The 43698-nt window shown below is 68.7% G+C and carries 48 protein-coding genes and 1 pseudogene; 13 read left to right on the top strand and 36 right to left on the bottom strand.

Translation table 11 applies throughout. The annotated features are described in order from the left end of the window. Together AC1U7O_RS08080 and AC1U7O_RS08075 are read right to left on the bottom strand one after the other, a co-directional pair. Positions 1-60 (bottom strand): twin-arginine translocation signal domain-containing protein (locus AC1U7O_RS08080; protein ID WP_479894211.1); only part of this gene is annotated, 60 nt, incomplete at its 3' end. A 450-nt stretch (positions 61-510) separates the two neighbouring features. Next, complete coding sequence (locus AC1U7O_RS08075) at positions 511-2040, bottom strand: sigma-54-dependent Fis family transcriptional regulator (RefSeq protein WP_479894207.1); 1530 nt, start codon at positions 2038-2040, stop codon at positions 511-513. A gap of 169 nt (positions 2041-2209) precedes the next feature. On the opposite strand from AC1U7O_RS08075, the gene AC1U7O_RS08070 reads away from it, so the two are divergent. Beyond that, positions 2210-3316 (top strand): PKD domain-containing protein, encoded by a 1107-nt coding sequence (locus tag AC1U7O_RS08070; RefSeq protein WP_479894206.1) that lies wholly within the window; start codon positions 2210-2212, stop codon positions 3314-3316. A gap of 644 nt (positions 3317-3960) precedes the next feature. On the opposite strand, the gene AC1U7O_RS08065 is transcribed toward AC1U7O_RS08070, so the two are convergent. From AC1U7O_RS08065 to AC1U7O_RS08030, 8 genes and pseudogenes are all read right to left on the bottom strand, one after another. Further along, a complete protein-coding gene (locus AC1U7O_RS08065) occupies positions 3961-4530 on the bottom strand; it encodes a heme-binding beta-barrel domain-containing protein (RefSeq protein WP_479894205.1) in 570 nt (189 codons plus the stop codon). A gap of 67 nt (positions 4531-4597) precedes the next feature. Next, the gene (locus AC1U7O_RS08060; protein ID WP_479894204.1) at positions 4598-4933 is read right to left on the bottom strand and encodes an STAS domain-containing protein; all 336 of its coding nucleotides are present in this window, start codon (positions 4931-4933) and stop codon (positions 4598-4600) included. Positions 4934-4949: 16 nt separating this feature from the next. Then, a complete protein-coding gene (locus tag AC1U7O_RS08055) occupies positions 4950-5360 on the bottom strand; it encodes an ATP-binding protein (RefSeq protein WP_479894203.1) in 411 nt (136 codons plus the stop codon). Positions 5361-5376: 16 nt separating this feature from the next. Then, a complete protein-coding gene (locus AC1U7O_RS08050; RefSeq protein ID WP_479894202.1) occupies positions 5377-7116 on the bottom strand; it encodes a SpoIIE family protein phosphatase in 1740 nt (579 codons plus the stop codon). A 37-nt stretch (positions 7117-7153) separates the two neighbouring features. Then, positions 7154-9520, bottom strand: a complete 2367-nt coding sequence (locus AC1U7O_RS08045) for an ABC transporter substrate binding protein (RefSeq protein WP_479894201.1) — start codon at positions 9518-9520, stop codon at positions 7154-7156. A 93-nt stretch (positions 9521-9613) separates the two neighbouring features. Further along, positions 9614-10114, bottom strand: a complete 501-nt coding sequence (locus AC1U7O_RS08040) for a cupin domain-containing protein (RefSeq protein WP_479894200.1) — start codon at positions 10112-10114, stop codon at positions 9614-9616. A 14-nt stretch (positions 10115-10128) separates the two neighbouring features. Further along, positions 10129-10562, bottom strand: a pseudogene (locus AC1U7O_RS08035) (nucleoside deaminase). A gap of 87 nt (positions 10563-10649) precedes the next feature. Beyond that, complete coding sequence (locus AC1U7O_RS08030) at positions 10650-12215, bottom strand: aKG-HExxH-type peptide beta-hydroxylase (protein ID WP_479894199.1); 1566 nt, start codon at positions 12213-12215, stop codon at positions 10650-10652. 30 nt (positions 12216-12245) lie between these two features. On the opposite strand from AC1U7O_RS08030, the gene AC1U7O_RS08025 reads away from it, so the two are divergent. After that, positions 12246-12542, top strand: coding sequence for a hypothetical protein (locus AC1U7O_RS08025; RefSeq protein ID WP_479894198.1), 297 nt, complete (start codon positions 12246-12248; stop codon positions 12540-12542). A 24-nt stretch (positions 12543-12566) separates the two neighbouring features. On the opposite strand, the gene AC1U7O_RS08020 is transcribed toward AC1U7O_RS08025, so the two are convergent. Then, positions 12567-13079 (bottom strand): bifunctional nuclease family protein, encoded by a 513-nt coding sequence (locus AC1U7O_RS08020; protein ID WP_479894197.1) that lies wholly within the window; start codon positions 13077-13079, stop codon positions 12567-12569. Positions 13080-13147: 68 nt separating this feature from the next. Continuing rightward, positions 13148-13786, bottom strand: coding sequence for an MBL fold metallo-hydrolase (locus AC1U7O_RS08015; protein WP_479894196.1), 639 nt, complete (start codon positions 13784-13786; stop codon positions 13148-13150). A gap of 201 nt (positions 13787-13987) precedes the next feature. Here AC1U7O_RS08015 and AC1U7O_RS08010 point away from each other — a divergent pair, with 201 nt between their 5' ends. The 3 genes from AC1U7O_RS08010 (at position 13988) to AC1U7O_RS08000 (ending at position 17764) form a co-directional block, all read left to right on the top strand. After that, on the top strand, positions 13988-14347 hold the full coding sequence (locus AC1U7O_RS08010) for a hypothetical protein (protein ID WP_479894195.1): 360 nt from the start codon (positions 13988-13990) through the stop codon (positions 14345-14347). Positions 14348-14372: 25 nt separating this feature from the next. Continuing rightward, the gene (locus AC1U7O_RS08005) at positions 14373-14573 is read left to right on the top strand and encodes a hypothetical protein (protein WP_479894194.1); all 201 of its coding nucleotides are present in this window, start codon (positions 14373-14375) and stop codon (positions 14571-14573) included. Positions 14574-14887: 314 nt separating this feature from the next. Then, positions 14888-17764, top strand: coding sequence for a YncE family protein (locus AC1U7O_RS08000; protein WP_479894193.1), 2877 nt, complete (start codon positions 14888-14890; stop codon positions 17762-17764). A gap of 48 nt (positions 17765-17812) precedes the next feature. Here AC1U7O_RS08000 and AC1U7O_RS07995 read toward each other — a convergent pair whose 3' ends face one another. After that, entirely contained in the window at positions 17813-19063 is a 1251-nt protein-coding gene (locus tag AC1U7O_RS07995) for a small ribosomal subunit Rsm22 family protein (protein ID WP_479894192.1), read from the bottom strand. 13 nt (positions 19064-19076) lie between these two features. On the opposite strand from AC1U7O_RS07995, the gene AC1U7O_RS07990 reads away from it, so the two are divergent. Further along, positions 19077-19325: a hypothetical protein gene (locus AC1U7O_RS07990; RefSeq protein WP_479894191.1), complete on the top strand. Its 249-nt coding sequence runs from the start codon at positions 19077-19079 to the stop codon at positions 19323-19325. A gap of 120 nt (positions 19326-19445) precedes the next feature. Here the strand turns inward: AC1U7O_RS07990 and AC1U7O_RS07985 are convergent, their stop codons facing one another. From AC1U7O_RS07985 to AC1U7O_RS07965, 5 genes are all read right to left on the bottom strand, one after another. Next, positions 19446-20789, bottom strand: coding sequence for a transketolase C-terminal domain-containing protein (locus AC1U7O_RS07985; protein ID WP_479894190.1), 1344 nt, complete (start codon positions 20787-20789; stop codon positions 19446-19448). Between the two features lie 36 nt (positions 20790-20825). Continuing rightward, the gene (locus AC1U7O_RS07980; protein ID WP_479894210.1) at positions 20826-21503 is read right to left on the bottom strand and encodes a carbon monoxide dehydrogenase beta subunit family protein; all 678 of its coding nucleotides are present in this window, start codon (positions 21501-21503) and stop codon (positions 20826-20828) included. Between the two features lie 114 nt (positions 21504-21617). Next, entirely contained in the window at positions 21618-21947 is a 330-nt protein-coding gene (locus tag AC1U7O_RS07975) for a pyruvate ferredoxin oxidoreductase (RefSeq protein ID WP_479894189.1), read from the bottom strand. 23 nt (positions 21948-21970) lie between these two features. Beyond that, a complete protein-coding gene (locus AC1U7O_RS07970; protein WP_479894188.1) occupies positions 21971-22684 on the bottom strand; it encodes a 2-oxoacid:acceptor oxidoreductase family protein in 714 nt (237 codons plus the stop codon). A 56-nt stretch (positions 22685-22740) separates the two neighbouring features. Further along, positions 22741-23640 (bottom strand): thiamine pyrophosphate-dependent enzyme, encoded by a 900-nt coding sequence (locus AC1U7O_RS07965; RefSeq protein ID WP_479894187.1) that lies wholly within the window; start codon positions 23638-23640, stop codon positions 22741-22743. Positions 23641-24174: 534 nt separating this feature from the next. Here AC1U7O_RS07965 and AC1U7O_RS07960 point away from each other — a divergent pair. The 5 genes from AC1U7O_RS07960 to AC1U7O_RS07940 are packed head-to-tail and all read left to right on the top strand — an operon-like array spanning position 24175 to position 28846. Then, positions 24175-25755 carry a TldD/PmbA family protein gene (locus AC1U7O_RS07960; RefSeq protein WP_479894186.1) on the top strand — a complete coding sequence of 527 codons (1581 nt, stop codon included), beginning with the start codon at positions 24175-24177 and terminating at the stop codon, positions 25753-25755. After that, positions 25752-27329: a TldD/PmbA family protein gene (locus tag AC1U7O_RS07955; protein WP_479894185.1), complete on the top strand. Its 1578-nt coding sequence runs from the start codon at positions 25752-25754 to the stop codon at positions 27327-27329. The genes AC1U7O_RS07960 and AC1U7O_RS07955 overlap by 4 nt, the downstream gene beginning before the upstream one ends. A 10-nt stretch (positions 27330-27339) precedes the next feature. Further along, on the top strand, positions 27340-27588 hold the full coding sequence (locus tag AC1U7O_RS07950; protein ID WP_479894184.1) for a methylenetetrahydrofolate reductase C-terminal domain-containing protein: 249 nt from the start codon (positions 27340-27342) through the stop codon (positions 27586-27588). A gap of 6 nt (positions 27589-27594) precedes the next feature. Beyond that, positions 27595-28002 (top strand): preQ(1) synthase, encoded by a 408-nt coding sequence (gene queF / locus AC1U7O_RS07945; RefSeq protein ID WP_479894183.1) that lies wholly within the window; start codon positions 27595-27597, stop codon positions 28000-28002. A 19-nt stretch (positions 28003-28021) separates the two neighbouring features. Continuing rightward, positions 28022-28846, top strand: a complete 825-nt coding sequence (locus AC1U7O_RS07940) for a symmetrical bis(5'-nucleosyl)-tetraphosphatase (RefSeq protein WP_479894182.1) — start codon at positions 28022-28024, stop codon at positions 28844-28846. A 2-nt stretch (positions 28847-28848) separates the two neighbouring features. Here AC1U7O_RS07940 and panB read toward each other — a convergent pair whose 3' ends face one another. From panB to AC1U7O_RS07920, 4 genes are all read right to left on the bottom strand, one after another. Next, on the bottom strand, positions 28849-29637 hold the full coding sequence (panB, locus tag AC1U7O_RS07935) for a 3-methyl-2-oxobutanoate hydroxymethyltransferase (RefSeq protein WP_479894209.1): 789 nt from the start codon (positions 29635-29637) through the stop codon (positions 28849-28851). Positions 29638-29642: 5 nt separating this feature from the next. Beyond that, positions 29643-30533: a methylenetetrahydrofolate reductase gene (locus AC1U7O_RS07930; RefSeq protein ID WP_479894181.1), complete on the bottom strand. Its 891-nt coding sequence runs from the start codon at positions 30531-30533 to the stop codon at positions 29643-29645. Positions 30534-30558: 25 nt separating this feature from the next. After that, positions 30559-31419 (bottom strand): bifunctional methylenetetrahydrofolate dehydrogenase/methenyltetrahydrofolate cyclohydrolase FolD, encoded by an 861-nt coding sequence (gene folD / locus AC1U7O_RS07925; protein ID WP_479894180.1) that lies wholly within the window; start codon positions 31417-31419, stop codon positions 30559-30561. A 116-nt stretch (positions 31420-31535) separates the two neighbouring features. Beyond that, positions 31536-31832, bottom strand: coding sequence for a hypothetical protein (locus AC1U7O_RS07920; RefSeq protein ID WP_479894179.1), 297 nt, complete (start codon positions 31830-31832; stop codon positions 31536-31538). A gap of 129 nt (positions 31833-31961) precedes the next feature. Between AC1U7O_RS07920 and AC1U7O_RS07915 the strand changes: the two genes are divergently transcribed. Beyond that, positions 31962-33047, top strand: a complete 1086-nt coding sequence (locus AC1U7O_RS07915; RefSeq protein WP_479894178.1) for an NHL repeat-containing protein — start codon at positions 31962-31964, stop codon at positions 33045-33047. Further along, a complete protein-coding gene (locus AC1U7O_RS07910) occupies positions 33044-33781 on the top strand; it encodes a hypothetical protein (RefSeq protein ID WP_479894177.1) in 738 nt (245 codons plus the stop codon). The genes AC1U7O_RS07915 and AC1U7O_RS07910 overlap by 4 nt, the downstream gene beginning before the upstream one ends. Before the next feature lie 25 nt (positions 33782-33806). Here AC1U7O_RS07910 and AC1U7O_RS07905 read toward each other — a convergent pair whose 3' ends face one another. The 14 genes from AC1U7O_RS07905 to rpsF all read right to left on the bottom strand — a co-directional run bounded on the left by AC1U7O_RS07905 (position 33807) and on the right by rpsF (position 43399). Beyond that, positions 33807-34409: a peptidylprolyl isomerase gene (locus AC1U7O_RS07905; RefSeq protein ID WP_479894176.1), complete on the bottom strand. Its 603-nt coding sequence runs from the start codon at positions 34407-34409 to the stop codon at positions 33807-33809. Positions 34410-34423: 14 nt separating this feature from the next. After that, complete coding sequence (rnc, locus tag AC1U7O_RS07900) at positions 34424-35152, bottom strand: ribonuclease III (RefSeq protein ID WP_479894175.1); 729 nt, start codon at positions 35150-35152, stop codon at positions 34424-34426. Positions 35153-35189: 37 nt separating this feature from the next. Then, a complete protein-coding gene (gene fabF, locus AC1U7O_RS07895; RefSeq protein ID WP_479894174.1) occupies positions 35190-36443 on the bottom strand; it encodes a beta-ketoacyl-ACP synthase II in 1254 nt (417 codons plus the stop codon). An 8-nt stretch (positions 36444-36451) separates the two neighbouring features. Beyond that, positions 36452-36682, bottom strand: a complete 231-nt coding sequence (gene acpP / locus AC1U7O_RS07890; protein ID WP_479894208.1) for an acyl carrier protein — start codon at positions 36680-36682, stop codon at positions 36452-36454. An 89-nt stretch (positions 36683-36771) separates the two neighbouring features. Next, positions 36772-37515, bottom strand: coding sequence for a 3-oxoacyl-[acyl-carrier-protein] reductase (gene fabG, locus AC1U7O_RS07885; protein WP_479894173.1), 744 nt, complete (start codon positions 37513-37515; stop codon positions 36772-36774). Positions 37516-37566: 51 nt separating this feature from the next. After that, the gene (gene fabD, locus AC1U7O_RS07880; RefSeq protein ID WP_479894172.1) at positions 37567-38517 is read right to left on the bottom strand and encodes an ACP S-malonyltransferase; all 951 of its coding nucleotides are present in this window, start codon (positions 38515-38517) and stop codon (positions 37567-37569) included. Between the two features lie 61 nt (positions 38518-38578). Further along, complete coding sequence (locus AC1U7O_RS07875) at positions 38579-39382, bottom strand: enoyl-ACP reductase FabI (RefSeq protein ID WP_479894171.1); 804 nt, start codon at positions 39380-39382, stop codon at positions 38579-38581. 113 nt (positions 39383-39495) lie between these two features. After that, entirely contained in the window at positions 39496-40470 is a 975-nt protein-coding gene (locus AC1U7O_RS07870) for a beta-ketoacyl-ACP synthase III (protein ID WP_479894170.1), read from the bottom strand. Continuing rightward, the gene (plsX, locus tag AC1U7O_RS07865) at positions 40467-41498 is read right to left on the bottom strand and encodes a phosphate acyltransferase PlsX (protein WP_479894169.1); all 1032 of its coding nucleotides are present in this window, start codon (positions 41496-41498) and stop codon (positions 40467-40469) included. Before plsX ends, AC1U7O_RS07870 begins: the two co-directional genes overlap by 4 nt. Positions 41499-41550: 52 nt before the next feature. Next, the gene (gene rpmF, locus AC1U7O_RS07860) at positions 41551-41733 is read right to left on the bottom strand and encodes a 50S ribosomal protein L32 (RefSeq protein WP_479894168.1); all 183 of its coding nucleotides are present in this window, start codon (positions 41731-41733) and stop codon (positions 41551-41553) included. Positions 41734-41746: 13 nt separating this feature from the next. Then, positions 41747-42340, bottom strand: coding sequence for a YceD family protein (locus AC1U7O_RS07855; RefSeq protein ID WP_479894167.1), 594 nt, complete (start codon positions 42338-42340; stop codon positions 41747-41749). Between the two features lie 95 nt (positions 42341-42435). Next, the gene (rpsR, locus tag AC1U7O_RS07850) at positions 42436-42663 is read right to left on the bottom strand and encodes a 30S ribosomal protein S18 (RefSeq protein ID WP_479894166.1); all 228 of its coding nucleotides are present in this window, start codon (positions 42661-42663) and stop codon (positions 42436-42438) included. Positions 42664-42678: 15 nt separating this feature from the next. Further along, entirely contained in the window at positions 42679-43071 is a 393-nt protein-coding gene (locus tag AC1U7O_RS07845) for a single-stranded DNA-binding protein (protein ID WP_479894165.1), read from the bottom strand. Next, complete coding sequence (gene rpsF / locus AC1U7O_RS07840; protein WP_479894164.1) at positions 43055-43399, bottom strand: 30S ribosomal protein S6; 345 nt, start codon at positions 43397-43399, stop codon at positions 43055-43057. The genes AC1U7O_RS07845 and rpsF overlap by 17 nt, the downstream gene beginning before the upstream one ends. Positions 43400-43698: the final 299 nt, after the last annotated feature.

Below are 43698 nucleotides of genomic sequence, written 5' to 3'. Positions count from 1 at the left end.
CGCGACGGCCGCCACGGTCCCCACCGTGGCCTTCATGAACTGTCTACGAGAAAGAAGCATGACCAAGCCTCCCAATTGATGAAGAACAGACATCCGACACCGATACAGTGACTGTCATACCTTGACGAGCCTGCCTCACCCCCTTTCCGCGACGAACCGCACTGTCAGAAAAACCTGCCACTTGTCGCACCTCGCCGATAAAAACGGCCACGGCTGATAGGCAACTGATGTGCCATGGCCGTCGCGGTCTCAAACGCGCTCAAACTTCAAGCTGGCATTGGAAGATTTTGGTCGGACGGCAGCCACAGAAAGGAGAAAGGACAGGGACCCGCGAAACATCGAGGGGCGACGATCGCGGCCCGCGTAATGTCGCGGCACCTGGGATCAGCGGAATTCAACCCTGTCACGAGGCGGTAACGATTTCGATCGGTTGACGAGGGCGAGCCGTCACCGAGCGGCTCGGGAGAGCGAAGGAGGAACGGAGGAGGAGAAGAACAACCGGACGACGGACTACCCCGTCGACGCCTCAGGCGGCCGCTTCAGGCCGAGCTTCTTCAGGCGGCTGCGCAGGGTGCTGGGGTTGAGGCCGAGTCGGCGGGCGGCGCCGTCTGTCCCCTCGATCCGCCAGCCGGCCTCTTCGAGGACGCGAAGGATATGTCCGCGCTCGACGTCCATCAAGGTCGGATTGGAAGTCCCTTCGACCAGGACGGTTCCCTCGGGCAGACAGTCCTTCACCTCCAGCAAGGGGGAGCGCGACAGGATCATCGCCCGCTCGATGACGTTCTGCAGCTCGCGCACGTTCCCTGGCCAGGAGTACCGGACCAGCCGCTCCATGGCATGGGGAGCGATGTCGTCCCAACGGCGCTTGAGCTTGGCGCTGTACTGTTCGAGGAAATGCCGGGCCAGGAGCGGGATGTCCTCCGGCCGCTCCCGCAACGGCGGGATGAAGATGGGAAAGACATGGAGGCGGTAGTAGAGGTCCGAGCGGAACCGGCCCTCGGCGATGGCGGCGACCAGGTTCGAGTTGGTCGCCGCGACGATCCGCACGTCCACCGGAACCGGCTGGGTGCCGCCGATGCGGTCCACGAACCCGTCCTGGAGCACGCGGAGCAGCTTGGCCTGGGCCTCCAGGGGCATCTCCCCGATCTCATCCAGGAACAGCGTGCCTTCGTGCGCCAGCTCGAACCGGCCCTGGCGGCGCTGCTCCGCGCCGGTGAAGGCGCCGCGCTCGTGGCCGAACAGCTCGCTTTCCACCAACCCCATCGGCAGGGCGGCGCAATTCACCCGGACGAACGGCTTGTGCCGGCGAGGGCTCAGCTCGTGGATGGCGCGGGCGAGGAGTTCCTTGCCCGTCCCGGTCTCGCCGGTGATCAGGACCGTGCTGGTCGTCGGCGCCACCGCCTCCGCCAGGGAGAGAATGTCTTGGAACGCCCGGCTGCGCCCGACCATCGCGCCGAAATTGTTGGTCAGCTTGATCTCCTCGACCAGGTACTCGTTCTCCCGGGCGAGCTGTTCGCGCAGCCGGTCGATCTCCTCGTAGGCGCGGACGTGGGTGATGGCGTGGGCGATCTGCGTGGCGACGTGCCGGAGAAACTCGAGGTCCTCGGGGTCGGGGTTTCCGGTCTGGACGCTCCCGATGTTCAGGGTGCCGAGGCAGGTGTCCCGGAAGAGCAGGGGCAGGTTGATCATCCGCCCCAGTCCCTCCTGGACGTAGAACTCATCCTCGAGGAAGAGCCGTTCCCGGTGCAGGTCGGGCCGGATATGGATGCGGCGGTTCTCGAAGACCCAGCCGACCGCGCTGCCCGCCCGTGGAATGATCGCGTCGCGCTGGAGCACGCGCGTGCGCATGGTGGTTTCCACGGCCAGGAAACGGAAGGTGTCGGTCTCCGCGTTGTATTGGGTAACGCCGGCCCGCTCCCACGGCATGACCAGCCGGATCTGCTCCGTGATCGCGCGCCACAGGCTGTCCATGTCGCGCTGGGAGTTCAGAACATTGGTGACCTCCAACAGCGCGCGGTAGTTTAGATCGATGCGTCGCATACACCAAGGACGGACCAGCGGGCGCATTCTAAAGGAGAACCGACGCCGATGCCAGAGGGGCCTCCCCTCCACCGGGTCCCGGGAGCGCCCTCCCGGGGGTCTCGCCTCCGTTTGCAGGGAGCGCCTGAAGGCGCTAGAATCCGTGCGGACCTCAGCCCGGGAGCTCTCCATGACGCGATCCGCAGGCCATCTCCGCCGATTCGTCCTGATCCCCGTCGTTTGCTGCGCTGCGCTGCTCGCCGCCGAGCGCGCGGCCGCCTTCAAGATCGTCGAGCCGGCCGAGGGCGCCACCCTCCAGTCGGGCAAGCAGGTCACGGCCAAGGTGGATGTGGGACAGGACACCGGCGTCGTCAAGGTCCGTTACTACTGGTACGCCGACCAGAGCGACGTCCTCGTCGAGCAGGACGAGGCCCAGGCCGGCGGCGGCGGGGACAAGATCGCCGACGACAAGTACTGGCAGCGGGACACGACCACCGGAGGCAACATCGTCGCCCTGCCCTTCCTGGTGTCCACGGCGCAGAGCGAGCCGGCCTTCGGCGGCTCACTGCCGGTGCCCAAGGAGGCGATCGGCAAGATGCGCCTGCTGGCCATCGGTGAAATTTCCCGGGGACGCCTGGCCGCCCGCACGGTCTTCGACGAGGTGGAGGTCCAGGTCGTTCCCCAGGCGGAGCTGACCGCCATTGAATTTGAGACGGAAAAGCCGTTGCGTCTCGGCCGGACCGGCCAGCTCGCCACCTACGGCCAGGTGGACACCATGGGCAAGGTGTTCGAGCTGCCCGTCGTCGGCGTGTTCTCGGACGGCGTCTCCCGGTCCATCGCCTCCCCGTCCACCGGGACGACCTACCGGTCCTCCAACGAGAAGGTCATCAAGGTCCACCAGGCTTATGGCCTCCTGCAACTGATCGGGGACGGGCAGACCACGATCACGGTGACCAACCGCGGCAAGTCGGAATCCCTGGACGTGATCGTCGAGGTCGGGGGGGAACCCAACGAGCCGCCGATCGCGGACGCCGGTGAGAGCCGGACCGTGAAAGCGGGGAAGAAGGTGGAGCTCAACGGGCTGAAGAGCCGGGACCCGGAAGGCGAGGCGCTTTTCTACGCCTGGAGCCAGGTCCGCGGCGCCAAGGTGGCCTTACTGGACGTGTACATGCCGCGGGCGTCCTTCCTCGCGCCCGCCGTGTCGGAGAAGCGCCTCTTCCGGTTCAAGCTCCGGGTCACCGACAAGAAGGGAGCGGACAGCTTGCCGGCGTATGTGGACGTGATCGTGGAGCCGTAGGCAGGATCTGGTCGGACGTTGATCGAATCTGGGCTCGCATTGCGGGGCATCGGTGCTCAGCAACCTGAGTTAACCCGAATCCGAAAATACTTGATGGTACCTACAGCAACTCTAGCGGGTCCTGTCGCGGCGATCATCCCCGTCGTCCTCGCTCCACCCATCCCCCCGTGGGGGCCGTTCGGGAGTTGTCGCGGCAAGGGCCTGTGATGAACGTGCTCGTTGACGGCCGTGTGGCTCTTCGCCCCTTCCGCTGCGGGCGCCGGGGGGCCCGCTCGCTGCGCCGCCCGCTGGAGCCCAGATCGAGGACCGCACCGTTATTTTCGGATCAGGGTTAACCCGCATGATTCATGACGGTTCGTCGCGAAACCGTGGAGTCGCGTCGCGAGACGGGCGCGTGGAGCCGCGAAGACCCGAGGCGTACTTGAAACCGTACGTCGAGGCTCTGAGCGGCGAGCCCGCCCGCCAGCATGCACGGCAGTCGCCTGCTGGCTTGTCGCAGCCGCGAATCCGCGGTTGCAGCAGAAGCGCTCATGACTCATGCGGGTTAAGAGCTGTCTCCGAAGGGGACCAACGTCACATGCCAGAGAGTTCTCCTTTGGGAATGTCTCCGATGCGGCAGAGCTTACAGGGGACGGGCCAGCGGGCTATGGCGTCCGGACGCGCGTGAGGGTGTTCGTGTCCCGGTGGTGGAACAGCTCCTCCTGCCCCTTGATGCGCAGCACGCTGTCCTCCTCGTACGAGAAGGTGTCCGCGTCATGGATGACGACCTTCAGCTCGTAGCGGACGGTCTTGAACTCCCGGGCCAGGAACCGGTTGGAGCAGATGCCGTAGGTGTCCGACCCGACCTCCGCCTTGAGCTCGAACGACCTGGCCGACGGGTCAACGGTGCCGCCAGCGATGACGGCCACCCCACGGGGCACGATGAAGCAGCGCAGGACCTGCCGCTCGGCGGGGTCCCAGAGCCAATAGCCCGTCTCTTCGTGGAACGGCGTGTCCTCCCCGATCCGCCAGGCCATGGTGGCGTACCGCAGCCCGTACAGCATCTGTTCGTGGTTCATGACCCGCCCAATCGGCTCGAAGGTGATCCGCTCGCGAAAGCGGTTCCGCTCCGTCCCCCGTTCGTCCGAGGGCGCGGTGTCGTCGCCCTTCCGTCCCTCCCAGACCCCGGCCAGGGCGGCCAGGGGCCCCAGCTCTCCCGGCGACGGCTCTGTCATTTCCTCCTCCTCGCTGTCAGCGGGCGGGACCGAAGAGCCTTGCGCCCCGCCGCGGCTCGTCGCCGGCTCACTGGAAGCTGCGCACCGCCTCCTCCTCCCCATCATACATGGGGAAGATGGCGGCGAAGCCCGCGATCTCGAACACCTCCTTGATGTGGGCCTTGAGGCAGGCGAGCACGATCCGGCCGTTCAACGGCTTGAGCCGCTTGGCGGCGACGAGCAGCACGCGCAGCCCAGCGCTGCTGATGTAATCCAAGTGTTCCCCGTTCACGATCAGGTGCTTCTCACCGACCTGGATCAGCGCGAGCAGCTTCTCCTCGAGCCGGGGGGCCGTGCTGGCGTCCAGCTTGCCGTGCAACCCCAGTCGCGTGACGGTGCCGCGCTTGTCCTGCGTCACTTCCATGGCTCACCCCTCCGCGTCAGGCCGACACGGTCTTTTTCATGACCAGCCGGTTCCGGTCCCCTTCCCGCCGGTACTCCAGCTGGTCCATCATCCTCCGGACCAGATGAATCCCCAGCCCGCCCACCGGCCGTTCCTCCAGCGTACCTTCCATGATGGGCTCCGGCGCGTCGAGCGGGTTGAACGGCCGCCCGTCGTCCTCCAGCTCCGCCGTCAGCACATCGCCGTCCAGGGACAGGCGCAGCGTGATCCAATGCTCATCCTGGTCCGCATAGGCGTAGGTAATGATGTTGGTCAGGACCTCGTCCAGCGCCAGGTTGATCGGGTAGCCCAGCTCGGGCGGCAGCCGGTGATCCTCGACGAAGGCCTCGACGATCCGGCTCAGCCGCTCCAGCTCCGTGAGCCGATTGGTCAACGTCACCGACAGCATGACCCGCTCCGCCCCTTCACCGCGGGGGACTCCCCCGGTACCGGAGGGCCAGCAGCGTGATGTCGTCGGCCTGTGGCGCCTCGCCGGAGTAGGCCCGGACCTCGGCGACGGTCGCCCGGACCAGGTCGAGCGAGGCGGCTCCGTCGAGCCTTCGCAACAGGGCCTCCAGGCGCGAGGCGCCGAACAGGTTCCCCTCGGCGTCCATAGCCTCGGTGACGCCGTCAGTATACAGGAACAGCCCGTCCCCGGGCCGCAGGACCGTGCGGCTCACGCGGTACCGCAGATTCTCCATCACGCCGAGGGCCATGCCCTTCGGGTTTTCCAGGGGCTCGATCCCACCATCCCGGACCATCCGGTAGGGCGGGTTGTGCCCGGCGTTCCCGTACTCGAACTCGCCGGTCCTCGTGTTCAGGATACCGTAGAACACGGTGACGAACATGGCGGAGTCGTTCTCCGGACAGAGCAGGTCGTTCACGTGCTTAAGACAGTCGCCCGGCGAGACGCCCTGCAGGGCCGTAGCCTTGAGCATGGTCCGGCTCACCGCCATGAAGATGGCCGCCGGCACGCCCTTTCCCGAGACGTCGGCGACGACGAGCCCGAGCCGTTCCGCGTCGAGGAGGAAGAAGTCGTAGAAGTCGCCCCCCATCTCACGGGCGGGGATCGTGTCGGCGTACAGATCGAAGTCCTCCCGGTCCGGGAAGGGCGGGAAGGTGCGGGGCAGGATCGACCGCTGGATCTCGCTGGCGATGCGCAGCTCGCTCCCGATCCGTTCCTTTTCCTCCATCGTCCGACGGAGCTGCTCGGTCCGCTCGACGACGCGCCGTTCCAGCGACTGGTTCGCCTCCAGCAGCGCGTGTTGCTGCGCGGCGATCACGGCCTTCATCCGCTCGAAGGCGCCGCTCAGGTAGGCCACCTCGTCGCCCGAGATGGCCGCGGGATCGCCGCCCGGCCCCCCGCCGCCGAAGGCCCTCATCCGGCCGGCCAGCGCAGCGAGCGGCTGCGCGATCGCGCGCCGGCTGCCCGCCCAGACGATCATCAGGACCAGCAGACACATCATGCCGCCGCCGGCCAGGGTGAACAGGAGGTTCGTCTCGTTCTCCGCGAGGTACTGCTCCATCGGCAGGGTGATCTCGAGCCCGCCCATCAGGTCGTTCAGGCGGAAGTCGTGCTTGGGGCTCTGCTCGTGGGCGTTGTGGCAGCTCACGCAGGCGGGCGCGGAGGCGAGGTCGGCCATGAGCACCCGCATCACCGCCCGCCCCTCGACGGTGTCGGTGCGGATGAACAGCTCCTGCGGATGGGCCTGGAGGTAGGCGAAGCCCTCGCGCTCGAACTCGTCCCGGATGCCCTTGGCCTTGTTGATCGGCCAGGGGCTGATCAAGCTGGCCGTGTAGCCGTTCCGAAGCCGGGCCAACTCCTCCGAGACCTCGCGCACGAAGGTCGCCGGCAGCGGAAAGCGGCCGTGGACCTCCTTGTAGTCCGGCCCAAACGTCGCGCCCAACGCCTTCGCCCGCGGGACGACGACCGACGCGTAGTACTGCCGGTCGGCCATGATCTGGTGTGCGATGCTGCGGGCGCGGGCCGTCAGCTTTTCTTCCAGGCTGGCGGTGATCCGCACGTGCTCGGCCACGGCCGCGGCCAGCGAGATGGCGGCGATCAGCGGGACGGTCACGGCGATGAGCTTGGCCCCGACGCTCCAATCCTCCCTGGCCCAGAGCCGCTGGAGGAGCGACCGCCGATGGGGGGCCCCTGGCGTCATGTCCCGCTCATGTGCGAACGCGTGCCCCGCGCGTGACTCACAACGACCGAGCCCTCATCGCCAGCGTCCGGGCCGCCTCGATCGCGACCCGAGCGCCGAACGCCACCTCGCCCGCCCGGTCCGCGGCCGAGACGCCGTCCTTGGCGATCGCGATCACCGGCCGGCCCGGCAGGGCCGCCCGGGCCGCCCGGGCCAACGACTCGTCGTCGGCGATCACGAGGTCCGGCTCCGCCTCCCGGAGCGCCGCCAGCGGCGAGGGCCCCGCGGCGGCGGACGGGCCGACGAGGTGCTGGCGGAGGACGAAGTCGCTGTCCTGCGCCAGCCCGGCGTCCGCGAGCCCCTTGAGAAGCCCCTCCCGTCTGGCGTCGGACGCCTCGCCCGGACGCTGCACCAGCGCGACGCGCGCGGACCGGCCGTACCAGGCCGACAGGTGCACGAACACGCTGGCCCGCGCGATCAGGTCGACGGGAAACGTCACGCCGAGCTGCTGCGCCGACTCGAAGTTCAGGCAGAACCGATGGTCGGTGACCTCCTCGATGGGCAGGTTGGCTGGGTGCTCGCCCATCAAGACCCGGGCGGCCAGCGTGGCGGCGGCGTAGCCGCTCTTGTAGAACCCCAACCCGGCGCAGGCCAGCCCCCCCTGCCCGATGTACTCGGCGTCGTTGATGATCAACGGGATCCTGGTCTCGTCGGCCACCTTGACGATCGCGTCGTAGGACTGGAAGGCCGTGTTGTCCCGCGTGATCCAGAAGGCGTCGATGTTGCGGGTGGCCAGCAGTTGAGCCGCCTGGAACACCTCCGTAGGACGCGCGATCGCCGCCTCCTGGAGCGTGATGCCCCGTTGCTTGAACAGGTCGCGCGCGACGCCCACGACCTTCCGGGAATTGGCCTCGGCGCCGTTGTAGAGCGTCCCCACCGTCTTGGCCTGCGGGACGAGGGCCCGGATCAGCTCGACGGTTTCCTCCACAGGCGGGAAGGAGGAGACCCCGGTGATGTTGGGCAGGTGGTCCGTGCGGCTCGTGCCAACGCCGGCGGCGACCGGGTCGTAGACGACGGCGAAGACGACGGGCGTCTTCTTCACCAGCTTCGTCACCTCGGTCAAGCAGGGCGTGGTCAGCGAGATGATCAGGTCGAGGTCTTCGTGGACGTAGCTCCTGAGGATCTCCGGAATGTTGGCGATGTCGCCCTGCGCATGGGTCCGCCGCACGTCCAGGTTCTCCCCCTCGACGAAGCCCAGCTCCCGCAGGCCGTCGAAGAGCCCTCGGATGCCCGTGTCCACTGCGGGGTCGGCGCCGAAGTACAGGAGGCCGACGCGAAAGATTCGGCCCGGCGGCGGCCGGAGCACGATCGCCCCGCCGCGGCGCAGGCCCTTCTCGTCGATCACCTCGTGGGCCGCGCGCAGCGCCTCCTCCGGCACCTGCCAGGGGTCTCTGAGGTCGGCCAGGGCGAGGAGGTTGATCGCCGTCCGCTCCGGCGCGACATTCCGGACCGGCAGGGTGACGGGGTCCGTGCCCTGGAGGACCTGCGCGGCCAGGAGGCCGATCTCCTTGCCCACCTCGCGCGCGTTCGGGCCGACGCCGAACAGGGCGCCGCGCTCCGCGCTCGACGGACTGCTCGTCAAGACGGGGATGCGTCCCCGTTTCGCCGCCTCCACGACCGCGTCGAGGGCGAGCAGGACCGTGACGTCGCCGTCGACCCACAGGGCTTGGACCTGCTTGGCGACCAGCTCGCTGGCCGCCCGCGAGACCGCGGAAGGACCGTCCGCTTGCGCTTCGACCAGCTTCAGGCCCAGCGTCCCGGCGGCCGCCCGGGTCAGGGCGGCCGCCGCTTCCGACCCGGCCTCCGCCGGATTCCGGACCACGCCCACCGACGAGAGGCCCGGATAGAGCAGTTTCGCAAGCCGAAACGCCTCCTCGATGGGCGGCGCGGTCACGTAGCCCGTGAGGTGGCGCGGGTGCTCGCGCGGGTCCTCAGGCGAGATCCCGACCCCGGCGCCGGCGGCGTCCGGCACCAGCCCGAAGACCTGCTTGACCGTCCCGGCCCGGTTCGCCGCCGCCATGGCCTGGAGCGGCAGAGGCCCGGCCGTGACGACGAGGTCGTATCGGTCCTTCATCACCTCCTGGGCGATCCTCGCGGCGGCGACGGGGTCGTTGTCCGCGTTGAAGCGCGAGAGCGTGAGGGTCTTGCCCTCCACGAACCCCGCCTCCGCGAGTCCCTCGACGATCCCTTGGACGCCCTGGTCGAAGAGCGGCAGGCCGGCTTGCTGGATCAGGGCGACGCGAGGGGAGGCGAGCGGGGTCGCGGGAGAGGGAGGCCGGGGAGTGCGGTCCGCGATCAGGAGGGTCGCGCCGATCAGCGCAAGGAGGACCGCCCCCAGGGCGAGGCGCTGGACGGAAACCCTCACGGTCAGTGCCTGTCCTCACATGGACGGAAACACTCAGGCGCCCCTTATACCAGGCGGCCCGGTCGAAGTAAAGGCGCGCCGGTCGGCGATCGGTCAGCGCGTGAGGGCCAGGATCCAGTCGGCGAAGTCGGGGAATTCCGCCGTCAGGGCCTCCCGGAGGCCCGGCTCGTAGTCTTCCGCTTCGTAGCCCGGCGCCATCGTCGTCCCGAGCAGGGCAAACCGTCCGCCCGACCTGAGCCGCGAACCCTGCCAGACCCCTCGCGGGACGACGACTTGGGGGTGCAGGCCGCCGGCCAGGTCAGACCCCAGCGCCGTGACCAGGCCCGTCCCATCCGGCCGAAGCTGGAGCAGCTCGACCGGGTCGCCGAGGTAGAAGTGGTAGATCTCGTCGGTCGGCAGACGGTGCAGGGCCGAGAAGGTGTCGGGGGTCAACAGATAATAGATGGCCGTGCCGGCCGGCTTCGCGCTCCGGTAGCGGGCCGGCAGGGCCTCGCGTGGGATGGACTCCGCCGCGCGATAGGTTTCGACGTAGTACCCGCCCTCGCGCGGCAGGGGGGTCAGCTTGAGTCGTGCCTTGATCTCCTCCGCGGTCATCCACGCCCCCTGGGTCAGTCCTCGCCGATGTCCTCTGCCCACAGGCGGGGATTCCGCTCGATGAAGTCGGCCATCAACCGCCGACACGCCTCCAGGCCCAGGTCCACCACCTGGACGCCGTGGGCCTCCATGAACGACCGGGTGCCGGGGAAGGTCACGGCCTCGCCGGCCACGACCCTCTCGACCCAAACCGGACGACCGCGCCCGCGCAGAGGGAGCAGGGCATCAGCGTCGAGTAGAGCACGGCCCCGCGGTAATGGCCGATCCTGCCCGCCCGGCGCAGGCAGTCGATCTCCGCATGGACGACCGGATCGTTGTCCTGCACCCGTCGGTTGCGTCCCCGTCCGATGATCCGGCCGTCCCGAACCAGCACGGAGCCGATGGGAATGCCTCCGTCCCGTCCCCCCGCCCTGGCTTCTTCGATCGCCGCCTGCATGAACGCGTCCATCACGCCACTTCCCTCGTCCGGCCCGACGGTTATAGCAACGCCCCTCCGGCAAGTAAAGCCCCGAGCGCATCGGCGGAGGCGCCGGGGCTACGCGGGCGGCGGCGGATAGGCCGCGCGCGCCCGGTCGAGCTCGCGCCCATGGCGCCGGAGCGCGGGTCCGAAGGCCGAACGGAGCACCGCGGGCCGGTGCGGCGCGATGCGGCGGACGGCGAGCCGGATCTCGCGATCCAACGCCTCCACCAACCGCGCGCCCCAGGGCGTGAGCCAACCCAGCCGGTCAGCCGCGTGCCGCAGGTCCCGGATCGAATAGCGCACCGATTCCACCTCCTCCAGGCACCGGGCGCGGGCGCGGAGGAGGTCCCGCCCGGTCAGCCCGACGGCGCGCAGCGCGGCCTCGGACCGGCCCTCGCCCCAGCGCGACAGCCGCTCGAACAGGAGGGCGCCCATCGTGAAGGTGAACGCTGCGTGGAGGATGCCGTGCAACGGCCGGAGGCTGCGCCGCCAGGGGGAATAGAAGACCTCCAGGTGCCGATCATCCCGCCGCATCGGATACTTCCGCAGGAGCAGATTCAGGTGGTGGTGGCTGTTCTCGTGGATCAGGTCGTCGATCAAGTCGAGCTGGTCCCGGTCGAAGCAATTGATGAAGGACAGGCCGGGCCGGTGCCGATAGCTGAAACTCACGACGCCGCGCGCGCGGAGCGGCGCGATGCGGGACGTGAAACGCCGGAGGTTGGCCGCCCCTTCCGGCCAGGCTTCCGCGATCACCGACAACGCCAGCCCGATCCGCTCCGGGAGCCCCGGCGGCGGCTGGGTCACCCGCCGGGGCGTCCGGTCCCGCCCGTAGACCAGCACCCCGCCGAGGGTCATCCCCCATTGCCGGAGCGACGAAGGCGGCACGAGCCGCCAATGCCAGCGCGGCGAAGGCGCCATCGTCAGGATAGGCCAGGACCGCCGCCCGATCCGAAGATGCATGCCTCCCCCGCCGACGGTCAGAATCGGGCGGGCGCCGGGGTCGGCCAACGCCCGCCGGACCGGCAGGGGCGCATGGAGGCAGGCGCCCTCCGGGCCGATCGGCAGGCAGCCACCCGGCTCCGCGCGCTCGAAGTTGGGCCCCAGCGAACAGGGCACGCTCCACCGGGCGGGACGGCCGGCGCCGCCCCGCCGCGCCAGCCACCGGCAGAGCTGCCTGGGCGCCAGCCACAGGGATTCGTCCACGACTTCACGGGCCAGCCGACGACAGAGCCCGTCCAGACGGCGGGTGAACCCGGCGGCCAGCGGCTCGCCGGTCGGGAAGAGTTCCTCCCGATAGCCGTGCTCGTAGAACTGCTCCTCGCATTCCGCGTAGAGGGCCTCGATGAAGGCGCGGGGGTCGCGCTCCCGCGCCCATTGCCGCTGCACGTCGAGCCAGTAGAGGAGATCGTTCAGCCCCTCGACCCACCCGACGACCTTCCAGCCGCCCCAGTCCTCCGGCTTGAGCACATCGGCCAGGGCGCGGAACCAGAGCGCGGGCAGCGACAGCGCCTCGGCCGTCCCGCGCGAGCCGTCCTCCAGCTCGTCGCACAGTTCCAACAGCAGCCGGCGGACATCGCGCCGGAATTCTCCGAGCAGCCCATCGAGCAAGGTCGGATCGAAGAGGGGGATTTGTGCTAGCATGCGGGCCTGGCCGCGGAGAGATTCACGAAGATGCGCTCCCTGCGTTGGTCGGTCTTGACCTCGTTGATCCTGGCGCCCGCATCGAGCCTGGCGGACAAGCCCTGCGACGCCTACCCGCGCGAGCGGCAGCCGCGGTGCGAGGCGCTGTGGAAGGAGATCAACGACGAGGCCGCGCCAGAGATGGCCCGGTTCGGCCTGGCACAGCTCAAGCGGCGGCAGGAGGGCAAGATCTCGGCGGAGCAGCACCTCAAGGAAAACACCGAATTCATCAAGCGGTCGGCCGAGCGGCGGCTCCAGCTCCTCAAGGAGCGGATGGACCGGCCCTGACCGCCTTCGCCCCGCCCCCGCTCCTCACAACGTCAGGGCGTCCGAGGCCGGCGGCAGCGTCTTGCCCGCCGACTCCAACAGCTCCCGGCTGACCAGGATCGGCGCCTTGAAGTGAATCGCCAGCGCGATCGCGTCGGAGGAGCGGCTGTCGAACACCTTCGAGGCCTCCTTCATCGACACCGTCAAGTCCGCGTAGTAGATGCCATCCTTGAGCGTGATGACGACCTGCGTGACCTTGCCCCCGAAGGCGTCGAGGATCGCGTGCATCAGGTCGTGGGAGAGGGGTCGGCGCAGGCGCTGGCCCGTCAGCGCCTCCTGGATAGAGCCGGCGACGGTCGCGTCCACGAAGATCGGGATCGTTTTGTTCTCCGCCTTGAGCAGCACCACGGGCCCGTGGTCCGAGAGACGAACGTCCACCTCCGTGATCTGTACCTTGGGCTGGGGCGGCGCGGGGTCCGCGGCGCGGTTGGGTGCCGGGACGGCCACGGTCAGTGCGGCGGCCATCCCCACGATCAGCGTCAGACCGGCGTACCTCATGGCTTCCTCCTTCGCGGCGGCCGGATGCGACGCGCCCGGCCCGGGCCGGAGGTCGCACCGGGCGGCCGCTAGCCCGTGACGAAGGGATTCATCTCGCGCTCCCATCCGATCAGCGTCTCAGGGCCGTGTCCAGTGATCACGCGAGTGGCCTCCTCGAGGGCGAAGAGCCGCTCGCGGATGGACCGCTGGAGGGCGTCGTACTCCCCGCCCCAGAGGTCCGTCCGGCCGATGCCGCCGCGAAACAGCGTGTCCCCCGACAGCAGCAGCCGCTCACCGGCGAAGTAAAAGCACATCGAGCCGGGCGTGTGGCCGGGTGTGTGCAGGGCGACGCCCGCGAGTCCCCCGACGATGAGTGCCTCCTCGTCCCGGAGCCAGCGGTCCGGAGGGGGGACCGGCGCGGAGGCCACGCCGAACGCCCGACACTGCACGTCCATCGCCTGCCACAGGCCGCGGTCCTCCCGATGCACGCAGAGGGCGGCGCCCGTGACGCGGCGCATCTCCCCGGAGGCCAGGAAGTGGTCGAAGTGGGCGTGTGTGTGCAGGATGGCGACCACGGTCAGGCCCAGCTCCTCGATGGTCTTGAGCAGGCGCTCGGGGGCGCCGCCCGGGTCCACGACCACCGCCTGTTTTGTCACCGGATCGCCGAGGATGGTGCAATTGCAGCCGAGCGGGGGCACCGCAAAGGTCTTCTGAATCAAGCCGGCCATCCCCGCTCCTCCCTGTCCCGTCCGCCACGCCGGGGGCACGGCCCTCCCGCCCCCGTTCCCGGGTCCATGCTATCGCCCCGGCCCCCCGTTCGCAAGGGCCGGCCGCGCCGCACTGCCCGCCGCCTCGGTTGCAGAACCGCAGAAGCGGTCGGTATACTGACGGCGCTTGTGATGGACGGCCTCATGGAGGGAGCACGCCCCATGCCGAGGGTCAGCGTCGAGCAGGTGGAAGCTCGCCTCGCGACGGTCCGGTGCGCCATCTGCAAGAAGAGTCGGTTCGGGATCGACCGGCGGAGCCTTAAGGCCGACGGGGACTGGAAGGGGGTCTGTCTGGATTGCCGCTACACCTTCCCCGTCCACACGGACATGGACTTCTACCTGCGCACACAGCCGGACATGCCCTACCATCTGAAGACCATCTCCTGCCCCGCCTGCGAGAACCGTGGCGTGGGCCTCGATTTCCGAATCGTCATGTCGGTGCGGGAAGCGATCTACTTCGTGACGTGCACGGCCTGCGGCCACCAGTTTCCCGAGCGCTCGTCCCTCGAAGCCTTCGAGTAGGCGCCCGCGCCGGAAGGAGCCCCCCATGCAACCGCCGAAGCCCCCCCAGGACGCCGACAAGGCCAAACCGCCGCACGACGAGCCGGAGCCGGCCAAGCCGCGGAAGGAAATTCCTCTCGTGTCGGTCCCGAACGACCGGGACCTGATCGCGGAGGAGATGGAAGAGCTCTTCAACGAAGACCGCGTGACCCACCGGCACGGCAGCTCCGAGCCGGAAGCGGACTAGCCTTCGCTCGATCGAGCCTATACGCTCTCCCCCCTGCACGATCCACCGTGCAGGTGAAGGGCCGCGCCCTGCCCCCTCGGTGAAGGCAGCTCCACCACCAGAGCTGGCGCACGACCCTGGCCGACAAGCCAGGACATGCCGACAGGAATACTTCCCGCCCCAGTCGACGCCCGCTTGGTGTCTGGCCCTCTCCGACCACCCCCCTACGTGGATAGACCGACCTCCCCGCTCGGCGTATCGTGCCCGCCGCGATCAAGGGGGCGGCGCGACCGCGCCGCCCCCTACGGCTGGTCCACAGCTAAGGAGGCTGCGCCATGCGCCGAGCGATGTCCCGTCGGGTCCGGAAGCAATCGCTGGTCATCCTGGCCGTCACCCTCGTCGCAGCCGGCTCGTTCCTCGGCGCGCCGTTGTTGAGCAAGCGGCTGGCCGCCTCCCCCAACCCGCCGTCCTTCGTCGAGTTCGAGAGCGGCCCGGTGCGTCCGCTCGCCCTGTCGCCGGACGGCACGCGGCTCTTCGCAGCCAACACGCCCAACGGCACCCTGGACATCTTCACGATCACGCCGGCCGGGCTGGTGCCGGAGGCCCGCGTCCCCGTCGGGCTGGAGCCGGTGGCCGTTGCGGCGCGGAGCGACAATGAGGTCTGGGTGGTCAACCACCTGTCGGACAGCGTGAGCATCGTCACCCTCGCCGGCACCCCGCACGTGAGCCGCACTCTGCTCGTGGGCGACGAGCCGCGGGACATCGTCTTCGCGGGGACTGCGGGGCGGGCCTTCGTCACCACGGCCCACCGCGGCCAGCATCGGACCAACCCCTCGCTGACCGACGTCCCGGGGGCGGGCGATCCCAAGCTCACGACCCCCGGCGTCCCGCGGGCGGACGTCTGGGTGTTCGACCCCGCCGACCTGGGCAACAGCCTTGGCGGGCGGCCGGTCAAGATCATGAGCGTCTTCACCGACACCCCGCGGGCGCTGGCGGTGAGCCCGGACAGGAACCGGGTCTACGTCGCGGGCTTCAAGACCGGCAACCAGACGACGACCGTCATGCCATTCCTCGTCTGCCCCGGCTTCAAGCCTTCCCAGCCCTGTGTGAACTTCAACGGCTCGATCTCGCCGGGCGGCAACCCCGGCCCCGCCACCAACGTGGAGGGCAAGCAGGCCCCGGAGGTCGGCTTGATCGTCAAGTTCAACGAGGACTCGGGCCACTGGGAAGATGAGCTGCACCGGATCTGGGACCATGCCGTCCGCTTCCGGCTCCCGGACCTGGACGTCTTCGCCCTGGACGCGAACGGTCTGACCCAGACGGCGTCGTTCGCCCACGTCGGCACCACGCTGTTCAACATGGTCGCCAACCCGGCGACCGGCGTCCTCTACGTCTCCAACACGGAGGCGTTCAACCAGGTCCGCTTCGAGGGTCCCGGCATCTTCGGCGGCCACACCGTGCAGGGACACCTGGCCGAGACGCGCGTGACCGTCATTGCCGGCTCGACCGTCGCGCCCCGCCACCTCAACAAGCACATCGACTACGGCCAGTTGGCCGGCAGGCCCGGCTTCGACCCCACGACCAAGGAGCACAGCCTCTCCACGCCGCTGGACATGGCCGTGACGAGCGACGGCCGGACGCTCTACGTGGCGGCCTTCGGGTCGAGCAAGGTCGGCGTCTTCGACACGGCGGCCCTGGAGGCCGACAGCTTCGACCCGAAGACGATCAGCGAGAACTACCTGCCCGTCAGCGGCGGCGGGCCGGGCGGGCTGGCGCTGGACGAGGCGCGGAACCGGCTCTACGTCCTGACCCGCTTCGACAACGCCGTCAAGGTGATCGACCTCGGCACGAAGCAGGAAATCGCGGTGCAGGCGCTGCCCAACCCCGAGCCGCTCTCCGTCGTGCAGGGACGCCCGATGCTCTACGACGCCACCCGCTTCTCCGGCAACGGCGAGGCCTCCTGCGCGAGCTGCCACATCTTCGGCGACCTGGACGACCTGGCCTGGGACCTCGGCAACCCCGACGACGTCGTCACGAAGAACCCGCTGCCGATCATCTTCGGCGACCCCCAAGCCCTCCTCATCGGAAAGACGCTCTTCAATTTCCGAGGGGACGTGAACGGTACGGGCAACGTGGACGACTTCCACCCGATGAAGGGCCCCATGACGACGCAGACCCTGCGCGGCCTACGGCACTCGGGCGCGATGCACTGGCGAGGCGACCGGGCCACCGGCTTCTTCGGGACCGATCCCTTCGACCCCGTCCTCTCGTTCAACAATTTCATCGTCGCCTTCGAGGGGCTGGTGGGGAGCGACGTGCCGCCCACGGCCGCGGACATGCGGCGGTTCACGGACTTCCAGCTCCAGGTCCTGCCGCCGCCGAACCCCGCGCGCGCGCTCGACAACTCGCTGACGCCGAGCCAGCGCCGCGGCCGGGACTTTTACTTCGGCTCCCGCCCCTCCGACGGACTGAACATCCCCCTGCCCGGCGGCCTGGGCACGACCTTCCAGGGCTTCAACTGCAACGGCTGCCATGCCCTGGACCCGGCCCAGGGCCTGTTCGGCACCAACCGCAACGGCAGCTTCGAGGGTGTGCTCCCGCAGATCTTCAAGGTCCCGCATCTGCGCAACCTGTACACGAAGGTCGGCATGTTCGGCGCTCCACGGGTGGACACCTTCGACGCACCGGACAGCGGCTTCATGGGCGACCAGATCCGGGGATTCGGCTTCACCAACGACGGCGGGATCGACACGATGTTCCGCTTTTTCACGGCCTCCGTGTTCCGGCCGACGCCCAACAGCGGGTTCCCCCTCCTCAATCCGGACGCGACCCGGCGCGACATGGTGCAGTTCATGCTCGCCTTCGACAGCGACCTGGCCCCCATCGTCGGCCAGCAGGTCACTCTCACCGGCGGCAACGGCTCCGCGGTCGGGCCCCGGATCGACCTGTTCAAGCAGCGGGCGAATTCGTCGTTCCCCTCGAAGGCTCTCGGGGGGACCGTCACGGAGTGCGACCTGGTGGCGAAGGTCGCGCAGGGCGGGCGCATCAAGGGCTTTCTCTATGACCCGAGCCTCAACCTGTTCATCCCGGACGACGGCTCCACGAACGTGAGCGACTCGACCCTGCGTAGCCTGGCGGCGACGCCCGGCCAGGAGGTCACGTACACCTGCGCACCGCCCGGCTCGGGGCCGCGCATGGTCTTCAATCCGTAGAGCAGAGCCGTCGGCTGGCGCGATGCTCCCCGTCGCGGGGCGGGCGGGTCACGGGTGCCGGATCACCTCGACGGCCGCGGACCCCGGGACCCGCCCGACGGTCGTCTCCCGCCCCTTCCGCTCCCGCCGCACGATCTCGCTGATCCGGACGATCGTCCCGCGGCGGCAGTCGTCGAACGGCGCGTTGGACGCGGAGCGTGCGCGGTCGAGTCGGCCCACCTCCGGCCTTCCGGCTTCGTTGCACAACCAGACCCGTTTCTCGCCCTTCATGACCCGCAGCTCGCTGACCACGCGATAGACATCGGAACGACACGGAACGATGCGGCGGCCGTCCTTCCGCAGGAGCAGGTAGGAGAACTTCAGCGCGTCCTTGATGAGACCGACCTGCCGGTCGATCGCCGCGACGAGCGGGGGCGGCTCCCACGGCCGCTCCTCATGGCACCAGTCCGTCTCTTTGATCAGGGCCGGGCAGGGCCGCTCGTGCAGGCACGGGCTGTAGACGGTGCAGCGCCTCTCAGCCAAAAGAAGATCCCGCACCCGGTGCAGACCACGGGAAGCCTCCCGCAAGGCCGGCTCGATGACCATGAGCGTGCCGTCGGACGCCAGGAGCGGCAACAACAGGCGGATCAGGCCGGCGCGCCGCGCCACCGGGTCTCCGGCGCGAGTGAAAAGCTCGTTGAGGCAGTTGGCCAGGACGATCACGTCATAGGGGCCCGGCTGTTCCGTCCCGAGTCGCTCAAGCGCCGAGGCCTGATCGAGGTCCAGCCGGAGCGTGGCCAGGCGGTGTTCTTCGCTCGGCGCTCTACCGACATAGCCTTCCCACAGCTTTCGGCAGTCCGCGAGCGCGGTCTCGGCGCGATCGACCGCAACGGCCCTGACGGAACGCCCGGCCGCCCCCCCTCGGCTGATCCAATCGAGGCAGCCCAATGTCGCCGTGCCCTGGCCGGCGCCCACGTCCAGGACCGTCAAGGGACATGGCGCAGCGGGCGGGCCCGACGATTCCTCGGGTAGTTCGGCAAGCAGGGCTTGGACCTTGGCGAGGTTCACCGGCAGGAAATAGGCGAGGTAGGCGCGGCGCAGGGGGGCCTCCTCCCAATAGCCGCCCTGAAGGTCACGCCGCTCCCGCGTGAAGAGCGCCGACAGCCGGGCGACGGCGCGGCACAGCTCCGGGTCGGCGACGGACGAGTCCAGGTCCGGCCCCTGACCGTTCGCCACGGCCAGCCGGAGCGCCGCCGACAGGCGCCGCGGGAGCTGGCCGGTTGACCCTCCCGAAGGCGGTGGGGTATCCTGCGGCAGCATCGAAGGAGCACCCATGACCAGCGAAATCATGCAAGCCTATCTCGAGGTGGAACGCGCGATGCAGCGCTACAACCAGGCCCTGGAGGCTCAGGTCGAGCGCCTGCGCTCCTCCGAAGGCTCGGACGCCACTAAGCTGGAGCGCATGACCCACGGCGCCAGGGCCATGCGCGACAGCAGCATGATCTATCTCTCCTACGCCAAGTTCATCGCCTACGGCATGCCGGACAGCGAGGAGTTCGTCCAGGACGACCTGCAGTCGTAACGCCGTGCTCAGCGCTCCGTCCGCAGTCCACACGAGCACCGCCGACTGAGAACTTCCAAAAACAAAGAGCCCGATCCCCTGCGGGATCGGGCTCTTGCGGTGCACGCCATTACGCCGGCGTCAGATGTTCTGCATGAAGTGGGCGACCGCGGCCGGGTCCACGTCCGTGCCCATGATCGCGGACATCGGGACGTTGCTGGATTTCTTGCCCGTCAGACCGGAGATCACCTCGTCCACGATCAGCTCCACCGGCATGGACTGCCCGCCGTAGACGTGCGGCCCCGCGATGATCTTCGCCTTGGAGTGGCCGTAGATGGCCGCCGCCACGTCCTTGGCCAACCAGCCGACGTAGTTGAACTCCGGGACGACGACCAGCTTGGACTTACCGAGGATCTGCCGGAGTTCCACCGTCGGGAAGGGACGGAGCGACCGGATCTTGACCAGCCCGACCTTGATGCCCTTCTCCGCGCAGATGCGGATGGCTTCGCGGGACTGGGCGACCGCACTCCCCGAGGCAACCAGTACCGCATCCGCGCCCTCGACGTGCTCCGCCGTGCAGAGCCCACCCATGAACTTGTTGATGTACTTGCGCGACCGCTCGACGGCGGCCCACACCTCCTGCTGCCAGACGGCGTGGATGTTGTAGGCCATGAAGTTGGATTTCTGCACCGGAGCGTCGCGCGACAAGCGGGCCGGCGGATTCTCCGCGTCCAGCACGGGCACCGCACCACGCCAGGCCTCACGAGGCGGGAGCTTGATGCCCTTCTCCTGCATATGGACGTAGCCGCGGGCGTGGGTCACGAAGAAGCCGTCGCAGCAGACGCCGACCGGCAGGGTCACGTCGTTCATCTCGCTGATGATGAACCCTTTCATGATGAAGTCGAACATGTCCTGCTGGTTCTCGGCGTGAAAGACGATCATCCCGCAGTTCAGCAGGTAGGAGATTTCGATGTTGTCGGGCTGGATCGCGAGCGGCGCGTTGACCACGCGACAGGTGAACATACACACGGCCGGCAGCCGGTGGCCCGGCCACGACGCGATCGGCTCGAGGCCGCGCAGCGTGCCCGGGCCGGCGGTCGCCGTGAAGCACCGCACCCCTGCGCGTGAAGCGCCGGCGATCGCCGACATCACGCCGTACTCCTCCTCGCCCCGGTAGTACTCCTTCACGTAGCCTTCCCCGTAGAGCACGCCGATGAGCTGCATCGTCTCACTCTGGGGGGTGATCGGATAGGCGACGGCAAAGTCCACGTTCGCGCGGCGCACGGCCTCTTTGGCGGCCTCGCTGCCCGTGATGAACTCCTTCGTGCGCGGCGCATCGAAGAACATATACTCGGGCGTCACGACCCGTTGCCTCTTGGCCTCCGCGTGGGGGTCTTTCTTGCCATCGACCTTGGGGGCAGCCACGCTCGTGATCGGATCGCCTTGGGGGTTGGTCTTGACCTGGGGTTCCAGTGCTTCACTCATCGTCGCACCTCTCGTTCTCGGCGAGCCCGGAGCCGCCTAGGCTTCGCGCTCCATGTGCTCGGCCCGATGCCCGAACGCCGCGGCGCTGGCGACGCCGCCCGGCGTCGGCATGAAGACCAGCGGGTTGGTGTGGGTCTTGCCCCCGTGTACCTTCGACTGCGTGCCGGTGAACCGGACATTTTCGCCGTCCTCTGGCAGCTTGATCCCCATCTGCTCGCGGACGCGCTTGACGACCTGGGCCATCCGCCGCAGCTTGGCCGCGTCGCAATCCCGGACGGTCATCATCGCATCCTCGTGCCCCTGCTCCGCGCAGAGGGCGCTCGTGCAGCAATTCGTGCCGGCCCGGATCATCTTGAGCGTCAGGTTGGCGTAGTGGCAGTGGACCCCGACGAAGATGCAGGCCTCAATCCTGTTGCCCCAGATCGTGAGGTTCGGGTGGTTGGGGTTGATCACCTCCTCGTGATCGATCTTGGGATACTTGGGCCGGTAGTCGGGCATGGGGATGATCAGTACGTCGGGAATCTGCGCGGCGATTTCCAGGACGGCCTGGGCCTTTTCAACCGCGTGATGGTTCCACGCCCACAACACCAGGGGGCCGGGGAAGATCGTCGCGTTCGGGCTGGTGAGCATCACCCGCGCGATCTCCTCCATGACTTTCTCTTCGTTCGGCTCCAGCAGCCCGTACATGAGCCCCTGGCCGGGATCGGGCAACATCACGCCGAGCTGAGCCGCCGACGGCGGATGGAAGCCGGCCGGGCCCGGCACGATGATCCGATCGCTGTGCTGCGTCGTCGTGTCCACTCCGATCTCCTACTCCGTGGCTACGGGTTAGTCCAGGACTTCGACGGGGCTTACCAGCTTGGCGATGGCCCCCTTGTCGCTGTACTCAACGTGGTTGGTCGTGGCGGCATGGGGCAATTGGTCGATCATGACCATCTTGATCGCGTTGTGCTTGGCCATGTTGTCGCAGACCCAGACACACTGGGCGCACCCCTTACACCGGTCCACCGCGACGTAGGCGGCTCCGTACTTGTAGCCCTTGTCCTTGCCCAAGTCGGGGTTGTAGAGGATCGTGTTCGCTTCGGGGCAGAACTGCGTGCAGAGCTTACAGCTCGTCTGCGCACAGATGTCGACGTTGATATCGGCCACCAGATACATGAACGCTCCTTACGGTGTGAGGGTCAGGCGCTGACCTCGGCAGGGGTCTCCGCGCGCACCACCGTCGGGGCCGCCCACCCGTGGTCCACCGCGTAGTTCCACGCCGAACGGATGACCGCGACGTTCTTCTCGATCAGCTCCTGCTTTTTCTTGAACTTCCGCTCGACCACGCTGTCGAGGGCCGCCGTGCCGCCCGACACCACGAAGCCCTTGCCCAGGAAGCGATCTTTCACCGCCTGGGTCAGCGCATCCATGTTAGTCAGGCCAGTGATGGCGCCGATCGCGCCCATCAACGCCATGTTGGTCGCGAGGTCCATGCCGGACACGTCCAGCGAGATCTTGGTGGCCGGCAGGAAGTAGAGCTTCGCGCGCCGCTCCTCGAGCTCCCGCTGGTGGTCCTTCTCCAACTTCATCGGCCCGTCGTGGTTGATCAGCGCGATCCCGTCCTCCTTCAGCCCGAAGTAGAACGGCATCGTGTAGGACTTGCCGTGGGTGATGACCTGGGGGTGGAAGATGATGATGATGTGAGGGAATGTGATCTCGCCGATCTCGTAGATCGGCTCGTCGGACACCCGCACGTAGCTCTCCACCGGGGCCATCCGCTTCTCGGAACCGTAGAAGGGGACGATCGTGCTCTCCCCGCCCGCGTTGATCACGGCGGTGCTGAGGATATGGGAGGCGGTCACCACGCCCTGTCCGCCCACGCCAGCCATCCGGATGTTGAAGCGCTTCGCCATCGCCGCTCCTCCTTCACGCAGTGATCATCTCGCCGCGCCGGTGTCGTCCGGTCCCGCTACCCCTTGGAGATGGCGGGCGCCGCGGCGGCGGGCTTCGGGAGATATTCCTTGTACCCGTACCGATCCGCGAGGTACTGCTTGGCGTCGTCGGTGATGTACTCGGAGAACGCGTAGCGGTCGTTCTCGACGTTCTTGGCGTCTTCCATGACCTTGTCGGTCGGGATCGCATACTCGATGTTGCAGGAGGTGTAGGCCTGGATGTAGGTGGGGCCGACCTCCCGGGCGATCAGCACAGCCTTCTTGATCACGCTCTCGACGCGGCGCGGGTTGTTGGGCACCACGGTCGCGACGTAGGCGCAGCCCGCGACCTTGGCCATGGACACCATGTCCATCTTCTCGAACTTCTTGCCCAGCGGGGCCATCTTGAGGACAGCGCCTCGGTTGGTCATGCCGCTTTCCTGGCCGCCGGTGTTGCCGTAGACCTCGTTGTCCAGCATGATCGTCGTGAACTTCTCCTTCCGGAACCAGGAGTGGAGCGTGCAAGAGAAGCCGATGTCGGCCATGCCGCCGTCCCCGACCATGACCACGACGTCCTTGGGCTTGTCGCCGAAGCGCAGCCGCAGACCGCGGGACAGGCCCGAGGCGACGCCGTTCTGATCGCCGTAGTTGCCGTAGACGAAGGGGATTGCCGCCTGCGAGATGGACAGCCGGCCGCATCCCGCCGTCCCGACCGTGATGGTGTCCTCCGGGTTCGGAAAGGAGATCATGGCGAGGCGGATGAACAGTGTCATCGCGCACCCCGCGCACATGGGGTGCTCCTCTAGGATCTCCTTGAAGGTCCCCATCTGCGACACGGTGACCTTCTTCCCGAAGGGGCCGTGCTCGACCATGTCCCGATATTCCTTCGGCATGAACCTGTCGAATCCGGGGGTGAATTTGACGTAGTCGAGACTCATAGGACCGCCTCCCTTGTCATGATACGCAGGCCCGGGATCATGTCCGACGAATCGGACCGGCGCTGCTGGCTCATGGGATGATCAGCGTGAATGGGGACCCGTAGCCGTTCCGCGTTCGGTGGCCCGACGCCACGCGGGTAAAGGTCAAAAATCCTTGCAGAACTGGGCATTTGAGGTGCCGAGTCTAGCAAAGGCCGACGAGCCATGTCAAATGCAAACTGGCTCGTCCGTGATCGACCGGACCTCGTGGGGTGGATCGTATAACTTCACGGATATCAATGCAACTTAACAGAAGGCCCACGGCCTCCGAAAGAAGGCCTACCCCCAGCGGGAGCAGGTAGGCCATTGGCCCTAACAGGACGCCGCTTCGGGGATGCCATCCATGGGCGCCGAGTCCCGGCACGGCGCTTGACCCTCCAGGGGGGAATCCCTATAATGGCCGGAATTTCAGCAAATTCCCCAGGTTCACCCGACTGAACGGAGAGCGTCCGATCCTGAACCGCCCGGCTTCCCGGTCCTGGAGGCTCGCTGGACATGGCGAGGACCCTCGGCACCAAGCCACTGACGGTTGAAAGTCTCGACCGGCTGAAGCGGATCGTATCCGATCTCGCACGCGACCTCCATAAGCGCCTCCGACACTGTCAGTACCTCGACCTGCGCCTCGAGCTCTCGGAAATCAAATCGGCCCGCGCGGAAAACGGCGCCGGCAGGATCGCCCAGGACGAATGCCTGTTCGGGTTCGGTGTCCGCGTCCTGGCAGGCGCCACCCTGCCCGCGCCGGGCTACTATGGGCATCGCCTCGGCAACGCGGACATGCCGCGCCTGGCCGACCTGCTGCGGGCGGGCATCCGGCGCGCCTACGACCGCGCCATGGAAAACGCGAGGCAGAAGGAGGACGCCCGAAAGCGGTACCGTGGCCTCGGCGGGAGCCTCGCGGTGTTGCCGCTCGCGGCGATCGAGGTCCGGCAGGATACAGTCAAGGCCGAGTACGCCATCGACCCCCGCTCGGTCCCCCTCGCGGAGGTGGTCCGCGTCACCACCGACGCGAGCCGCGCCGTCCGAGCGCTCGGCTCCGCCGTCCGGTTCAACGCCGTGTCGTCCACCACCGGTCTCACCCGATCCCTCTTCGTGAGCTCGGAGGGAGCGGTCCTCGACCAATCGTTCGCCGCCACCCTGGGCTTCTGTTCCGTCGTCGTGGAGAACGACCGAGCTGAGGCGAGCCTGGCGGACGCCATCGGCCACCAGCGGGGCTGGGAGGTCGTCACCGAGGGTACGCGCAGTGAGACGATCCGGCACCTGGACCTCCTGACCTTCGCCACGAGCTTGGGGCGGGATTGTCTCAAGCTGGCGGATGCGCCCCCCCTCCGGGCCGGCGATAAAGAGGTCGTGGTCGTTACCGACCCGCACTTCAACGCGCTCACTGCCCACGAGATCATCGGGCATCCCACCGAGCTCGACCGGGCCCTGAAGATGGAAACGGCTTACGCGGGCCGCAGTTGGTTCCTTCGCTCGCTGCGGGACACCCAGGTCGGCAAGCGCGTCGCCTCCCCCCTCGTGACCGCCTACTCGGACCCCGGCCTGCCCGGCCTCGGCCACTACGCCTACGACGACGAGGGCACGCCGGCGCGGCGCGTCGTCCACATCGACCGGGGCGTGTTCACGGGCTTCATGAACAGCCGGCAGACCGCCGCGATCCTCGGGGCCGAGCCCAACGGCTCCTACAAGGCCACCGAGGCGGCCATGGTCCCCCTCATCCGCATGTCGAACACCGTCTTCGCCGCCGGCGCGGACGACCCCGAGCGGATCATCGGCGAGGTGGACCACGGCTACTACCTCGTCGGCCACCGCACGCCCTCCATCGCGGAATCGCGGGAGAACTTCAGCATCTCCGCCCAGAAGGTCTACGAGATCCGCAAGGGCCAGATCGGCCAGCTCTACCGGGGCGGCGGCCTGACCGCCGACACCAAGGACTACCTCATGAAGGTGGACGCGGTGGGGCGCGACTTCCGCCTGACCCCGATTCCCACCTGCGGCAAGGGCCAGCCGATGCAAACGAAGCGGGTCGGCAACGGCGCTCCGACGATGCGCAGCCGCGCCCGGCTCACCGGCCTATGACGACCCTGCTCGCCCTGAAGCAGTCGGTGCGGCAAGCGCTCCGCCTGATCGCCCGGACCAAGGACATCCGCGCGGCCGAGGTGTTCGCCTCCTGCACAAGGCAGTGGCTCTGCCGGCTCAACTACACCTCCGAGATTCCCTGTCACGGCGTGGAGGAGCCCAAGTCCGTCGAGTCGCTCGGGCTGAGCATCCGCGCGGTGTTCGCCGAGGGGACGGGGGCGGCGGCGCCGCTCGTCGGCTTCGGCGCCGAGTCTCGCGATCTCTCCGTGAACGGCATCAAGCGGGCGCTGGAGAAGGCCCGCCAGAACGCCGTGGCCGACCCCGACTTCGTCGCCCTCCCCCGCAAGCCGGCCGCGGCGGGCGGCGCTGCGCGCAAGCCCGCCCCCGGGCACGACCCCGCGCTCATGACCCTCAAGGACGAGGCCGTCGTGGCGAGTGGCTGGCGGCTCCTCACCGAGGCCCTGCGCGCCTTCGGCGAGCCGGCCGCACTGGCCGGGTTGTCCGGCCCGCGCGAGGGTCCCGCCTCGCTCGGCCTGCTCGTCGGCGGCGACCTCACGCTCGTCCAGCAACGGATCGCCGTCGGGTCCACCGAGTTTCGATCGATCGAAACCGACGAGTCCACGATGGTCGCCTCCTCCGTCACCGCCATGGTCGAGCGACACCAGGCCAAGGGCACCGGCTACTCGGCGACGACCCACCTGGCCAAGTTCAAGGGCGAGGCAGGGGCGGAGGCGGCTCGTCGGGCGCTGGCCGCGGTCGGCGGGCAGCGCCTCCCGAGCGGCCGCTACCCCGTGATCCTGGGCCCCCAGCCGGTCAGCGACCTGCTCGTGCACGTGCTGCTGCCGAGCCTGAAGGCCGACGCCTTCTCCTCTTGCCGCTCGACGTTCCTGGGTCAGATCGGCCGACCGGTCGCGCCGCGCGGGCTCTCGCTCTACGACGACGGAGCGCGGCGCGGCGCGGTCGGCAGCGCGCGCATCACCTGCGAGGGGCTCCCGACGGGACGGACCGACCTCATCCAGGACGGCGTCCTCCAAGCGGTCCTCTCCAACAGCTACGAGACGGAGCGCCTGCTCCGCGACCCCGCGGCGCGAGAAAAGCTGGGGCTCAGCCCCAGGGACCACCGCGAGGTGCTAACGCCGCGGAACGGGTTCCGGTTCGGGGCCGGGGGGCGTCGGCAGTTCGACGCCCTGCCCGCGATCGCGGCGACGAACCTCTTCCTGGAATGGTCGCCCCCCCTGTCCCGGCAGGAGCTCTTCCGCCTCGTGCCCGAGGGCGTGTACGTCGGCCGGATCTGGTACACCTATCCGACGAAGGGCCTGCGCGCCGGCGACTTCACCTGTACGATCATCGGGGATTCTTACCTCATCCGGGAGGGGCGCCTCGCGGCGCCGTTGCTGGGCAACGTGGTCCGGATCACCGGAAACATCCGGCAGGTGATCGAGCACATCCTGGGCGCCGGCGGAGAGGCGCGTCCCGTCATCCCCTGGGGCTCGGACGAGGTCGTCTACGCACCCGAGGTCGCCGTGCGGGAGCTCCACCTCACGGAGATTGCCCAATTCATGCAAACCGTGTAGAGTGGCCGCCATGTCGAGACGGGTCCTCATCCCCGGCGAAGAAGGGGCGCAGCAGTTCGTCGGCGGGGTGCACAACCGCCCGCCGGTCCCCGACGGCTCCCCCAAGGCCGAGTGTCCCAAGTTCATGAGTCACGGCCCCTGCGGCGGCGTCCGCAAGGGAGGGTTCTGCGAAGTCTATCCGGAGATGCCCTGTCCCTGGGTCACCCTCTATTTCCAGCTCGAGGCCGCCGGCCAGCTCGAGTGGATGAAGCAGGTGTGATGGGCCGTGAGGCGTGAGGCGAAAAAGCGAGCCACCAGGCTCGGGTATGCGGAGCGGCATGCGAAGAGCGGGGTGGCGGCGAGGCTGCCGGCGATCGAGACCTGGCCGAACCAGTACAAGGGCTACGAGGTCACGATCGAGATCCCGGAGTACACGGCCATCTGCCCCAAGACCGGGCTCCCCGACTTCGGGACGATCCGCCTCCGCTACATGCCGGACAAGGCCTGCCTGGAGCTCAAGTCTCTGAAGCTCTACATCCACGCCTACCGGAACCTGGGCATCTTCTATGAGAACGCCGTGAACCGCATCCTCCAGGACGTCGTCGCGGCCTGCCGGCCCGTCTGGGCCATGGTGACCGGCGAGTTCACCGCCCGCGGCGGCCTGCGCAGCACTATCGAAGCCAAGTACCCCTGAGCCTCTCCTCCCCGTCTTCGTGGCCACCTACGCGATCGGCGACATCCAGGGTTGCGACTCCGCCTTCGGCCGACTGTTGAGCCTGGTGGCCTTCGATCCCTCGCGGGACCGGCTCTGGCTCGTCGGCGACCTGGTGAACCGCGGGGCGGAATCCCTCGCCGTCCTCCGTCGGGTGATGGCGCTGGGCGACGCCGTCGTGACGGTCCTGGGCAACCACGAGCTGCATCTGCTGGCCGTCGGAGCCGGTCTGTTTCCCCCCCATCCCAAGGACACCTTCCACGACGTGCTGGCCGCGCCCGACCGGGAAGCCTTGCTCGTCTGGCTCCGGCATCGGCCCCTGCTCCATCGCGAGGGCGACCTCGTGCTGTTGCACGCGGGGCTCCTCCCCCAGTGGTCCGTGGGGGAAGCGGCCGAGCTGGCAAGGGAGGTCGAACAGGTCCTGCGGGGGAGCGGCTATCGGGATTTCCTGGGCCGACTGTACACGCCCTGGCTCCTCGGCAACCGGGCGCCGGCGCGCTGGGAGGAGGCTCTGGCCGGTCCGGTGCGCTGGAGCCTCGTCGTCAACGCCCTCACCAAGCTGCGCGTCTGCTCGGCCGACGGCGAGATGCGGCTGTCGTTCACGGGCCCGCCGGAGGAGGCGCCGCCCGGCTTCCTGCCCTGGTTCGACGTGCCGGGCCGCCAGAGCGCCGACGCCACCGTGATCTTCGGCCACTGGGCGGCGCTGGGCCTCCGGATCCGGGAGCGGGTGCTCGCGCTGGACAGCGGCTGCGTCTATGGGCGGAGCCTGACGGCGGTGCGGCTGGAGGATCGGCGGGTGTTTCAGGTGCCGCGCGACGCGGCCTGATGCTAATGATAGCTCTCCGAGTCGGTCGGATACTTCCCGCTCTCGACCTCTTCCCGGTACCGGCGCAGCGCCTGGATCGCGTCGGCCTTGAGGCGGGCGTAGGGCCGGACGAACTTGGGCGCGAAGTCGTCGAAGAGGCCGAGCAGATCGTAGAGCACCAGGACCTGCCCGTCGCAACGGGGACCAGCCCCGATCCCGATCGTCGGAATCGTCAGCGTCTCCGTGATCCGCCCGGCCAGCGCCGCGGGCATCACCTCCAGCACCACGGCGAAGGCTCCGGCGGCCTCCAAGGCCTTCGCATCATCGATCAGCGCCTCGGCCTGCACGGCCCCCTTCCCCTGCACCTTGTAGCCACCCATGCGGTGCACCGACTGCGGCAGCATGCCCAAGTGCCCCATGACCGGAATGCCGACGCTGGTCATCGCCGCGACGCGGTCGGCCATGACCGCCCCGCCCTCCAGCTTCACCGCGGCCGCGCCGGCCTTGAGCAGCCGGCCGGCGTTGCGGACCGCCTCCGCCACGCTGGCCTGATAGGAGAGGAAGGGCATGTCCGCGACGACCAGGGCGCGGGTCGCGGCCCGGGCCACCATGCGGGTATGGTAGAGCATCTCCCCCATCGTCACGGAGAGGGTGTCCTTCTTGCCCTGCACGACGACGCCGAGCGAATCGCCGACGAGGATCGTGTCGATCCCGGCCTGCTCCACGAGGCGCGCGAAGAGCGCGTCGTAGGCGGTCACGACGATGAGCTTCCGCCCCTCGCGCTTGGCCCGCTGAAACTCGGGGACCGTCATGGGCGTCACCCCAGGTCCGCCTTGCGGAGGATCTCCGGCAGGCGGTCGATCGCCTTGATGGCCATGAGGTGGACGCCGTCGCAGTAGGGCCGCACGGCCTTGATGGTCCGCACGGCGATCTCGACGCCCGCGTCCAGCGCATGCGCGTCCCCCGCCGCCCGCAGCTCGGCGATCATTTCCTCCGGCACGGCGATCCCGGGGATGTTCGCGTTCATGAACTCCGCCATCTTGGCCGAGCGCAGCAGCAGGATGCCGGCCAGCACCTTGACCTTGAAGGGCCGCACCGCCTGCATGAAAGCGGCGAACCGCTCGGGATGGTAGATGGCCTGGGTCTGGAAGAACCGCGCGCCGGCCTTGACCTTGACCTCGAACTTCACCAGCATCGGGCCGACCGGGTCGGCCTCGGGCGTGACGGCCCCGCCGATCATGAAGTCCGTCGCGCCGTCGAGCGTGTTGCCGGCCCAGTCGCGGCCCCGGTTGAGCCCCTGGACCGCTTGCATGATCTGCACCGAATCGAGGTCGTAGACGGGCTTGGCGTCTTTGTGGTCGCCGACCGTCGGGTAGTCGCCCGTCAGGCAGAGGACGTTCCGGATACCGAGCAGGTGCGCGCCCAGCAGGTCCGTCTGAATAGCGAGGCGGTTGCGGTCCCGACAGGTGATCTGCATGACGGGATCGTGCCCCATCTCGTAGAGCAGGCGGCAGACCGAGATCGAGCTCGCCCGCATCACCGCGGCGGTGTTGTCGGTGACGTTCACGCCGTGGACGCGCCCGACCAGCAGCTTGGCGTTGTCCAGCAGCGCGGTGATGTTGGTGCCCTTGGGCGGATTGTACTCGGCGGTGACGGCGAACTCGCCCCGCTCCAGCACGTCCCGCAGGCGGCGTCGATGGCTGTCCATGGGGATCGCGACCGACGGGCCGGGGCTAGGCGACGCCCGCCGCCCGCTTGGCCGACTCCAGGGTGTTGTCCAGCAGCATGGCGATGGTCATGGGGCCCACACCGCCCGGGACCGGCGAGATCCACCCGGCCCGCTCGCGCACGGGGCCGAAGTCTACGTCGCCGACGAAGGTACCGTCGTCGAGGCGGTTGACCCCGACGTCGATGACCACCGCGCCTTCCCGGACCATGTCGGCGGTGACGAACTTCGCGCGGCCGATGGCCACCACCAGGATCTCGGCCTCGCGGCAGACGCCGGGCAGGTCGCGGGTCTTGGAGTGGCAGACCGTCACCGTCGCGTTGCGGTGCATCAGCAGCAGCGCGGCCGGCTTGCCGACGATGTTGCTGCGGCCCACGACGACCGCCCGCTTGCCCTCGATCGCCACGCCCGTCGCCTCGATCATCTTGATCACACCCTTCGGCGTGCAGGGCGTGAACATGGCCATGCCCTCGACCAGCCGGCCCATGTTGTAGGGATGGAAGCCGTCCGCATCCTTGAGCGGGGACACGGCGTCCAGGATCACCTTGCTGTCGATCTGCTTGGGCAGGGGGAGCTGGACGAGGATGCCGTGGACCTTCGGGTCGGCGTTCACCTTCTCGATCAGGGCCAGCAGCTCCGCCTGGGTGGTGGACGCCGGCAGCTTGTGCTCGTCCACGTAGATGCCCGCCGCGTCGCAGGCCTTCTGCTTGTTCTTGACGTACAGTTTTGAAGCGGGATCGTCGCCGACGAGAATGGCGGCCAGGCCGGGTCGGACGCCCGTCCGGGCCACCAGGTCCGCCACGTCCTTGCCGATGCGGTCGCGGATGTCCTGCGCCAGCGCCTTGCCATCGATGAGTTGTGCCGCCACAGCCCCCTCCTCCGGATGAGAAGCCCGTCGAAGGCCCGCACCATAGCAGGGCCCCGGAAGGCCAGTCAAGCCAACCGCGGACTCGGCGGACCCGCGACGCAACGGTCCCCGGACGGTCAGAACGGTGGGCGGTCCTTGGTGAGCTTGTAGATGCGCCGCATGCAGTCCGGACAGACGCCGTGCGTGAACTGGGCGCCGGTCCTGGCCTTGAGGTAGACCTCCGGCTGGCGCCAGTCGCCGACCTCGTCGCGCATCTTCTTGCACGAGGCGCAGATCGGGATGAAGCCCCGGGCCGCCTCTCCCGACGCGGGCGGGGCGGGCGCGCCGAGCCCCGCCCGCGCGACAGCGGAGGCCCCGCTCGTCTCCTGCTCCTGGAAGACCATGGAGGAGCCCGGCCTTAAGACCCCGCTCATCGGTCAGGGAGACGGAGGTCACGGTCACGAGCCGGCGCCCCCTCAGACTCGACGACCGCATCGGGGCGGCTCCGGCACGGCTTTCGGCTTCCTTGACAGTCCTTCGAAGCCTCCGCTACGATGCCGGGAATGCGGGTGTCGCTCGTCTCGCTCCCCCGGCGCCTTCCTCCTCGTCCCCCGTCACCCCCCCAGGTCGCCGGGCCCATCCGGAGCCGACAGCCCCGGCTCGCGGTCTTCACGCGCCGCGCCGCGGCTCCGGTTTCGTCCCTGGCCTGCCTGGTCCTCCTGCTTCTGCCCCCGGCTCCGCCGGCCGAGGCGCTGCAGGTGACGGGGCTCCGCAATCCCCAAAGCTTCGTCACCGACCCGGCGACGGGCCAGTACTTCATCTCGAACACGAACGATGGCGCGGCGGGGAAGGCCGCCTCGGGCTTCATCACCAAGCTGGACCGTGACGGCAAGACGCTCGACCTGCACTTCATCAGGGGCGGGGCCGGCTCGACCGTCCTCCACGCACCGAAGGGGCTGGCCGTGGTCAAGGACGTGCTCTACGTCGCCGACCTCGACGTCCTGCGCGGCTTCGATACGAAGACGGGCCGCCCGGTCGCCGAGGTCCGGATCGGAGACGGCCGGACCGACTTGGCCGACGTGGCCTACGACGAAGGCCGCAACCTGCTGTACGTCTCGGACCCTGGCTCCAACACGGTCTTCCGTGTAGACCCCTCCCGGCAACACGCGGTGTCGGTGCTCGCCCGCGATCCCGCCCTGGCCGGTCCCCGCGGCCTCGCGGTAAACCCCAAGACCGGCCAGATCGTCGTCGTGAGCTGGGAGAAGGGCAAGATTCTCGAGTTGTCGCCGGAGGGTGCGATCACGGAACTTGCCGCCAACTCGTTCTTCTCGTCGCGGTTCCAGAACCTCGACGGTGTGGACTTCGACGGCTGGGGCACGCTCTATGTTTCGGACTACACCGCGGGCAAGGTGTGGCGGATGCGGTCGGACCGGCATTTCGACGTGATCGCGGAGTTTCTCCCGTCCCCCGCCGACATCGGCGTGGACCGCCGCAACCACCTGATCCTGGTCCCCTACCACGACGCACATGCGGCCGAGATGAACGGGCTGGAATCACCCACGAAATCCGGCAAGAAGCCGCGCAACCTCGCCGACTACGGCCTGCCGTCGCTGAAGGGGCCGGCGGACGGGAAGGACGACCGCCGATGAGCAAATGCGTCCATTGCGGCACCCGCAAGGGCAAGCGGCCCTGCCCGGCCTACCCGGCCGCCGGCGACGGCGGGCTCATCTGTCCCCCGTGCTGCGGCGAGCACCGGCTGGTCCGGATCGCCTGTCCGGCCGATTGCGTCTATCTGGAGTCCAACAACGACTACCAGCAGAAACGGCTCGGCGACCGCTTCGCCCAGCCGCGGCGGGACTTCTATCGGGAGCTCTTCGAGCTGGGGGGCGAGAAGGCGGCCGCGCTGTTCAACCTGATCGAAGTCGTCGCCTTCGGCTACTTTCAGGGACGGCGGGACGGACAGGACGCGGAGGTCGTCGCCGCCGTTGAGGCCCTCCGGCGGACGCTCAGCCCCCTGTACATCCCCTCGGCCCCGATGCCCGTCTTCGCCGAGCACCTCAAGAAGGAATACGAGGCCTTCACCAAGCAGGAGCCGCAGCAGGCCCTGGAAACCCAGACGGCGCCGGAGGTGCTGGACCGGACACTCAAGTTCATCACCGGCTTCTCCGGCGACGCCTTGCAGTCGCAGCGATTCCTGAACGCTCTGATCGGCTACATCCGGCTGCACCATCCGGACGTCGCCGCGCAGCTCGCCGCCCGATCGGTGCAGGGCCGCATCGTGCTGCCCGGCCAGATGATCCCGCCCTCAAGCCCGCCCCCACCGTCGGGCTGCGATCACCGCCACGGCCACGAGCCCGGCGACCACCCACACCACCGCCGCTGAGGCGGACGGACGGCTCCGCCGCGAGCTACTCGACGATCTCTACCTTCATCTCGATCCGGTCGAGCGGGTTGTCCTGCGCATCGCGCGGCTGCTGGACGATCTTATCCGCGACGCCGATCCCCTTGACCACCTCGCCGAATGCCGTGTACTTGCCATCCAGGAACCGCGAGTCTTCGACCACGATGAAGAACTGCGAGCCGGCGCTGTCGGGGTCCTGGGCCCGGGCCATGGAGACGATCCCGCGCTTGTGCGGGATGTCGTTGAACTCCGCCTTGATGGAATAGCCGGGCCCGCCCTGTCCGTACATCTCCTTCTTCTTGTAGTCCTTGGTGTTCGGGTCGCCACCCTGGATCATGAACCCGGGGATGACGCGGTGAAAGATCGTTCCGTCGTAGAACTTGGACTTGGCCAGCTTGACGAAATTCTCGACGTGCCTGGGCGCCTTCTCCGGAAAGAACCGGATCTCGATGTCCCCGAACTTCGTCTTGACGATCGCCCGCGTCTCCTTCTTGCCCGCCGCCGGCGCCTTGTCCGAGGCGGTCGCCGAGCCGCCGAGCCCGCCCACCGCCGCCGCTAGGACCGCCGCCGCCACCCCCATCGCCAGGTACCGCCCCGTCGCCTTCGCCATGATCTCCTCCTGCGCTAATCGTCCCCTGAGGCCAGGTCGATCCGCCGCAGCGCCTCCCTGGCCGCCATCTGTTCGGCTTCTTTCTTGGTGCGTCCCACCCCCAGACCCAGCACGTCCCGGCCCAGCCGGACCTGCACCTCGAACCGCTTCTGGTGGTCCGGACCGGACTCCCCCAACAACACGTACCGGGGGAGGCTGTCGAACCGCTTCTGACACCACTCCTGGATGCGCGTCTTGTAATCCTCCCCGACCGGAGGCCATTCGCCGCCGTCCCGCCGCTCCTGCGCCTGCAACTCCGGCTCGAAGGCCCGGAGGGTGAACGCGCGCGCGGCCTCCAGCCCGCCGTCCAGGTAGACGGCGGCGATCACCGCTTCCATCGCGTTCGCCAGCAGGGAACTCTTCTCGCGGCCCCCGGTCAGCTCTTCTCCCCGCCCCAGCCGCAGCAGACCGCCGAGGGCCAGCCGCCTGGCGGCCTGGGCCAGGCACGACTCGCTGACCAGGCGGGCCTTCAGCTTGGAGAGCTCGCCCTCGGTGGACTCCGGGAAAGCGCCCGCCAAGTGCTCGCTGACGATCAACGACAGCACGGCGTCGCCCAGAAATTCAAGCCGCTCATTGTGCCGGCAGCCGCGGTCCCGGCTCTCGTTGACGTGGGAGCGGTGGGTCAGGGCCTGGTCGAGGAGTCGGGGCTGCCGAAACCGATACCCGATCGCCGCCTGCGCCGCATCGAGAGGGGATCGCGCCATGGCTGACATCAGCCGGGCTGGGCCACCGGCACGGCGGTCAGGGTTCGGCCCGTTTGAAGACGAGGCAGGCGTTGACGCCTCCGAACCCGAAGGAGTTGGACAGGACGACCGCCGGCGACGCCTCGCGGGCGCGGTTGGGCACGTAGTCGAGGTCGCATTCGGGGTCGGGCCGCTCCTGGTTGATGGTCGGGGGGAGCACGCCGCGGTGGAGCGCCAGGACGCTGAACACCGCCTCCACGCCGCCCGCGGCGCCGAGCAGGTGGCCCGTCATGGACTTGGTGGAGCTCACCGGAATCCGGGCGGCCCGCTCGCCGAACACCCGCTTGATGGCCAGCGTTTCGATCTTGTCGGCGAAGGTGGACGTGGCGTGGGCGTTGATGTACCCCACCGACTCCTTGGCTACGCCCGCATCCGCCAGCGCCAGCTCCATGCAGCGCACCGCGCCCTCGCCGTCGTCCGGCGGGGCGGTGATGTGGTAGGCGTCGCTCGTCATCGCGTAGCCGGCGAGCTCGGCGTAGACCTTCGCGCCGCGCCGCCGCGCGGTCTCCAGCTCCTCGAGCACCAGCACGCCGGCGCCCTCGCCGAGCACGAAGCCGTCCCGGTCGAGGTCGAAGGGCCGGCTCGCCTTGGCCGGTTCGTCGTTCCGGCGGGAGAGGGCCCGCGCCGCCGCGAAGCCGGCCACCGCCAACGGGGTGATCGTGCTCTCGGTCCCGCCCGCCAGCATCACGTCGGCCTCGCCGTGCTGGATGATGCGCAGCGCGTCGCCGATGCAGTGGTTGCCCGTCGCACAGGCCGTCACGGCGCAGGAATTCGGCCCCTTCGCCCCCAGCCGGATCGCCACCTGTCCCGACGCCAGGTTGATGATCACCATCGGGATGAAGAAGGGGGACACGCGGTCGGGGCCCTTCTCCATGAGCACCTTGTGGTAATGCTCGATGCCGGGCAGCCCGCCGATGCCGGCGCCGATGTAGACCCCGACCCGATCCGCCGTCTCCGGCGTCACCTTCAACGCCGCGTCATCCACCGCCATCTGGCTCGCCGCCACGGCGTAGTGGATGAACGTATCCATCTTCTTGATCTCTTTCTTCTCGATGAACGCGGCGGGGTCGAAATCCTTGACCTCCCCCGCGATCTGGGAGGGATAGCCGGCGGGATCGAAGCGGGTGATCCGGGCGATGCCGGACTCGCCGGCGCAGAGCGCCTTCCAGGTCTTCTCCACGCCCGTCCCCAGGGGCGTGATCAACCCCAGACCGGTGACGACGACCCGTCGTGTCGCGCGCGCGCCCGTCATGCGCCGACTCAGATCTTCTCCTTGATGTAATCCATGGCCTTCCCGACGGTCAGGATCTTTTCGGCGTCCTCGTCGGGAATCTCGATGTCGAACTCTTCCTCGAAAGCCATGACCAGCTCCACCGTGTCGAGGGAGTCGGCGCCCAGGTCCTCGACGAAGGAGGCTTCGGGCACCACCTCGTCCTCGTCCACGCCGAGCTGCTCGGCGATGATCTTCTTGATGCGATCCTCTACCGCCATGGGCTTGCCCACCTCCTCTCCCATATCGGACCTCCCTTGCTCCGTTCAGAAATGGTACTGCGTCGCGTCGGTCGGCGGGTCGGCCGCTGTCAGGCCATGAGCATGCCGCCGTTGACGTGCAGGATGTGCCCCGTGATGTAGGCGGCCCGCTCGGACACGAGAAACCCCACCGCGTCGGCGATGTCGGCGGGCCGGCCGAGCCGGCCCAGTGGGATCTGCTTGAGGAGCGTCTCCTTCACGTCGGCCGGCAGGCCCTGCGTCATCGCGGTGTCGATGAACCCGGGCGCGACCGCGTTGACGGTGATGCCGCGGCTGGCGTACTCCCGCGCCACGGTCTTGGTGAACCCGATCACGGCCGCCTTGGACGCGGCGTAGTTCGCCTGACCCGCGTTGCCCATCGTCCCCACGATCGAGGCGATGTTGACGATGCGCCCGAACCGCTGCTTCGCCATCGGCTGGAGCACCGCCTTGGTGCAGTGGAACGTGCCGTTCAGGTTGACCTGCAGCACCAGGTTCCAGTCCTCTTCCTTCATCCGCACCAGCAGGCCGTCGCGGGTGATGCCCGCGTTGTTGACGAGGATGTCGACCTTGCCCCATTCCTTCACCACCTGGTCGACCATGGCCTTGACGTCGTCCCAGTCCGCGACGTTGACCTTCACGTTCAACGCACGCTGCCCCGTCGCGGCGATCGCCGCGACCGCTTCCTGGGAGCGACCGGGGTCCAGGTCGCAGACGGCGACGTCGGCCCCCTCGCGCGCGAGCGCTTCGGCGATGGCGCGCCCGATTCCCTGAGCCGCGCCCGTGACGATGGCGGTCTTTCCGTGCAGCGACATCGGCCTCTCTCGATTCGTGGTCGGGGTTCGCGACTGCCCTCGGCGACGGGCTCACGCCTCGCGCTTCGCGGTCAACGCCTCCCTCGCGGCCTCCAGCGAGGCCGGATCCTGGACGCTCAGCGTCGCCGCCTCCGGCAGAATCCGCTTGATCAAGCCGGACAGCACCGTGCCGGGCCCCACCTCGACGAAGGTGGTCACGCCCATCTGCGCCATCGTCCGGACCGACTCCTCCCACCGCACGGGCGAGGGGAGTTGGCGGACCAGCGACGGGCCGATCTCGGGCGCGAGCCGGATGGGTTTGGCGTCCGCGTTATTGACCACCGGGACCGAGGGGTCCTTCCACGCGATACGCGCCAGGTCCTCCGCGAGCCGATCCGCCGCTCCCCGCATCAGCGGGGTGTGCACCGGCACGCTCACGGGCAGCCGGACCGCCTTGCGCCCCCCCTTCGCCTTGGCAAGCTCCAGGGCCCGCTCCACCGCCGCCTTCTCCCCCGCGATGACGACCTGGCCCGGACAGTTGAAGTTGGCCGGGGCCACCACGCCGAGCGAGGAGGCTTCGCGGCAGGCCTCGGCGACGCCCGCGGCGTCGAGGCCCAGGACCGCCGCCACCAGCCCGCTGCCGGAGGGCACGGCCTCGGCCATGTACCGTCCGCGCTTCTGGACCAGCGCGACCGCGTCGGTGAAGCCCAGGGCGCCGGCGGCGACGAGCGCGCTGTACTCGCCGAGACTGTGCCCCGCCACCGCGACCGGCCTCAAGCCGAGGGGCTCGATCGCCCGGAACGCGGCGATGCTCGCGGTCAGGAGGGCAGGCTGCGTGTATTCCGTCAGGTTCAGCCGGTCGGCGGGCCCGTCGAAGCAGAGCGCGGCCACGTCATAGCCCAGGACCGCCGCCGCCCGTTCGTAGAGCGCCCGGATGTCGGGAGCGCCGTCGTAGAACGCCCGGCCCATCCCGACCGCCTGCGAACCCTGGCCGGGAAAGACCAGCCCGATTCCGGAGCCCATAGCGGCGTATGATATGGGAGAATCCGTTCCGAATGTCAACGGGAAAATCCTCCGATCCCCCTCAATCCACGATGAACTCGCCGCCGTCCACGCAGAGGACGTTGCCGGTCACCCACTGGGCCTTCGGATGACACAGCAGCCCGATCGCCTCCGCCACGTCTTTCGGCGTGGTGAGCCGCCCGGCCGGGTTCTTGTGCTGGGCCATCCGGATCATCTCGTCGGAGCCGGGGATCTTCCGCAGGGCGGGCGTGTCGGTCACGCCGGCCATGATCGCGTTGGCCGTGATCCCGAGGGGAGCCAATTCCAGCGTCAACTGGCGGATGTGGGATTCCAGCGCCGCCTTCGCCGCCGACACGGCTCCGTAGGTCTTCCAGACCCGCGCGCCGCCGGCGCTCGTCATCGCGAAGATGCGCCCGCCCCGCCCCATCAGCTCGCGCGCGACCAGGTCCTGCGTCCAGTACACGAGGCTGTGGGCCATCACGTCCAGCGTCATGTCCATGTGCGCCTTGGCGATCGCATCGGCCGGGTCCTTGGCGATGTAGGGCTTCAGCGTCCCGAAGGCGAGCGAATGGAGCAACACGCGCACGGTGCCCCGCTTCCCGCCCTGGCTCAGCTTCGCCTGGATGGCCCCGAGGATCTCCTTGCGCTTCTCCTCGTCCGCGGCGTTGGCGTTGAAGAACACCGCCTCGCGGCCCAGGGCCGTGATCTGGCCGACGATCCGCTCGACGTTCGGCAGCGTCGCCTTGCGATCGAGGTGGACGCCGAAGATGTGCATGCCCAGGGAGGCCAGCTCCAGGGCCGTCGCCTCGCCGAAACCGCTCGACGCGCCCAGGATCAGCGCCCACTCCCCGTCCAGGGGTCTCATGTCGGTTGCCATCATGCTCCTCTCGCTCCGGTCAAGGGATGAGTTGTGGGTGGGCCGTGGTGCGTGTTCGTTCCGCGACTACCCCTCACGACGCAATACTCTCTACTCGCTGATCACCATCTGATCACCGCCGAGGCCCACGTCAGCCCCGAGCCGAAGGCGCCGAGCATCACCAGGCCGCCGGCCCGGACCCGTCCGCTCCGGACCGCCTCGTCCAGCGCGAGAGGGATCGAGGCGGCGGAGGTGTTCCCGTACCGATCCATGTTCAGCACGACCTTCTCCATGGGGAGGCCCAGGCGCGCGGCCACCGCCTTGATGATCCGCACGTTCGCCTGGTGGGGCACGTAGAGGTCGAGGTCCGCCACGGAGAGGCCGTGGGCCGCGAGCGCCTCCCGCGCCGTCTCCTCCAGCGTTTTGACGGCCACCTTGAACGTCGCGTTGCCTTTCATCTTGATGTACTGCCGTCCCTCGGCGAGCACCTTCTCGCTCACCGGCAAGCGCGAACCCCCGCCCGGCACGCAGATCAGGTCCCAGAGGCTCCCGTCCGCGTGGAGGTGGGTGGAGAGGATGCCCCGCTCGTCCTCCGACGGGCTCACCACGACCGCGCCGGCTCCGTCCCCGAACAGGACGCAGGTGCTGCGGTCCGTCCAGTCGGTGATCGCCGACATCACCTCGGTGCCCACGACCAGCACCCGCCGGAGCCCCGTCTTGACGTAGGCCTCCGCCACCGACAGGGCGTAGACGAACCCGCAGCAGGCCGCGCCCAGGTCGCAGGCGGCGGCCCGCGCGGCGCCGAGCCGGTGCTGGATGAGGCAGGCGGTGGAAGGCAACGGGTGGTCGCCGGTGCAGGTCGCCGCCAGGACGAGATCCAGCTCGCTCGGCGCCACGCCGGCGGCCTCGAGCGCGCGCTCGGCGGCACGGAGGCCCAGGTCCGAGGCGGCCTCCCCCGGCGCGGCGATCCGGCGCTCCCGGATGCCGGTCCGCTCCACGATCCACTCGTCGGAGGTGGCGACCATCCGCTCGAGGTCGGCGTTGGTCAGGACCCGCTCCGGCACGTACGAACCGGTCCCGGTGATGCGGGCTCTCATGACGCAGGCTCGTCCTTCCCCGACCTCCCCGGCGACGCGAGGCTCTCCTCGATGTCCCGCCCGATGAGCTCGTTCACGCGGCTGGCGGCCAGCCCCTTCGCCCGACGGATCGCGTTCTTGATCGCCTTGGCGGACGACCGGCCGTGGCAGATGATCGAGATGCCGTTGACGCCCAGGAGCGGCGCGCCGCCGAACTCCGCGTAGTCCATCCGGCGGCGGAGGCGCAGGAGCGGCGAGGCGACGAGCGGGTAGGCCAGCCGCCCGAGCCACGAGCCCGCGATCTCCCGCATCAGCAGCTTCTTGATCGTGTCGGCGAGCCCCTCCGAGATTTTCAGCGCCACGTTGCCGATGAAACCGTCGCAGACGATGACGTCGGCCGTGCCGCTGTAGACGTCCCGCCCCTCCACGTTGCCGATGAAATTGATGGGGCTGGCCTTGAGCAGCTTGAAGGCCTCCTTGGTGACCTCGTTGCCCTTCGTGTCCTCCTCGCCGATGCTCAGCAGCCCCACGCGCGGGTTCGGCTTGCCCAGGATCTGTTTCCCGTACTCATGCCCCATCAGCCCGAACTGGTGGAGGTGCTGGGCGGTGCAGTCCACGTTCGCGCCCACGTCCAGCATGATCGCCTCGCCGGTCAGCGTGGGGAGCGAGGTCGCGATGGCGGGCCGCTCGACGCCCTTGATGACCCCGAACACGAAGAAGGCCGCTACCATGGTCGCGCCCGTGTTGCCGGCGCTGACCACGGCGCCGGCCTCGCCGCTCTTGACCAGCTCGGTGGCGACCCAGATGGAGGAATCGCGCTTCTTGCGGGCAACCTGCGCGGGGGACTCGTGCATCGCGACGGTCTGGGGGGCGTGCCGGACCTCGACGCGGCCGGCCGCGTCGCCGGTCCGGCGGAGCTGCTCCCGGAGCTGTACCTCGTCCCCGACGAGCAGGATGCCGACGTCCAAGGTCCCGGCCGCGTCGACGGCGCCTTCCACGACGGGGGCCGGCCCATGGTCCCCGCCCATCGCATCAACCGCGATTCTCATGGGATGCTGTGCCCGCCCCCTGGGCCCCGCGTCCACCGCGCGCCGGCGGGGCTCAGGCTTCTTCGACGGCGATCACGGGGACACCCTTGTAGGTGCCGCAGTTCAGGCAGGTGTAGTGCGGGGGCTTCGGTTCGTGGCATTGCGGACAGACCGACAGCGACGGCGTCCGCAGCTTCTTGTGCGTGCGCCGCTTGTCGCGCCGGGCCCTCGACAGTTTGTGTTTTGGATTCGGCATGGTCGTTCCTCGTTCAGCGTCTCAGCTTGTCCCGGAGTTCCCGCAACACGGCGAAGGGATTGTCGCCGCGCGCCTCCGGGCAGCCGCAGCGTCGCTCGTTCAGGTCCTGGCCGCAGGTCGGGCACAGCCCGAGGCATGCCGCGGCGCAGAGGGGCTGCATCGGCGTCGCCAGGATGATCTGCTCCCGCAGCATCCCGCCCAGCTCGACCCGCTCGCCGGAGAACTCGTACACATCCTCCGGCTGGGCGTCGGCCGCCTCCGACTGGGCCTCGACTTCGCCGGAAGGGTCCCGCGACGCCGAGGCGCCCGCGCCGCGGCCGTTGCGCTTCTGGGGCTCGGCCTTCCGCTCGAACTGCACGGCGAAGGGCAGGACGACGTCGTCCTCGAAATCCTTGAGGCAGCGCACGCACTGCCGGACGAAGGGACCGGCGAGGGCCCCGGTGACGTGACAGCCCCGTTCGAGGGGCTCGACCTCGATCTCCAGCGTCAGAAGGCCGGCGACGCGCCCGTCCTCCGGCTCCAGCGCGAGATCCTCCGCGCCGACCTCGCAGGAGAGACGCAGGCCGTCCTCGGGAATCTCACTGATCAGGAAGCTCGGCAGCGCCATGATCCCGCTCGCGCGCCCGCCGGGGCTGCTGTGTGTATACACGCGCGCCGTCGCGATGTCAAACCGCCGCCCACCCTCGATGAGGAGGGGCCCGCTCACCGCTCTTCGGCGAACGCCAGCATCGCGATCGTGCGGGCGCGCTTGATCGCGACCGTCAGCTCCCGCTGGTGCCGCAGGCAGTTCCCCGAGATCCGGCGGGGCACGATCCGGCCCCGCTCCGTCAGGAAATTGCGGAGCAGTCCCACGTCCTTGAAATCGATGGGCATCTTCTCGTGACAGAACCGGCAGACCCGCCGCCGTTGAAAAAACCGACCCCGCTCCACCCTCCGCCTCCCTCGTTACGGCATCTCATCCACGTCGTAGCCGGGCTCCTCGGCCGGCCCCGCCTCCCCGCCCGCCTCGCTCCGCTTGGGCAGGAAGGTGATGGTCTGGGCCACGACTTCGTGCTTGCTCCGCTTCTGGCCGTCCTCGGTCTCCCACCGGCGCTGCTGCAGCCGGCCGTCCACGATCACGCCGGAGCCCTTGCTGAGGTACTGCCCGCAGTGTTCGGCCTGCTTGCCGAACACGACGATATCCACGAAGCAGACCTCCTCCTTGAGCTCGTCCCCCTGCCGGTACTTGCGGTTCACCGCGAGCCCGAAGCTGGACACCGGGGTGCCGCTGGGCGTGTACCGGAGCTCCGGGTTCTTCGTCAGGTTCCCGATCAGGATGACCTTATTGAACCCGGCCACGGTCGGGCTCCTTTGCCTCGACGCCCGGCTTCACCGGCGCCGGCTGCTCCAGCCGAACCGTCAGGAACTTGATGATGGCATCCTCGAGACGGTAGGCATGCTCCAGCTCGCTGACCGTGGAGCCGCCCGCGTCGAAATTGAGGTAGACGTAGGTGCCCTTGCGCTCCCGCTTGACCTCGTAGGCGAGCTTCTTCTTGCCCCAGGTCTCGGCCTTGACCAGGGTGCCGCCGTGTTTCTCGACGGCGCCCTTCATCTTCTCGATGAGCTTCTGCGTGTCTTCGTCGGGGAGCGACGGGCGGATGATGAAGATGGACTCGTAGAGCGACATGCGGCACTCACCTCCTCGTGGACTCGTTGCGCGCGGCGCAACAGCGGCCCCGGAGCCGGGTCCGGAGCAAGGCGGGCGAACCCGCGGACGGCGGACGCTACCACAGCCGAAAAGAGGTTGTCAAATGCAAGGGGACTCGGTCCATCACCGTTCCTGATCTTGTACCGGCGCCAATTGGCGTCGACGGAAGCCGGGAGACAGGGGTACGGTTTGTCTCGCTTGAGCACATGGGGCGTAATAAAAAACGGCTCTTCAGGCTTTCGTGTGGGTCGGATAGAGATCCAGTCCTCCACAATGGA

The organism is Candidatus Nitrospira neuquenensis (assembly GCF_979578155.1).
This window is presented reverse-complemented; position numbering and strand designations above follow the sequence as displayed.

Coding starts and splice junctions, on each gene's coding strand:
- AC1U7O_RS08075 (WP_479894207.1), bottom strand. CDS start 2,040: ATGCGACGCATCGATCTAAACTACCGCGCGCTGTTGGAGGTCACCAAT.
- AC1U7O_RS08070 (WP_479894206.1), top strand. CDS start 2,210: ATGACGCGATCCGCAGGCCATCTCCGCCGATTCGTCCTGATCCCCGTC.
- AC1U7O_RS08065 (WP_479894205.1), bottom strand. CDS start 4,530: ATGACAGAGCCGTCGCCGGGAGAGCTGGGGCCCCTGGCCGCCCTGGCC.
- AC1U7O_RS08060 (WP_479894204.1), bottom strand. CDS start 4,933: ATGGAAGTGACGCAGGACAAGCGCGGCACCGTCACGCGACTGGGGTTG.
- AC1U7O_RS08055 (WP_479894203.1), bottom strand. CDS start 5,360: ATGCTGTCGGTGACGTTGACCAATCGGCTCACGGAGCTGGAGCGGCTG.
- AC1U7O_RS08050 (WP_479894202.1), bottom strand. CDS start 7,116: ATGACGCCAGGGGCCCCCCATCGGCGGTCGCTCCTCCAGCGGCTCTGG.
- AC1U7O_RS08040 (WP_479894200.1), bottom strand. CDS start 10,114: ATGACCGCGGAGGAGATCAAGGCACGACTCAAGCTGACCCCCCTGCCG.
- AC1U7O_RS08030 (WP_479894199.1), bottom strand. CDS start 12,215: ATGCTAGCACAAATCCCCCTCTTCGATCCGACCTTGCTCGATGGGCTG.
- AC1U7O_RS08025 (WP_479894198.1), top strand. CDS start 12,246: ATGCGCTCCCTGCGTTGGTCGGTCTTGACCTCGTTGATCCTGGCGCCC.
- AC1U7O_RS08020 (WP_479894197.1), bottom strand. CDS start 13,079: ATGAGGTACGCCGGTCTGACGCTGATCGTGGGGATGGCCGCCGCACTG.
- AC1U7O_RS08015 (WP_479894196.1), bottom strand. CDS start 13,786: ATGGCCGGCTTGATTCAGAAGACCTTTGCGGTGCCCCCGCTCGGCTGC.
- AC1U7O_RS08010 (WP_479894195.1), top strand. CDS start 13,988: ATGCCGAGGGTCAGCGTCGAGCAGGTGGAAGCTCGCCTCGCGACGGTC.
- AC1U7O_RS08005 (WP_479894194.1), top strand. CDS start 14,373: ATGCAACCGCCGAAGCCCCCCCAGGACGCCGACAAGGCCAAACCGCCG.
- AC1U7O_RS08000 (WP_479894193.1), top strand. CDS start 14,888: ATGCGCCGAGCGATGTCCCGTCGGGTCCGGAAGCAATCGCTGGTCATC.
- AC1U7O_RS07995 (WP_479894192.1), bottom strand. CDS start 19,063: ATGCTGCCGCAGGATACCCCACCGCCTTCGGGAGGGTCAACCGGCCAG.
- AC1U7O_RS07990 (WP_479894191.1), top strand. CDS start 19,077: ATGACCAGCGAAATCATGCAAGCCTATCTCGAGGTGGAACGCGCGATG.
- AC1U7O_RS07985 (WP_479894190.1), bottom strand. CDS start 20,789: ATGAGTGAAGCACTGGAACCCCAGGTCAAGACCAACCCCCAAGGCGAT.
- AC1U7O_RS07980 (WP_479894210.1), bottom strand. CDS start 21,503: ATGTTGCCCGATCCCGGCCAGGGGCTCATGTACGGGCTGCTGGAGCCG.
- AC1U7O_RS07975 (WP_479894189.1), bottom strand. CDS start 21,947: ATGTATCTGGTGGCCGATATCAACGTCGACATCTGTGCGCAGACGAGC.
- AC1U7O_RS07970 (WP_479894188.1), bottom strand. CDS start 22,684: ATGGCGAAGCGCTTCAACATCCGGATGGCTGGCGTGGGCGGACAGGGC.
- AC1U7O_RS07965 (WP_479894187.1), bottom strand. CDS start 23,640: ATGAGTCTCGACTACGTCAAATTCACCCCCGGATTCGACAGGTTCATG.
- AC1U7O_RS07960 (WP_479894186.1), top strand. CDS start 24,175: ATGGCGAGGACCCTCGGCACCAAGCCACTGACGGTTGAAAGTCTCGAC.
- AC1U7O_RS07955 (WP_479894185.1), top strand. CDS start 25,752: ATGACGACCCTGCTCGCCCTGAAGCAGTCGGTGCGGCAAGCGCTCCGC.
- AC1U7O_RS07950 (WP_479894184.1), top strand. CDS start 27,340: ATGTCGAGACGGGTCCTCATCCCCGGCGAAGAAGGGGCGCAGCAGTTC.
- panB (WP_479894209.1), bottom strand. CDS start 29,637: ATGACGGTCCCCGAGTTTCAGCGGGCCAAGCGCGAGGGGCGGAAGCTC.
- AC1U7O_RS07930 (WP_479894181.1), bottom strand. CDS start 30,533: ATGGACAGCCATCGACGCCGCCTGCGGGACGTGCTGGAGCGGGGCGAG.
- AC1U7O_RS07920 (WP_479894179.1), bottom strand. CDS start 31,832: ATGAGCGGGGTCTTAAGGCCGGGCTCCTCCATGGTCTTCCAGGAGCAG.
- AC1U7O_RS07915 (WP_479894178.1), top strand. CDS start 31,962: ATGCGGGTGTCGCTCGTCTCGCTCCCCCGGCGCCTTCCTCCTCGTCCC.
- AC1U7O_RS07910 (WP_479894177.1), top strand. CDS start 33,044: ATGAGCAAATGCGTCCATTGCGGCACCCGCAAGGGCAAGCGGCCCTGC.
- AC1U7O_RS07905 (WP_479894176.1), bottom strand. CDS start 34,409: ATGGCGAAGGCGACGGGGCGGTACCTGGCGATGGGGGTGGCGGCGGCG.
- rnc (WP_479894175.1), bottom strand. CDS start 35,152: ATGGCGCGATCCCCTCTCGATGCGGCGCAGGCGGCGATCGGGTATCGG.
- fabF (WP_479894174.1), bottom strand. CDS start 36,443: ATGACGGGCGCGCGCGCGACACGACGGGTCGTCGTCACCGGTCTGGGG.
- acpP (WP_479894208.1), bottom strand. CDS start 36,682: ATGGCGGTAGAGGATCGCATCAAGAAGATCATCGCCGAGCAGCTCGGC.
- fabG (WP_479894173.1), bottom strand. CDS start 37,515: ATGTCGCTGCACGGAAAGACCGCCATCGTCACGGGCGCGGCTCAGGGA.
- fabD (WP_479894172.1), bottom strand. CDS start 38,517: ATGGGCTCCGGAATCGGGCTGGTCTTTCCCGGCCAGGGTTCGCAGGCG.
- AC1U7O_RS07875 (WP_479894171.1), bottom strand. CDS start 39,382: ATGAGACCCCTGGACGGGGAGTGGGCGCTGATCCTGGGCGCGTCGAGC.
- AC1U7O_RS07870 (WP_479894170.1), bottom strand. CDS start 40,470: ATGAGAGCCCGCATCACCGGGACCGGTTCGTACGTGCCGGAGCGGGTC.
- plsX (WP_479894169.1), bottom strand. CDS start 41,498: ATGAGAATCGCGGTTGATGCGATGGGCGGGGACCATGGGCCGGCCCCC.
- rpmF (WP_479894168.1), bottom strand. CDS start 41,733: ATGCCGAATCCAAAACACAAACTGTCGAGGGCCCGGCGCGACAAGCGG.
- AC1U7O_RS07855 (WP_479894167.1), bottom strand. CDS start 42,340: ATGGCGCTGCCGAGCTTCCTGATCAGTGAGATTCCCGAGGACGGCCTG.
- rpsF (WP_479894164.1), bottom strand. CDS start 43,399: ATGTCGCTCTACGAGTCCATCTTCATCATCCGCCCGTCGCTCCCCGAC.